Source organism: Acinetobacter sp. X9 (assembly GCF_054889255.1).
The window spans coordinates 3,343,217-3,400,887 of sequence record NZ_CM142679.1 but is presented as its reverse complement, the minus strand read 5'-3'; the positions used below and the strand labels follow the sequence as shown (position 1 = coordinate 3,400,887).

The 57,671-nt window shown below is 39.8% G+C and carries 54 protein-coding genes and 2 pseudogenes (1 of these 56 cut by a window edge); 24 read left to right on the top strand and 32 right to left on the bottom strand.

Features of this window, described 5'->3' with window-relative positions; translation table 11 throughout:
* Window positions 1–219: 219 nt before the first annotated feature.
* The 3 genes from ACYU0V_RS16195 to ACYU0V_RS16185 all read right to left on the bottom strand — a co-directional run bounded on the left by ACYU0V_RS16195 (window position 220) and on the right by ACYU0V_RS16185 (window position 4,034).
* A complete protein-coding gene (locus ACYU0V_RS16195; RefSeq protein WP_317808476.1) occupies window positions 220–1,155 on the bottom strand; it encodes an LpxL/LpxP family acyltransferase in 936 nt (311 codons plus the stop codon).
* 110 nt (window positions 1,156–1,265) lie between these two features.
* Window positions 1,266–1,898, bottom strand: a complete 633-nt coding sequence (locus ACYU0V_RS16190) for a LysE family translocator (RefSeq protein ID WP_032035385.1) — start codon at window positions 1,896–1,898, stop codon at window positions 1,266–1,268.
* Between the two features lie 225 nt (window positions 1,899–2,123).
* Window positions 2,124–4,034, bottom strand: coding sequence for an ATP-binding cassette domain-containing protein (locus ACYU0V_RS16185; protein ID WP_347746092.1), 1,911 nt, complete (start codon window positions 4,032–4,034; stop codon window positions 2,124–2,126).
* A gap of 32 nt (window positions 4,035–4,066) precedes the next feature.
* Here ACYU0V_RS16185 and ACYU0V_RS16180 point away from each other — a divergent pair, with 32 nt between their 5' ends.
* Window positions 4,067–4,312: a SlyX family protein gene (locus ACYU0V_RS16180; protein WP_002115104.1), complete on the top strand. Its 246-nt coding sequence runs from the start codon at window positions 4,067–4,069 to the stop codon at window positions 4,310–4,312.
* 54 nt (window positions 4,313–4,366) lie between these two features.
* Here ACYU0V_RS16180 and ACYU0V_RS16175 read toward each other — a convergent pair whose 3' ends face one another.
* The gene (locus ACYU0V_RS16175; protein ID WP_461848237.1) at window positions 4,367–5,377 is read right to left on the bottom strand and encodes a zinc-binding alcohol dehydrogenase family protein; all 1,011 of its coding nucleotides are present in this window, start codon (window positions 5,375–5,377) and stop codon (window positions 4,367–4,369) included.
* A gap of 99 nt (window positions 5,378–5,476) precedes the next feature.
* Here ACYU0V_RS16175 and ACYU0V_RS16170 point away from each other — a divergent pair, with 99 nt between their 5' ends.
* From ACYU0V_RS16170 to ACYU0V_RS16125, 10 genes are all read left to right on the top strand, one after another.
* Complete coding sequence (locus ACYU0V_RS16170) at window positions 5,477–5,854, top strand: winged helix-turn-helix transcriptional regulator (protein ID WP_032035382.1); 378 nt, start codon at window positions 5,477–5,479, stop codon at window positions 5,852–5,854.
* A 148-nt stretch (window positions 5,855–6,002) separates the two neighbouring features.
* Entirely contained in the window at window positions 6,003–6,452 is a 450-nt protein-coding gene (locus tag ACYU0V_RS16165; protein ID WP_004842579.1) for a hypothetical protein, read from the top strand.
* A gap of 35 nt (window positions 6,453–6,487) precedes the next feature.
* Entirely contained in the window at window positions 6,488–9,124 is a 2,637-nt protein-coding gene (topA, locus tag ACYU0V_RS16160) for a type I DNA topoisomerase (protein ID WP_461848235.1), read from the top strand.
* A gap of 88 nt (window positions 9,125–9,212) precedes the next feature.
* Complete coding sequence (locus tag ACYU0V_RS16155) at window positions 9,213–9,971, top strand: hypothetical protein (RefSeq protein WP_461848234.1); 759 nt, start codon at window positions 9,213–9,215, stop codon at window positions 9,969–9,971.
* Window positions 9,972–10,097: 126 nt separating this feature from the next.
* Window positions 10,098–10,679 carry an HdeD family acid-resistance protein gene (locus tag ACYU0V_RS16150; RefSeq protein ID WP_014208303.1) on the top strand — a complete coding sequence of 194 codons (582 nt, stop codon included), beginning with the start codon at window positions 10,098–10,100 and terminating at the stop codon, window positions 10,677–10,679.
* A gap of 114 nt (window positions 10,680–10,793) precedes the next feature.
* On the top strand, window positions 10,794–12,773 hold the full coding sequence (locus tag ACYU0V_RS16145) for an ATP-dependent helicase (RefSeq protein WP_461848232.1): 1,980 nt from the start codon (window positions 10,794–10,796) through the stop codon (window positions 12,771–12,773).
* Between the two features lie 73 nt (window positions 12,774–12,846).
* Window positions 12,847–13,086 carry an RNA recognition motif domain-containing protein gene (locus ACYU0V_RS16140; protein WP_002115113.1) on the top strand — a complete coding sequence of 80 codons (240 nt, stop codon included), beginning with the start codon at window positions 12,847–12,849 and terminating at the stop codon, window positions 13,084–13,086.
* 9 nt (window positions 13,087–13,095) lie between these two features.
* A complete protein-coding gene (locus tag ACYU0V_RS16135; protein ID WP_002115036.1) occupies window positions 13,096–13,458 on the top strand; it encodes an ASCH domain-containing protein in 363 nt (120 codons plus the stop codon).
* An 80-nt stretch (window positions 13,459–13,538) separates the two neighbouring features.
* On the top strand, window positions 13,539–14,042 hold the full coding sequence (locus tag ACYU0V_RS16130; RefSeq protein WP_005066079.1) for a DUF6586 family protein: 504 nt from the start codon (window positions 13,539–13,541) through the stop codon (window positions 14,040–14,042).
* A 112-nt stretch (window positions 14,043–14,154) separates the two neighbouring features.
* Window positions 14,155–14,433: a hypothetical protein gene (locus ACYU0V_RS16125; protein WP_002114792.1), complete on the top strand. Its 279-nt coding sequence runs from the start codon at window positions 14,155–14,157 to the stop codon at window positions 14,431–14,433.
* A gap of 35 nt (window positions 14,434–14,468) precedes the next feature.
* On the opposite strand, the gene ACYU0V_RS16120 is transcribed toward ACYU0V_RS16125, so the two are convergent.
* The 4 genes from ACYU0V_RS16120 to ACYU0V_RS16105 form a co-directional block, all read right to left on the bottom strand.
* The gene (locus ACYU0V_RS16120) at window positions 14,469–16,178 is read right to left on the bottom strand and encodes a cation:proton antiporter (protein WP_069120404.1); all 1,710 of its coding nucleotides are present in this window, start codon (window positions 16,176–16,178) and stop codon (window positions 14,469–14,471) included.
* A 147-nt stretch (window positions 16,179–16,325) separates the two neighbouring features.
* Entirely contained in the window at window positions 16,326–16,481 is a 156-nt protein-coding gene (gene rpmG, locus ACYU0V_RS16115; RefSeq protein WP_001205031.1) for a 50S ribosomal protein L33, read from the bottom strand.
* 12 nt (window positions 16,482–16,493) lie between these two features.
* The gene (gene rpmB / locus ACYU0V_RS16110) at window positions 16,494–16,730 is read right to left on the bottom strand and encodes a 50S ribosomal protein L28 (RefSeq protein ID WP_000048256.1); all 237 of its coding nucleotides are present in this window, start codon (window positions 16,728–16,730) and stop codon (window positions 16,494–16,496) included.
* Window positions 16,731–16,897: 167 nt separating this feature from the next.
* Window positions 16,898–18,346, bottom strand: a complete 1,449-nt coding sequence (locus ACYU0V_RS16105) for a coniferyl aldehyde dehydrogenase (protein WP_086265052.1) — start codon at window positions 18,344–18,346, stop codon at window positions 16,898–16,900.
* A gap of 112 nt (window positions 18,347–18,458) precedes the next feature.
* On the opposite strand from ACYU0V_RS16105, the gene ACYU0V_RS16100 reads away from it, so the two are divergent.
* The 5 genes from ACYU0V_RS16100 (at window position 18,459) to ACYU0V_RS16080 (ending at window position 22,286) form a co-directional block, all read left to right on the top strand.
* A complete protein-coding gene (locus ACYU0V_RS16100; protein ID WP_086265051.1) occupies window positions 18,459–19,151 on the top strand; it encodes a TetR/AcrR family transcriptional regulator in 693 nt (230 codons plus the stop codon).
* 74 nt (window positions 19,152–19,225) lie between these two features.
* Entirely contained in the window at window positions 19,226–20,089 is an 864-nt protein-coding gene (gene purU / locus ACYU0V_RS16095) for a formyltetrahydrofolate deformylase (RefSeq protein ID WP_005066088.1), read from the top strand.
* A 379-nt stretch (window positions 20,090–20,468) separates the two neighbouring features.
* Entirely contained in the window at window positions 20,469–21,218 is a 750-nt protein-coding gene (locus tag ACYU0V_RS16090; RefSeq protein ID WP_461848225.1) for an energy transducer TonB, read from the top strand.
* 43 nt (window positions 21,219–21,261) lie between these two features.
* Window positions 21,262–21,882: a MotA/TolQ/ExbB proton channel family protein gene (locus ACYU0V_RS16085; protein WP_001011664.1), complete on the top strand. Its 621-nt coding sequence runs from the start codon at window positions 21,262–21,264 to the stop codon at window positions 21,880–21,882.
* On the top strand, window positions 21,882–22,286 hold the full coding sequence (locus tag ACYU0V_RS16080; protein WP_000885432.1) for an ExbD/TolR family protein: 405 nt from the start codon (window positions 21,882–21,884) through the stop codon (window positions 22,284–22,286). Before ACYU0V_RS16085 ends, ACYU0V_RS16080 begins: the two co-directional genes overlap by 1 nt.
* Before the next feature lie 57 nt (window positions 22,287–22,343).
* Here ACYU0V_RS16080 and msrA read toward each other — a convergent pair whose 3' ends face one another.
* The 7 genes and pseudogenes from msrA to lgt form a co-directional block, all read right to left on the bottom strand.
* Window positions 22,344–22,868, bottom strand: a complete 525-nt coding sequence (msrA, locus tag ACYU0V_RS16075) for a peptide-methionine (S)-S-oxide reductase MsrA (protein WP_004794799.1) — start codon at window positions 22,866–22,868, stop codon at window positions 22,344–22,346.
* A 100-nt stretch (window positions 22,869–22,968) separates the two neighbouring features.
* The gene (locus tag ACYU0V_RS16070; protein ID WP_461848222.1) at window positions 22,969–24,024 is read right to left on the bottom strand and encodes an Lnb N-terminal periplasmic domain-containing protein; all 1,056 of its coding nucleotides are present in this window, start codon (window positions 24,022–24,024) and stop codon (window positions 22,969–22,971) included.
* 14 nt (window positions 24,025–24,038) lie between these two features.
* Window positions 24,039–24,548, bottom strand: a complete 510-nt coding sequence (locus tag ACYU0V_RS16065) for a dihydrofolate reductase (RefSeq protein WP_002114723.1) — start codon at window positions 24,546–24,548, stop codon at window positions 24,039–24,041.
* 44 nt (window positions 24,549–24,592) lie between these two features.
* On the bottom strand, window positions 24,593–25,435 hold the full coding sequence (gene thyA / locus ACYU0V_RS16060) for a thymidylate synthase (protein WP_017398793.1): 843 nt from the start codon (window positions 25,433–25,435) through the stop codon (window positions 24,593–24,595).
* Between the two features lie 18 nt (window positions 25,436–25,453).
* Window positions 25,454–25,919, bottom strand: a pseudogene (locus ACYU0V_RS16055) (hypothetical protein).
* 9 nt (window positions 25,920–25,928) lie between these two features.
* Complete coding sequence (locus tag ACYU0V_RS16050) at window positions 25,929–26,288, bottom strand: hypothetical protein (protein ID WP_002115133.1); 360 nt, start codon at window positions 26,286–26,288, stop codon at window positions 25,929–25,931.
* Between the two features lie 80 nt (window positions 26,289–26,368).
* Window positions 26,369–27,187, bottom strand: coding sequence for a prolipoprotein diacylglyceryl transferase (gene lgt, locus ACYU0V_RS16045; protein WP_031947295.1), 819 nt, complete (start codon window positions 27,185–27,187; stop codon window positions 26,369–26,371).
* Between the two features lie 93 nt (window positions 27,188–27,280).
* On the opposite strand from lgt, the gene ACYU0V_RS16040 reads away from it, so the two are divergent.
* Window positions 27,281–28,060, top strand: coding sequence for an NRDE family protein (locus ACYU0V_RS16040; protein WP_461848221.1), 780 nt, complete (start codon window positions 27,281–27,283; stop codon window positions 28,058–28,060).
* Between the two features lie 47 nt (window positions 28,061–28,107).
* Here the strand turns inward: ACYU0V_RS16040 and ACYU0V_RS16035 are convergent, their stop codons facing one another.
* The 5 genes from ACYU0V_RS16035 to ACYU0V_RS16015 form a co-directional block, all read right to left on the bottom strand.
* Window positions 28,108–30,441 carry a PhoX family protein gene (locus ACYU0V_RS16035; protein ID WP_461848219.1) on the bottom strand — a complete coding sequence of 778 codons (2,334 nt, stop codon included), beginning with the start codon at window positions 30,439–30,441 and terminating at the stop codon, window positions 28,108–28,110.
* Window positions 30,442–30,646: 205 nt separating this feature from the next.
* Window positions 30,647–32,599, bottom strand: coding sequence for a PhoX family protein (locus ACYU0V_RS16030; RefSeq protein WP_017398797.1), 1,953 nt, complete (start codon window positions 32,597–32,599; stop codon window positions 30,647–30,649).
* Between the two features lie 175 nt (window positions 32,600–32,774).
* Complete coding sequence (tatC, locus tag ACYU0V_RS16025; RefSeq protein ID WP_017398798.1) at window positions 32,775–33,545, bottom strand: twin-arginine translocase subunit TatC; 771 nt, start codon at window positions 33,543–33,545, stop codon at window positions 32,775–32,777.
* Window positions 33,542–33,979 (bottom strand): Sec-independent protein translocase protein TatB, encoded by a 438-nt coding sequence (tatB, locus tag ACYU0V_RS16020; protein WP_002114889.1) that lies wholly within the window; start codon window positions 33,977–33,979, stop codon window positions 33,542–33,544. Before tatB ends, tatC begins: the two co-directional genes overlap by 4 nt.
* Window positions 33,980–33,991: 12 nt before the next feature.
* A complete protein-coding gene (locus ACYU0V_RS16015; RefSeq protein ID WP_014208317.1) occupies window positions 33,992–34,210 on the bottom strand; it encodes a Sec-independent protein translocase subunit TatA in 219 nt (72 codons plus the stop codon).
* Window positions 34,211–34,462: 252 nt separating this feature from the next.
* On the opposite strand from ACYU0V_RS16015, the gene ACYU0V_RS16010 reads away from it, so the two are divergent.
* Entirely contained in the window at window positions 34,463–35,338 is an 876-nt protein-coding gene (locus ACYU0V_RS16010) for an AEC family transporter (protein ID WP_461848217.1), read from the top strand.
* A gap of 193 nt (window positions 35,339–35,531) precedes the next feature.
* On the opposite strand, the gene rdgB is transcribed toward ACYU0V_RS16010, so the two are convergent.
* From rdgB to ACYU0V_RS15975, 7 genes are all read right to left on the bottom strand, one after another.
* Entirely contained in the window at window positions 35,532–36,158 is a 627-nt protein-coding gene (gene rdgB, locus ACYU0V_RS16005) for an RdgB/HAM1 family non-canonical purine NTP pyrophosphatase (RefSeq protein ID WP_461848215.1), read from the bottom strand.
* 174 nt (window positions 36,159–36,332) lie between these two features.
* Complete coding sequence (locus ACYU0V_RS16000; protein WP_005804213.1) at window positions 36,333–36,920, bottom strand: tetratricopeptide repeat protein; 588 nt, start codon at window positions 36,918–36,920, stop codon at window positions 36,333–36,335.
* Window positions 36,917–37,510 (bottom strand): methionine biosynthesis protein MetW, encoded by a 594-nt coding sequence (gene metW, locus ACYU0V_RS15995; RefSeq protein WP_001217230.1) that lies wholly within the window; start codon window positions 37,508–37,510, stop codon window positions 36,917–36,919. Before metW ends, ACYU0V_RS16000 begins: the two co-directional genes overlap by 4 nt.
* Window positions 37,510–38,670 (bottom strand): homoserine O-succinyltransferase MetX, encoded by a 1,161-nt coding sequence (gene metX, locus ACYU0V_RS15990; RefSeq protein ID WP_002114709.1) that lies wholly within the window; start codon window positions 38,668–38,670, stop codon window positions 37,510–37,512. The genes metW and metX overlap by 1 nt, the downstream gene beginning before the upstream one ends.
* An 83-nt stretch (window positions 38,671–38,753) precedes the next feature.
* Entirely contained in the window at window positions 38,754–40,451 is a 1,698-nt protein-coding gene (gene leuA, locus ACYU0V_RS15985; RefSeq protein WP_461848213.1) for a 2-isopropylmalate synthase, read from the bottom strand.
* Window positions 40,452–40,908: 457 nt separating this feature from the next.
* Window positions 40,909–41,592: a Fe2+-dependent dioxygenase gene (locus ACYU0V_RS15980; RefSeq protein ID WP_032054373.1), complete on the bottom strand. Its 684-nt coding sequence runs from the start codon at window positions 41,590–41,592 to the stop codon at window positions 40,909–40,911.
* Window positions 41,593–41,698: 106 nt separating this feature from the next.
* On the bottom strand, window positions 41,699–43,987 hold the full coding sequence (locus ACYU0V_RS15975; RefSeq protein WP_461848212.1) for a TonB-dependent receptor: 2,289 nt from the start codon (window positions 43,985–43,987) through the stop codon (window positions 41,699–41,701).
* Window positions 43,988–44,401: 414 nt separating this feature from the next.
* On the opposite strand from ACYU0V_RS15975, the gene tig reads away from it, so the two are divergent.
* The 4 genes from tig (at window position 44,402) to ACYU0V_RS15955 (ending at window position 48,822) form a co-directional block, all read left to right on the top strand.
* The gene (tig, locus tag ACYU0V_RS15970; RefSeq protein ID WP_461848210.1) at window positions 44,402–45,736 is read left to right on the top strand and encodes a trigger factor; all 1,335 of its coding nucleotides are present in this window, start codon (window positions 44,402–44,404) and stop codon (window positions 45,734–45,736) included.
* Between the two features lie 192 nt (window positions 45,737–45,928).
* Entirely contained in the window at window positions 45,929–46,534 is a 606-nt protein-coding gene (clpP, locus tag ACYU0V_RS15965) for an ATP-dependent Clp endopeptidase proteolytic subunit ClpP (RefSeq protein WP_002114870.1), read from the top strand.
* A gap of 105 nt (window positions 46,535–46,639) precedes the next feature.
* Window positions 46,640–47,953, top strand: a complete 1,314-nt coding sequence (gene clpX, locus ACYU0V_RS15960) for an ATP-dependent Clp protease ATP-binding subunit ClpX (RefSeq protein WP_002114726.1) — start codon at window positions 46,640–46,642, stop codon at window positions 47,951–47,953.
* Window positions 47,954–48,105: 152 nt separating this feature from the next.
* Window positions 48,106–48,822 (top strand): DUF2846 domain-containing protein, encoded by a 717-nt coding sequence (locus ACYU0V_RS15955; protein WP_002115030.1) that lies wholly within the window; start codon window positions 48,106–48,108, stop codon window positions 48,820–48,822.
* A 24-nt stretch (window positions 48,823–48,846) separates the two neighbouring features.
* Here the strand turns inward: ACYU0V_RS15955 and ACYU0V_RS15950 are convergent, their stop codons facing one another.
* The 5 genes and pseudogenes from ACYU0V_RS15950 to ACYU0V_RS15930 form a co-directional block, all read right to left on the bottom strand.
* Window positions 48,847–49,401: a DUF2059 domain-containing protein gene (locus tag ACYU0V_RS15950; RefSeq protein ID WP_174740234.1), complete on the bottom strand. Its 555-nt coding sequence runs from the start codon at window positions 49,399–49,401 to the stop codon at window positions 48,847–48,849.
* A 142-nt stretch (window positions 49,402–49,543) separates the two neighbouring features.
* On the bottom strand, window positions 49,544–51,070 hold the full coding sequence (locus ACYU0V_RS15945; protein WP_002115045.1) for a fumarate hydratase: 1,527 nt from the start codon (window positions 51,068–51,070) through the stop codon (window positions 49,544–49,546).
* Between the two features lie 228 nt (window positions 51,071–51,298).
* The gene (gene pta / locus ACYU0V_RS15940) at window positions 51,299–53,443 is read right to left on the bottom strand and encodes a phosphate acetyltransferase (RefSeq protein ID WP_461848209.1); all 2,145 of its coding nucleotides are present in this window, start codon (window positions 53,441–53,443) and stop codon (window positions 51,299–51,301) included.
* A gap of 45 nt (window positions 53,444–53,488) precedes the next feature.
* Entirely contained in the window at window positions 53,489–54,691 is a 1,203-nt protein-coding gene (locus ACYU0V_RS15935) for an acetate/propionate family kinase (RefSeq protein WP_461848208.1), read from the bottom strand.
* Window positions 54,673–54,792, bottom strand: a pseudogene (locus ACYU0V_RS15930) (hypothetical protein). The gene ACYU0V_RS15935 and the pseudogene ACYU0V_RS15930 overlap by 19 nt, the downstream one beginning before the upstream one ends.
* A gap of 659 nt (window positions 54,793–55,451) precedes the next feature.
* Between ACYU0V_RS15930 and edd the strand changes: the two are divergent.
* Complete coding sequence (edd, locus tag ACYU0V_RS15925; RefSeq protein ID WP_461848206.1) at window positions 55,452–57,305, top strand: phosphogluconate dehydratase; 1,854 nt, start codon at window positions 55,452–55,454, stop codon at window positions 57,303–57,305.
* Window positions 57,306–57,325: 20 nt separating this feature from the next.
* Window positions 57,326–57,671, top strand: the 5' portion of a protein-coding gene (eda, locus tag ACYU0V_RS15920; RefSeq protein ID WP_009390833.1) for a bifunctional 4-hydroxy-2-oxoglutarate aldolase/2-dehydro-3-deoxy-phosphogluconate aldolase. The gene runs 284 nt beyond the window's last position; only the first 346 of its 630 coding nucleotides appear in the window; it begins with the start codon at window positions 57,326–57,328; the stop codon falls past the right edge of the window.

Below are 57,671 nucleotides of genomic sequence, written 5' to 3'. Positions count from 1 at the left end.
CATCATTTCAAACTAAATCATTATCCGGAATTTACTATCGTGCTAGCGACATGGATGTCGCTGTTTCGCTGTGTTACAAGGAAGTAACATCAGCGGAACAAAGGATTTTTGCTTACTTTTTATCCTTGAAAAGTAAGGTCTGCCTATTCGATAGTATTTGAATTTCACTTTAAATTAAGGCTGTGTCTGTCATCAATTTAAAATCATTACAGCTTTATCTTAATAAATCTCTTCATATCCCTCAGGACGTGTCTTAAAACGACGATGGAACCACATATATTGAGTTGGTGCGATGCGAAGCTGATTTTCAATAATTTTATTAACTCGAGTTGCATCATCGATTTCATCTTCACTTGGCATATTGTCTACCGCAGATTCAATCAAAATATGATATTTAGGGTCTTGTACATCACCGTGACGATAAAAATATAAAGGAACTGCAACTGCCTTAGAGATTTTTAATAAACGACGATGAGCAGTTACTGTGGCCGCTGGCACACCAAAGAATGGTGCCATCACCCCTTGCTTGAGTCCAAAGTCTTGATCGGGGCTATACCAAATTGCATCGCCATCTTTAAGGTGACGAATTAAACCACGCATATCATCATGGTCGATTTGTGCTTTATAAATGGTGCCACGGCAACGATAAATCAGCATATCGAGCAATGGATTATTTTGAGGGCGGTACACAACATCTGGCTCGAAATATTGAGCACAAACATACCCACCCGCATCAAGAAGCGTACTATGAGTACCCAATAATAAAACGCCTTTGCCCTGAGCTTGAGCATTGGTAATGTGTTCTAAGCCCTCAATGGTGACACGGTTTTTAAACCAGTAAGGCTTATACCATGCGTTTAATGTCTCAAAAATACCAAGCATCATATCTACAAAAACTTGCTTAGCTTGTTGCTGTACTTTTTCGGCTGACCATTCAGGAAAGCAAACTTCTAAATTACGAATAGTCGTTTTTCGGCGAGATTTTAAATATTTCCAAGCCAGATTTGCTAAGCCATGAGCCAGACGCCATTGGATTGCCCACGGTAAAATAGCCAAAAGCATTAAAAAAACAATGGCAATCCAAATACCCCAATATTTAGGTAATAAAAAGGACCATTGAAATTCACCGGGCGTATAAGTCTGCTTTTGGCTCATAACGATATAAAGAATTCAAAATTAAAACTGGCAAAAGTGTATCACGAACTGAATTTATCGTCGTAATACACTGTTGAATTGAGTGGTTAAGATAAGGAAGTAAAACGCGGTTATCGGCGATTTTCTAAAAGAATACGAACAGCAAGCCCAGCTAGCACTGTTCCCATAAGCCAACGTTGTATATTTGCCCAAAGAGGTTTTTGTTGAAGAAAAAGGGCAATGCTACCCGCAGAAAGCACAATCAGCGCATTTACCGAGACGCTAACAAAAATTTGAATAGTGCCGAGCTGAATGGATTGCCATAAAATACTGCCTTGCTGTGGGTGAATAAACTGTGGCAATAACGATAAATACATAATCGCAATTTTAGGATTAAGTAGATTTGTAGCAAAACCCATTAAAAATAGTTTAGCTGGGGAGTCTATTGATAATTGTTTTACATCAAAAATTGGGGATGCATTGGGACGTAGTGCTTTCCATGCTAGCCAGAGTAAATAAATTGCCCCTGCAATACGGATGGTGTCATAAGCATAAGGAACAGCAACAATAAGTGCTGTAATCCCGAAAGAAGCGCAAAGCATATAAAATACAAAGCCAACGCCAACACCGGCGAGTGAAATAAATCCCGCCGTTTTTCCTTGGCAAATTGAACGAGAAATAAGATAAATCATGTTTGGGCCAGGGGTAAGCACCATTGCCAAGCAGATTAATCCGAATGCTAAAATTTGAGAAAGATCTAGCATAAAAAATACTCGAATATTATTATATTGGTAGATATAACATAATTATTTTTATAAGTCTTATATTCAATTAGAGCTATATTTTAAACTATTAAGGCTGACTACATTTAATCACTCATCATGTATTTTTCATAGATTTTTAGCTTTCAAATTTATAGATATTCTATAAAAAGCCCCCTTAATTTAAGGAGGCTTTTTTGTTATTTAAATTGTAGGAAAGAACACAAATTAATTTCCTTTACTCATTTGCTCAAGTTCATCCCAACGCTCTAATTTTTCAAGTAATACCTCTTCAATTTCTGCGAGACGCTGACTTGCTTTAGTTGCTTCATCGGCATTACTGACAAACCATGAACCATCTGCCAGCTTGTCAGAAAGTTCTGCTTGTTCAACTTCCAGTTTCTCGATTTCGGCAGGAAGTTGCTCAAGTTCACGTTGGTCTTTATAGCTCAGTTTGATCTTTTTAACGTTACTTTGTGCAGCGGCTTTTTCAGCTTCGGCTTTTGCCTGAGCTTTTTTAACGTCAGACTTTTGGTCTACGACTTTATCATCTGGACGTTGCAGCAAATAGTCTTGGTAGCCACCAATGTACTCTGCAATATTGCCTTTACCATCAAAGACCCAAGTCGATGTTACGACGTTGTCCATAAATGCACGGTCATGTGAAATGAGTAATAGGGTACCTTTATATTCAGAAAGCATTTCTTCAAGTAGCTCAAGAGTCACCATATCCAAGTCATTGGTTGGTTCGTCCATCACAATCAGGTTTGATGGTTTAAGCAATAATTTAGCAAGCAAAATACGGTTACGCTCACCACCAGAAAGGGCTTTTACTGGTGTACGTGCACGTTCAGGTGAGAACAAGAAATCTTGTAAATAGCTATAGATATGACGACGGTTACCATTTACATCAACAAAGTCAGAACCTTCTGAAACGTTTGCCATTACTGTTTTTTCAAGGTCTAAGGCATTACGTAATTGATCAAAATAAGCAATTTCTAACTGTGTACCTGTCTTAACAGAACCACCGTGTTCGATTTCACCTAAAATGGCTTTAATTAAGGTTGTTTTACCGACACCGTTATCACCGACTAGGCCAATACGGTCGCCACGCATGACTAGCGTAGAGAAATCTTTAATAAGCGGTTTATCATCATAAGATACGCTTAGGTGCTCAATATCAAATACTAATTTACCAGAGCGATTTGCTTCTTGAGTCGCCATGCTCACTTTGCCTTGTTGTGAACGACGAGCTTTCGATTCTTCACGTAATGCCTTTAAGGCACGAACACGACCTTCATTACGCGTGCGACGAGCTTTAATCCCTTGGCGAATCCAAGCTTCTTCTTCAGCTAATTTCTTATCAAATAAAGCATTTTGTTTCTCTTCTGCTTCCATTTGTTGAGCTTTAAGCTCTAAATAGCGTGAATAGTTGCCTTCGTAGCCGCGTAAAATGCCGCGATCAAGTTCAACAATTCGAGTCGCAATGCTGTCTACAAAAGAACGGTCATGCGAAATAAATAGTAGAGTTAAATTATTTTGATCGAGTAGGAATTTTTCTAGCCACTCAATACTTTCAACATCTAAATGGTTCGTTGGTTCGTCTAGAAGTAATACGTCTGGCTGCGTTAAAAGAGCACGAGCGAGTAAAACACGGCGTTTACGTCCACCTGAAAGATCTGCCAAATCTGCATTTGGATCGAGTCCCATTTTACTTAACAGGGCATTGACCTTATTTTCAAGTGCCCAGCCGTCGAGTTGGTCGAGCTTATGCTGTAGGTTGCCCATACGGTCGCAAGCTTCCATATCTCCCAGCATACAAGCATCAGTTGCTTCATGATAAGCTCTGAGTACTTCGGCAGCTTCGCCTGCGCCATCAGCCACAATGTCAGCAACCTTACCTGAATCCATTGGAACGTCTTGGGCTAACATTGAAACAGTTAAACCATTTTGAATGGAAACTTCACCAGAATCCGGTAATAGGCTTCCCTCGATCAGTTTAAGTAAAGTAGACTTACCCTCACCATTACGACCAATTAAACAGACTCGTTCGCCACGTTCTAGATTAAAGTTCGCGCCATCGAGCAGGGCAGGTCCGCCAAAAGCAAGTTGGACATCCCTTAGGGTAATATAGGCCATAATGTTTTCCAGAATCTCAAATGAGGATTTAAATGACTAAACCACCATATCATGATGATCAAGCGTCATTTTCCGCACCCATTGAAGATTTGCAAGTGCGAATTACATTTTTGGATGATTTAGTTGAACAATTAAATCAACAACTCGCTATTCAAACTCAAGAAATAGCTGATTTGAAAAAACAAATGCAATTTCTTTATCAACGTGTGGAATCGTCGGATTTGTCAGAAGGCATTGCACCTTTTGATCCATTAACGAATAAACCTCCCCACTATTAATAAAAAGGCAAGTTCGATACTTGCCTTTTTATTCGGGAATATTTCCAATTTTGTTTAAAAACCTTGTAAGACGATCTTACCTTTTGTTGTACCACTTTCAATTTGCTGATGAACTCGTTTTAAATTTTCAGCATTAATTGGACTTATAACTTCAGTCACAGTTGTTTTGATTTTTCCTTCATCAGCCAGCTTGCTGACTTCATTTAATAGTTCACTTTGTTTTGTCATATCTTCGGTCTGGAACATTGAACGTGTAAACATAAATTCCCAATGTACAGATACAGACTTGGTTTTAAACGGTTTGATATCTAACTGTTCAGGATCATCAATAAGTCCAAAACGACCTTGCGGTGCAATCAACTCTACAATATCTGCTAAATGTCGGTCTGTTTGAGTAGTCGAGAACACATATAAAGGTGCCGTTAAATCTAATTGCTTGATTTGGGCTGCTAAAGGCTGACTATGATCTAATACATAATCTGCTCCAAGTTGCTTAACCCAGTCTTGAGTTTCTGCTCGTGAAGCTGTTGCAATAATTGTTAGGTTAGTCAGCTGTTTAAGAAGTTGAATGGTGATTGAGCCAACACCGCCAGCTCCACCAATCACTAATATTGTTGTGTTTTCTGGCGCGTTCTTTGGAACTTGCAGGCGATCAAATAACATCTCCCAAGCCGTGATTGCAGTTAAAGGGAGAGCTGCCGCCTCGGTTGCTTCTAAAGTTTTTGGTTTATGGCCAGCAATCCGTTCATCAACCAATTGCAATTCACTATTACTACCTTGACGATTAAGAGCACCTGCATACCAAACAATATCACCAATCTTAAATTGAGTAACTTTATCTCCAATCGCTTCAACTACACCTACTGCATCCCAGCCAAGAGTTTTCCACTGATTATTCTCAGGGCTTACATTCTTTCGAATTTTAGTATCTACCGGATTTACTGAGACAGCTTGTACACGAACAAGTAAATCGTGTCCTTCAGCAATAGGGGCATCGAGTTCAATATCAACGAGTGCTTCTGGCGATGTAATGGGACCAGCTTTTTGATATGCCACAGCTTTCATAATTATCATTCCTCTTGTTGAGAGTTTGATCATAACGTAAGCTTAAAATAAGTGACTACAGACAAATAACGCTCATAGTGTCAAAAAGGATACTGTAAAATGGCAAAAGCAAGACACTCAAGTTTTGATTGCTCTCCAGGATGTTCAGTGGAGGCGGCGATTAGCTTGATTGATGGAAAATGGAAATGCGTCATTCTTTGGCATTTATTTAATGAAGGCACCTTGAGGTTTAACGAAATCCGAAAGCGTGTTCCGAGCATTACCCAAAGAATGCTGACAAATCAGCTACGTGAATTGGAACAAGATGGAATTATTCATAGAGAAGTCTATCCTCAGGTACCGCCTAAAGTGGAATATTGCCTGACTGATTTAGGACAAAGTCTTGAGAAAATTCTGTTTGCTTTAAAACAATGGGGGGATGCTCATATTGACCAGTTTGGAAAGCTGACACTTGTTGATGGACATCCGAATCCTTAATGATATTTGAGTCCACTCATTGCAATTTGCATGGTGAAATCTGGCTATTTTGAAGCTTGCCCCTGTATCGGGCATTATTTTTATGATGAAACTTGCGTTTTCTGGTCAGCTTATGCAACTCTAATAAAAGAGATTAATAGGTTTTGCTATGGACAATATGGGAATTTGGGTTACCGTTATCATTGTTCTTTTCGTACTAGGCTCCATTTTTGGTTTAAGAGTGAGCCCACGTGAAAAGGCACTTGGTATTATGCGTGATAAAGCTCGTAAAATGGGTTTACACCCACGTGTAATCGTTGCACCTGAATGGACACATGTCCCAATGGCGACTGAAAAGCGTGCCAGCATGGTTGCTTATTATAGTGTATTGATTCCCGATGCCCGTTTATCTTTAATGCGTGCTCGCGTTATAGACGGCAAATTAAAAGTGGTTCAGGGTGATGAGAAATTTAATGATTCTCCCATTGCATTAAAAGGGATTTATGCTATTGATATGCAGGCAAACTGTGTAGGGCTTTATTGGGATGAGGAATCAGACCTGAGAGCAACACAATTAGATGAGATGAAGGCTTATCTGTTGAACTTGGCTAAAGCCTGATTTTTAAATTTATTGGTATAGGAATAACATTTTATATGGCGAATACCTCGCGCTCTGCATCTCAAAGCACAGCATCTACTGCACCTGCTGCACATAAACGTGCCTTAGTGATTGTGGAGTCGCCTGCCAAAGCGAAAACCATCAATAAATATCTGGGTTCGCAATACATTGTAAAGTCTTCTGTAGGTCACGTGCGTGATTTGCCAACAGGTGGCAGTAAATCAACTGAGAAAAAGCCGGCTGCCCGGACGAAACTCACTGAAGCAGAAAAAGAACAAAAAGCCAGTCAGGCTTTAGTTAATCGTATGGGGGTTGATCCTGAACATGGTTGGGAAGCTCATTACGAAGTTCTGCCAGGTAAGGAAAATGTTGTTGCTGAACTAAAAAAACTCGCCAAAGATGCCGATGCAATCTATCTCGCAACGGACTTGGATAGAGAAGGGGAAGCCATTGCTTGGCACCTAAGAGAAGTTATTGGTGGTGATGACAGTCGTTATCATCGCGTGGTATTTAACGAAATTACTAAAAATGCCATTCAAGAAGCATTTAAACAACCTACTCGCCTAGATTTAAACCGAGTTAATGCTCAGCAAGCACGCCGTTTCTTAGACCGTGTTGTTGGCTTTATGGTTTCACCATTGCTGTGGGAAAAGATTGCCCGTGGTTTATCGGCAGGTCGTGTACAGTCTGTAGCGGTGAAACTGGTTGTAGAGCGTGAAAGAGAAATTCGTGCTTTTATTCCGGAAGAATACTGGCAAGTTTTTGCAGACACGCAAGCCAAGAAAGATGACATTCGTCTTGAAGCAGTTAAGCAAGCTGGTAAAACCCTTAAACTGAAAAATAAAGCTGAAACTGATGCTTTATTGGATGTTTTAAAAGGTGCTGAATATAAAGTTGCACAGCGTGAAGATAAGCCGACTAAGGTAAATCCAAGTGCACCGTATATCACTTCAACGCTGCAACAAGCTGCAAGTACACGTTTAGGTTTTTCTGTAAAGAAAACCATGATGCTGGCACAGCGTCTATATGAAGCAGGTTTTATTACCTATATGCGTACTGACTCAACGTTCTTGAGTGATGATGCAGTAAGCATGGTACGTGCTCATATTGAAAGCCAATTTGGTGAGAAATATTTACCTGCAAAGCCAAACCGCTATGGTAACAAAGCGGGCGCTCAAGAAGCCCATGAAGCAATTCGTCCATCGAATGTTGTACTTACAGGTGATCAACTTGCGGGTGTAGAGCGTGATGCTCAGCGTTTATATGATTTGATCTGGCGTCAGTTTGTTGCATGTCAAATGACTCCAGCAGAATATTTATCTTCAACTTTAACGGTTGAAGCTGCAAATGTTGAATTGAAGGCAAAAGGCCGTACGCTTGTATTTGATGGTTTTACACGAGTGCGTGGTGCTAACAAGTCGGATGACGATATTATTTTGCCTGCAATTAAAGTAGGTGAAATCTTAAAATTAGAAAAGTTAGACCCAAGTCAGCACTTTACTAAACCACCTGCACGTTTTACTGAAGCTTCTTTGGTTAAAGAGCTCGAAAAACGTAGTATTGGTCGTCCTTCGACTTATGCAGCGATTATTTCTACGATTCAAGAACGTGGCTACGTTAAGTTAGAAAACCGTCGTCTTTTCGCCGAAAAAATGGGTGAAATTGTCACGGATCGTCTTGATGAAAGTTTCAATAACTTGATGAACTATGCATTTACAGCAGACCTTGAGGGGCAGCTCGATAAAGTTGCAACAGGCGAGCGTAACTGGAAAGAGTTACTTGATACTTTCTACGGTGATTTCAAGAAACGTCTTACCAATGCTCAAGGCGAGCACGGCATGCGCCGTAACCAACCGGTTGAAGTGCCAGCAGTACATTGTCCTGAATGTTCACGTCCAATGCAGATTCGTACAGGTACAACAGGCGTTTTCTTAGGTTGTTCTGGTTATAACTTACCGCCTAAAGAGCGTTGTAAAGGTACTTTGAACTTAACACCTGTTGAGTCCTTAGCTGCTCTTTCTGATGATGATGGTGCTGAAACCGCAGACTTGATGTCAAAACATCGCTGTGCAAAATGTGGCACAGCCATGGACAGCTATGTAATTGATGGTGGTCGTAAACTACATGTATGTGGTAACAACCCTGACTGTGACGGTTTTGAGCTTGAAGAAGGCGAGTTCAAGATTAAAGGCTACGATGGACCAACCATTCCGTGTGATAAATGTGATGGTGAAATGCAGCTTAAGACTGGTCGTTTTGGTCCGTATTTCGCTTGTACAAGCTGTGACAATACTCGTAAGGTCTTGAAAAGCGGTCAGCCTGCACCTCCACGTGTAGAACCGATCAAGATGGAACATTTGCGCTCAACAAAGCATGATGACTATTTCGTGTTGCGTGATGGTGCTGCTGGTCTGTTTTTGGCCGCAAGTAAATTCCCGAAAATTCGTGAAACACGTGCGCCAAAAGTTGCGGAATTGCGTAGTGTTGCTGCTCAGCTTGATCCTAAATATCAATTTATTTTACAAGCACCAGACGTGGACCCTGAAGGTAATCCGACAGTTGTGAAATTCAGTCGTAAGAATCAATCACAATATGTAGGTTCGGAAACTCCAGAAGGCAAACAAACCAAATGGAGCCTAATTTATCAAAATGGTAAATGGGTTGAGGGCTAATTAAGTCCACAATAAAAAATGCTAGCTCAGCTAGCATTTTTTATATCTAAAACAATAAAAGAAAATTTTAAATGTATGGGGAAAAAGAATGTGGAAAAACATTCGAGTTTTATGTTTGTTAATTATTTTATTGATTGTTGCTGTTCAGGCATGGCGAGATCAAAACCAAGACTGGAATCAACCTATTGTTGTCGTTTTACATCCTATTAATGCAGATGGTTTACAGACAACACAGAGCTATATTCATCAGTTGCAATACATTGATTTTGAGAGAATAAGAAATTATTTAGGAGAATGGTCGCAGCATTATCGTGGTCAATTAGGAAACTTTGTAATTCGTTTAGGTCAGCCATTACAGCAACGACCTCCTGAGGTTCCTCAAAATGCCAATATCTTTCATGTGATGTGGTGGAGTTTAAAGTTCCGTTTTTATGCATGGCGACATCAACAATCTGAAGACAATGGGGCATCACTTAAACTTTATTTAAATTATTACGATCCCCATTATCAAAAAGTTTTGATCCATTCGACTGCTTTGGAAAAAGGTCGTATTGGTAGTGTGAATTTATTTGCGACCAGCACACAAGCTTCCCAAAATCAGATCGTGATTGTTCATGAGCTATTACATGGCTTTGGGGCACAAGACAAATATGATTTAAAAACTGGTCAACCGCTTTATCCTCTAGGTTATGCGTACCCTGAGAAAGTGCCTTTATATCCGCAAACTGACGCTGAAATCATGGGTGGTCGAACACCATTATCTGAGCAGAGCAGTAAAATGCCGAATGGTTTACATGAAACGATAATAGGTTTACCTACAGCTCAAGAAATTGGTTGGGTGAAATAAAATTGTGGATAAATACTGCTTTATCCACATTAATTGATAAGAAACGATGCAGATCTTATACAGACAAAAAATGTGAAGTGGATCACTATTATTAGGTAGATGAAATTCTAATACCTGATAATAAGAGTGGCCATGATGAAAACTGTCGGTAATGATTTGGTGCGTAATCAGTTACATGCTGATCGTAAGTGGTATTTGATATTAGGCTTTGTGCTTATTGGCTTTGGCCTAATTTTGTTTAGTTCATTACCATTTGCGACCTTTTCTGTGGTTTTTTTATTTGGAATACTCATGATGGTCGGAGGTGTTTTACATCTTGTCGCGGCCATTAGTGTCTTTAAAGGTGCAAGCCGTTGGTTATGGGCACTTTTTGGCGTGCTTTATCTAATGGCAGGTTATTATGCTTTTTCTACTCCCGTAACGACAGCGGTAGTTTTGACGAGCTTATTATCAATAGCACTGATTATTGCTGGAGCTATACGTACAGTAAACGCGATTTTACTTAAACCAATTACTGGGTGGGGTTGGACCTTATTTTCAGGATTATTAACACTCGCTACAGGTATTTTGATCTTGGTTTCTAAAGATTCACCTTTTTGGGTGTTAGGCATGTTCCTTGCCATAGATATCTTATTCCAAGGAATTAATTTTCTAGGTTTGGCTTCTGCGATTAAGCATCTGCCATCTAGTTCAAAAACAGTATCTTAAATAATATTGTTGAATCAAAGAGCACTTTAGGTGCTCTTTTTGTTTTTAGGACGGGCAGACGCATCTGGGGTTGGGTCTGTTAAACTATGTCTTGGTGTTTTAGCGATATGTGTTATGAGTCTTGCAAAATTAATTAATGAACTAAATGCTCAGCAAAAAAAAGCAGCCACGACGTCTGCGCAGAACTGTTTAGTTTTAGCAGGTGCTGGCTGTGGCAAGACTAAGACGATTGTTGCCCGTGCTGCCTATTTAATTGATCAAGGCTTACCAGCAAACCAAATTCAGATTTTAACGTTTACTCGACGTGCTGCGAGTGAAATTGTTGCAAGAGTAGAGCAGCATGTAGGAGCACAGGCAAAGGGTCTAAGAGCTTCAACTTTTCATACTTTTTGTATGTATTTACTGCGCCGTAATCCACAAGCTTTTGGCTTAAATCAATTTAGTATTATTGATCGTGATGATCAGTTGCTGATGTTCCGTTTATTAAGAGGTAAAGACAAAGATAATGTTTTACCTAAAGCGGCAGAGCTGTGTGATCTATATTCCTATGCAAGAAATACTCAAACAAAGCTTTCTGAAGCATTAATCAAACAGCTTCCAGATGCATATGAGCATAAAACTCAAATTGCTGAGTTGATGAAAACTTATGAGCAACGCAAAAGAGAGCGTAATTTTTTAGATTACGACGATATCTTGTCGATTGTGGCTGTTCATTTGCAAAACTCAGAAGCGTTGACCAATTGGGTTGCAGGTTTTTGTCAGGCATTGCTAGTTGATGAAATGCAAGATACAAACCCTTTGCAATGGGCTTTATTGCAGCCCTTAATTGGTAAAGTGAAGTTATTTTGCGTGGGTGATGATGCGCAGTCCATTTATGGCTTTCGTGGCGCAGACTTTGAAAATATTCATTCTTTTAAAGAACGAATACCCGATGCAGAAGTACTTACACTGGCTTTAAATTATCGCTCGACCCAAGAAATCTTAGATTTATCGAACTGGCTGTTGGCACATAGCCCAATCGATTATCAAAAACAGCTACAAGCGCATCGTGGCCAAGGGCAAAAGCCACAGCTACATTTGTTTGGTAATGAGTTTGAAGAAGCAAATTGGATTGCACAAGATTTAATAACGCGCCATCAACAAGGTGCAAACTGGCATGACCATATGGTGTTAGTTCGTTCTGGCTATAGTGCCCGATACCTAGAAGGGGCTTTTATTGCGGCTGAAATACCTTATCGTTTTATTGGTGGGGTAAAGCTTCTTGAGTCGGCCCATGTAAAGGATGTACTGAGCCTGCTACGTATTGTGAGTAACCCTCACGATGATTTAGCTTGGATGCGTTTTTTAACCTTGTGGGATGGGATCGGTGATGTTGGAGCGAGTAAGTTAGCCCAAGAGCTGATGGGAATTGTTGATGTCGAGGAGCGCTGTCAGCGACTTGAACGCCATGGCAAGGTACCTCTACAAGCGATTTTAATTTTAAAACAGCTAGATGTATTACAGCAGCATGTCGAGGCAAGTATTGGCTTGGCTCTCGATGCTTTAGGTGAACAGTTAGAGCAAAATTATAAAACTAAAGATTGGTCGCGTCGTTTAAAAGACTTTGATTTGGTTAAGCAACTTGCACGCAAACATGCGTCGTTAGGTGAATTCCTTGAGGAATATGTGCTTGAGCCGATTTCAGTTTCTGAAATTGAAAAAGCTACTGATCAAGATTTGGTAACTTTAATTACGATTCATTCAGCTAAGGGTGCCGAACAGAAAGTTTGTTATGTACCTCACGTATCGCCAAATCAATATCCTTATGCAAGAGCACAGGGTGATTTTGATGATGTTGAGGAAGAGCGCCGTGTGCTGTATGTCGCCTTAACGCGTGCTGAAAATGAATTAATCTTGACGAAGCAAAATCTTAATACGTGGTCGCAAGACACTTATGATGAGCAAGGTCGTAAAATTGAGAGTTATTTCTTAAATGATCTGCCTGCACACTTGGTTCAAGCAAAAATTCATAGACAAGTACCTCAGCAATTTACTAAAAAACAATGGAACAGATCTCCTGCAGTAAATTTAGGTTTTGGTATCGATCTGGACTAAACTACTGTATAAGACGCTGTGATTACTTAAATGTATATTGGCTCTCCCTTTTATTGCCAATTAAGGTTAGAAAATGAAAATATTAGTTCGTAATTTAGATCGTGCTGTAAGTGAAGCTGAAGTTTTAGAGTTATTCAAGGCATATGGTAAAGTTGATACATGTGTTCTTGTGACTGATAAAGATACAGGTAAATCGAAGGGCTTTGGTTTTGTTGAAATGCCTAATCCCCGTGAAGCGATTAAGGCAATTAAAGGCTTAAATACGCTTAAAGTTAAAGGCTATGGAATTCGAGTTAAAGCAGCCGAAGAATAAGTTTTCCTGATGAAAAGACAATTTTTAGCTCTCTCAATTGTAACGCCGAATGGTACTCGTATTGCTAAAGGTATAAAAACACTTGAAGTACGTTCATGGGTGCCTACACAGTTACCAGTGAAAGATCTATTAATTGTCGAAAACCAGAACTTTCTGGTTAAAGATACTGATGAAGAGGAGGGAGTTGCTGTCGCTTTAGTTGATGTCGACTCAGTTCATACTTGGCGAAATGACGAGGTCAATTTAGCCTGTGCATCTGCTTGGAGTGAAGGGTATTTTGCTTGGGTCTTAAGTAATGTTCGTCCTATAAAACAGCCAGTGAAAATTTTAGCTAAACGTAAAATTTATCAAGTTGAGCTGGATTTACCATAAATAACGTTGATTTTATCAATGGAGTCGTTAAGCTAAGAATAGCTATTGCAATGGCGATTTTAGAACAGGAAAGTTTAGTTATGTCACGTGTTGCTCGTTATCATGCCGATCGTACCAATCAGAAGCTCTATTTTGCACGTCTAGCGTGTCAACAGGCAGAGCAGACCGATCATGTGCAGCAGGTACAAGCTTACCGTGAAGCAGCTGTATTTCATTTACATGGCGCAATGTTAGCGTTCTTACAAGAATTGGTACGTTATTACCGTTTAAATGATTTGCAACCCACCTTAAAATCTATTGAGGAACATATGGCGGCAAAAGGACAGGTTTCCCCTGAAGTGTCCGTTTTGCAGCAATTGGCAAAAGATGGTTTTGTTGCAGAGTTAAAACGAGCTTATCGTATGTGCCAATACGCCCCAGAACCAAAAGAACCGACTCCTGAAGAAGAAACTTCTTCTAACCTTATTATTAAAGTGACACAAGGGCCTCAGTCTTGGTTGCCAGATGTTAAAATCTTGCGTGAATGGCATCGAGAATTAAGTCATTTAATTGATGGTTTTCGTAACGAAATGGTCGAGTTCTAAAATTAAACTGCCTAGATGCTTGAAATTTAGACTAGGTGTGCCTATATAAATAAGACAAGAGATGCAAAGTGCAAGGGTGCTTTGCCACCATGTTGAAACATGGAGGAAGTATATGTCTATACAGCAATTGAAAGAGTTATTTGGAAATCAAGAAGCAGTGTTGGAATTAGTTCAACTCGAAGGTGGTGAACTCGCCTTGCGTAATGCAGGTTCTGAGAATGAACCCTTGGTTAAAATTCAATTTAGCGATGAAGTCAAAGCAATCTTGGGTGAGCAGACCCCAGTTGTTGCTCAGCATATGATTCAGGCTGCATTGTTTGGACTGCTGGAAAAGCAGGTAAACGAGTGGCAGGCTGAGGTATTAGACGAACAGCCTAAATTCTTGAGTTAAAAAAAGCGTACTTTTAAGTACGCTTTTTATATGGGTTAATGAATTGTTGACTGATGGGCAAGCTCGATCTGATTTAATATGTGGTGACTCATATTCTTTGCCATTTCTTCTTTTGCATAGAACACTTCGCCAATATTTTCTTCACGGATAATTGCTGCTTCTTCTTTGCTTTCTGCGCAAATCAATACCTGAATCTGAGGATTTAATTGCTTGGCAATCGCCACAATACGGTGAATATCTAAAATATCCATAGGTGAGATTACCAAGAGTCGTGCATGCATTATATGTGCTTGAATTAAAACACTCGGTTCAGTAGCAACACCACTCACAGCAGCAATATTTGCATTACGCAGTTTTTCTACGATTTCACGATTCTCTTCTGCAATAACGACCTTAATATTCTCATTAATTAGATTTTCAGTGATACGTCTTCCTACACCGCCATATCCCACAATTACGACTTGATCACGTAAATAAGCTTGATCAACTTCATCGGGTAACATTGCCAATGGGTCACCGCTACGTTCAAGCAGTCGGGCTAAGTGAGAACGTTCACGAATCCAGCGTTGTACAGGTTCAATCGCTGAGAAGATGAAAGAGTTAAGCGTAATTGAAAATAAAGCGCCCGCTAGAATTAGATTCTGAGCTTCTAAGCTTAGTAGGCCTAAAGAAACACCCAAGGTCGCTAAAATAAATGAAAACTCACCAATCTGTGCAAGGCTTGCCCCGACTGTTAAAGCTGTATTGATTGGATAGCGGAAGAATAAAACCAATGCCATTGCAGCAAGTGTCTTACCCACCATAATAATCGCGATAACAGCTAAAATATGGAGTGGGCTCTCAACAAGAATGTGGGGATCAAATAGCATGCCCACAGAAACGAAAAATAAAATCGAGAAAATTTCACGTAGTGGGAGAGTCTCTTCCTCAGCACGATGGCTAAAGTCTGATTCTTTAACGACCATACCTGCAAAGAATGCCCCTAAAGCCATTGAAACCCCAAAGATGGCATAAGAACCGTAAGCGATCGAAACAGCAGCAGCGACGACGGTCAGCGTAAATAGCTCTCTTGATCCTAAACGAGCAACAAATTGCATAATAATAGGCACAACGCGTTTGCCTACAATGAGCATAAAGGCAATAAAGCCAATCACCTTTAATAAGGTGATTCCAAGGGTTAACCAGATATTACCGTCTGCACCTGCTGGTGCTTTTCCACCGAGTAAAACAGCTGTAGCCGGAAGAAGTACTAAAACTAGCACCATCACTAAATCTTCGACTAACAGCCAACCCACAGCAATTTTGCCGTTAACTGAGTCTAAAAGACCTCGGTCTCCTAATGCTTTTAATAATACAACTGTACTCGCACACGATAGACTTAAGCCAAAAACGAGTGCAGATCCAAAACTCCATCCCCATAGCATTGAAACGCCAATACCAAGTAAGGTTGCAACAGCGATTTGTAAAATTGCACCAGGCAAGGCAATACGACGAACCAGTAATAAGTCTTTTAATGAAAAGTGCATCCCTACACCAAACATCAAGAACATGACCCCGAGTTCTGCAAGCTGGTTGGCAAGGTGGATATCTGCTTCTATACCGGGTGTATTTGGGCTAATAATAATTCCGGCAATTAAATAGCCGATAAGAGGGGGGAGTCGTAATCGGGCTGCAATATAGCCAAAAATGAGGGCAACGCCGAAACCAACAGCAAGTAAAATAATTAAATCTACGTCATGCGGCACTAAAAACTCCTTTTACGTGAGTTAGGCTAAAAACAAGCATAAAAAATGCCAAGGCGGAATGTAGAGAAAGTTTAACAAAAAGGTGGGTATAAAAAAAATGCAAAAAAAAACGACTTCATAAAGAAGTCGTTTTTTTCGAGGCTAAAATTATTTGATTTTAGCTTCTTTGAAAATCACGTGTTGACGGATTTTTGGATCAAATTTTTTGATTTCCATTTTTTCCGGCATAGTACGTTTGTTTTTAGTCGTGGTATAGAAGTAACCTGTACCAGCTGAAGAAACGAGGCGAATCTTATCACGCATTGCTCAGACTCCTTAGATCTTTTGACCTTGAGCACGAAGGTCTGCAACAACCTTTTCGATACCCAATTTGTCAATAATACGCATACCTTTAGTGGTTAAACGAAGACGTACAAAACGTTTTTCGCTTTCTAACCAGAAACGGTGGTGGTGCAGGTTCGGCTCGAACCGGCGCTTGGTTTTGTTGTTGGCGTGTGAGACGTTGTTACCAACGACTGGACGCTTGCCGGTAACTTGGCAAACCTTAGACATGGTGTAACTCCATTGATTCAGCCAACAGCAAATCTGTGGCCAGTCATACTAAATGTAAACGGATGAATTCATTCAAGGGGCGTTTTATACCAAAAATACGATTAAAAGACAAGCGAAATTGGTAAAAACGAGGCATGATTTAGTATAACAGATCATGCCTTGATCAGTTAGCGCAACAAGGTTTTCGAAATGAAACGATGAATCGGCTTATTGAACGGTGGAAGAATGTATTTAAGGCTATAAAGTTTTGGATTTGACATCACCGAACGCTCATGAGAAAGGCTAAAAAAGCCCTCTGGTCCGTGATATTTACCCATACCTGATGCGCCAATTCCGCCAAACGGTAAATCATCTTGTGCAACATGGGTAATCACCATGTTAATTCCGAAATGCCCTGAATGGGTGTGTTGTGCAATATAGTCAGCACGCGCTTGATCATAATCAAAATAATACATCGCTAGAGGACGTGGACGACTATTAATGAATTCGATGACTTCTTCTATTTGGTCATATTCTAAAATCGGTAGAATAGGCCCGAAGATTTCATTTTGCATAATATCCATTGCGGTCGTCACGCCAGTGACTAAAGTTGGCGCAATTTTACGGACATCATCTAAAATTTCATTTTGCGGATTAATTTCAACAATACGTGCACCTTGATCACGGGCATTTTCAAGATAACCCTGAATGCGGTTGTACTGTTTATCATTAATAATAGAGGTGTAGTCTTGGTTGTTGCGGAAGTGAGGATACATTCCAGCCACAATCAATTTAAAGTTTTCGATGAACTCGGCAGTTTTGCCGCGTGGTAAGAAAATATGATCTGGCGCAACACAAGTTTGTCCTGCATTCCACAATTTACCTACAGCAATACGTTGAGCCACATCTTTCATATCCATTGATGCATGTACTAGGGCAGGAGACTTTCCGCCTAACTCGAGAATTACTGGAACTAGGTTTTGAGCTGCGGCTGCCATCACTGTTTTACCAACAGAAGTTGAGCCTGTGAAAATCATTTTGTCAAAAGGCAAATGACTAAACGCATCTGAAATAACGCCACCACCATTTACCACAGCAACTAATTCTTGTGGGAATGCTTCTGCTAATGCACTTTCAAGGACACGTCCAAAATTTGGAGAGGCACTAGAAATTTTGATCATGGCATGGTTGCCTGCAGCTAGTGCGCAGATTAGAGGTCCAACCGAAAGTAATAATGGGTAATTCCATGGTGTAATAATACCAATCACACCCATAGGCTGATATTGTACCCAACCTTTTGCTGGCTGATGTAATACACTGATATGGCGTTTTGAAGGTTTCATCCACGCAGTCAGATGCTTACTGTAATATTTGATTTGTTCCAAACTAGTGAGTAGCTCACCAATTTTTGTTTCCATAATTGCACGATTGCCATAATCAAGGTTAATTGCTTCGGCAATCTGATCTTGATATTTTACCAAGACTCTTTTAAGACGAGCTAAACGATCAATACGCTCTTTAGCAGTGGGTACCGGATGACGTAAATAAGCGAGCTTTTGTTGTTCAAGCAAGTCATGTAAATGCTTAACATCATAAGGAAGCTGAGTCTCTGGATTTGTTTTTGTTTGACTGTTCATCGGTACTTACCAAATATACTGATATACTTATTTTTTAGAGTAAATACTCTAAATAGTCAAGTCGGTTTATGTGTTTAAGTCTTAACCATGTGAATTATTAAAGGTTATTAAAATGTCTCTACCTAAAGCTCTGAAGACAAAAGACCGGATTTTACAAATCAGTTTGCAGCTTTTTAACGAGCGAGGTGAACGGTCGGTTACAACCAATCATATTGCTGCAGAGTTAGGTATTAGTCCGGGAAACTTGTATTATCATTTTCGGAATAAGCATGAAATCATTAAAGAATTAATGTACCAATATCAGGTTGAGACTTTAGACATGCTTTCTTTACCTGAAGACAGGCCATTAACGACCAATGACAAAATCAGCTATTTTCAAGTGTTAAGCGGTCAACTCTGGAGTTACCGTTTTATTCATCGCGATGTGTATCATTTAGTTGAAAGTAACGAAGACTTTAAAAAGATTTATCCACGGTTTGCTGGACAGGTCATGCAGCAGGGGCAAAAGATTTATCAAGCCTTTGTCGATGCAGGTCTTATGAAAATGACACCGTCTGAAATTGAAGCACTCATTATTAACTTGTGGATTGTATTAACAAACTGGACAAACTTTTTATATATGTCTGGTCACATTAGTGACAATAACCACTTAGAAGAAAAATGGGTTTGGCAGGCATTACGTCAAATGGTTTTCCTTGAAGGCCCTTATCTGATGGGAGAAAGCCGAGCAACTTATGAGCAGTTGCTTGAGTCACTGGGGCCTTCTGATCTATTCGCCAGCTTGTCGTCGTTAAAAGATGAATAGTTGTGCTTGTTTATTTAGGGCGCTAGAATACTCGGCTTATTAAAAAATTGACTCAATTAAGTGATATTAACCAAATGAATATGACCACTGCCAATACAGCCCGTTTACTGATTACTTGTGAAGACAAGCCTGGGATCGTACAGGCTGTATCGAGCTTTTTGTACCACCAAGGTGCAAACATTACCGCGCTTGACCAGTATGCGACGGAAGCTCAGGGCGGACGTTATTTCATGCGTGTTGAATTTGAACTTGACCATTTACAGTCGCGTAAAGATGCATTAATTCAAACATTTGCTGCGAATGTTGCTGAGCGTTATGGCATGCAATGGCGTCTGGCTTTCGTAAACGAAATTAAAAAGGTTGGTATTTTAGTTTCTAAAGTCGACCATGCTTTACTTGAGTTATTGTGGCGTCATGCACGTGGGTCGTTACCTTGTGAAATTACACACGTGATTTCTAACCACGAAGATTTACGTGAATCTGTTGAGAACTTCGGTATTCCATTTACTGTAATTAAAGTAACAAAAGACAATAAAGCTGAAGCTTATGCACAAATTGATGAAATGATGCAAGGCAATGATTTATTGGTTCTTGCTCGCTACATGCAAATTTTAAGCGAAGATTTTGTTGCGAAATGGGAAATGAAAATCATCAATATTCACCATTCTTTCTTGCCAGCTTTCGTGGGTGCTAACCCATACAAGCAAGCTTATGAAAAAGGTGTGAAGTTGATTGGTGCGACAGCTCACTATGTGACGGCTGATCTAGACCAAGGTCCAATTATTGAGCAAGACGTTGAGCGTGTAAGCCATGACTATAATGTTGAGCAACTTCGTGAGCTAGGTGAAGATGTTGAGCGTAATGTATTAGCTCGCGCAGTAAAATGGCATTTAGAAGACCGTATTATTGTTGATGGTAACAAGACAGTTGTTTTTTAAATAACGCTTATTTAAAAAAGCACGCTTCATGCGTGTTTTTTTATATCAAAAAAAATATTGAAATGATATAACGTAACAATATTGAATGAGTTTATGATAAGATTCGATCTCTTCATAGTGAAATTAGCCTAACTATATAAGTTAGATTAAACACTTTGTGAACAAGAGATACGCGTTCATGTAACTATGAGAAAACAAAAGCAAAGACACTCAACTGATACAAATTAGTGATATTGAGCAAATGTTTTTCTCAAAAAATAGTTGCAAATGAAAACACTTCTCATTTATTATTGTGGCACTTTATTGTTCTATCCGATGTTTGAAATCGTTTCTACAAATAGAAATCTGAAATCATCATCCATTAGGTAATTAGATTCTTATGAGTCAATCTTCCGCAGCCTTAAACTCTCCCAATCCGATGAAAAAGAAAGTCATCACGGCACTAATTGCGGTTGCAATTGGTCATATCGGGGTCTTATGGGCGGTCAGCCATATTAAGCCTGCTGAATTAAAGCCAATCGAGAAGAAGCCTTTACAGGTACGTTTCGTAAAAATTCAAGAGCAACCAAAACCACTACCTCCTAAGCCAAAGGAACCGCCTAAAAAGCCGGAACCTAAAAAAGAGGTAAAAGAAGTTAAAGTTGTTGAAAAACCTGTGACACCACCTAAAAAAGTGGAAAAAATTCAACAGGTGAAAAAAGCTGAAACACCAAAAGAAACAGTAAAGACAGAACCTAAAGTTGAAACCAAAGTGGTAACGACAACTGTTACTGAAAAAGTTATCGAAAAACCAAAACCAGTGGTACAAGAAGCGCCTAAAGCTCAACCTGCCCCAGATCCATCACCGAAACGCGTTTCAATTGGTGGTTCGGGTGTACAGTGGAGCCGCTCACCACATTTAACAGTTTCTTCAAAAGATTTACAAGGCGAAGCACGCTCTGTCATGGTACTTATTGAAGCCGATGAAAAAGGCAAAATTATTAATGTACGAGTGACTAGAAGTAGTGGTATTTCAAGTCTAGATGACAAAGTAGTCCGTGCTGTTCGCGGTGCGAAATTTAAACCTTATATGGAAAATGGTGTTGCTTATCCAATTAAAGCAGAGCAACCCTTTGATTTAACCCCTTAAATGAATTTGAGTCCCAACGGCTAACCTTAATCAGGAGTTCAATATGAACTTTTCAATCTATTGGCAACATGCAGATGCAGTGAGTAAGACCCTGTATTTCATCTTATTGGCAATGTCGATTGCTACCTGGACAGTTTTCATCTTACGTTTGATGGGGACTCGCCAGCTAAAACAACAAGCTTATGCTCAACTTTCTCAGGCTATCACTTCGTTAAAAGCAAAGTTACAACCTTTGAGTTTTGAACAGCGTAAAGCGGTTGCAGAGCAGGCATTACTTCGTCAGATTTCTGCTGAAAAGGCCAATGCTGATAAAGGTATTTCTGTTTTAGGAACGATTGCTTCAATTGCACCATTCGTAGGTTTGTTTGGTACTGTTTGGGGTATTTTCCATGCGCTTGTTGCCGTAGGTAAAAGCGGACAAGCAGGTTTGGCTCAAGTGGCTACACCAGTAGGTGAAGCACTTATTATGACAGGTCTTGGTCTTGCAGTTGCGATTCCAGCGGTATTGGCTTATAACATTTGTGTACGTGCAAACCGTGGTCTTGCTCACGACTTACAAGACCAAGCGCACAGCTTGTTAATTGACACGATGTTGCAGCAAGACTCAACTGTAAAGTCTGATGTTAAAACTGCACAGCAAAGTTACGTTGGAGGTCAAGCTTAATGGCTTTTCAATTGGGTGAAGACCACGATAGTGGCATGAATGAGATGAATCTCATTCCGCTAATCGACATTATGTTGGTGTTAATGATCATCTTTTTGGTCACAGCAACAGTTGCCAACCCATCGATTCCATTAACGCTTCCTAAAACAACTGCTGAAATTATTGATCCACCACCAAAAGCTATTACGATTAGTATCAATGCAAATGGTGAAGTGGCTTGGGATACTCAAGTAATTAGCCTAGATGAGCTTCAAAAACGTTTTCAAGAAGCAGGTCAAGGTGATGTTAAACCAACAGTTCAACTTCGTGCTGATAAAGAGTCGAAGTACGATACTGTTGCTCAGGTAATGTCTCGCGCCAGTGAAGCCGGACTGAGCGATATTGCCTTTGTAAGTGAAAACTAAAATTTAGTTTACTCAATAAAAAAGCAACCAAACTGGTTGCTTTTTTATTGTTCTGATTTATTGATCTTTCATCAGATGCTGGAATTTACTATATAGCTTGAGCAGCTTTGGTGGAATCGCAAAGTTGCAATAACCTTGTGAAGGATTCTTTGCATAGTAATTCTGATGGTATTCTTCTGCTGGATAGAATGTCGGAACAGGAGACAGCTCAGTCACAATATCAAGATCGTCATTTTTTAGAGTCTGAATCGTGTGTTCCGCTGCCTGCTTTTGCTCTTCATTATAATAGTAAATAACAGAGCGGTATTGTGTGCCAATATCATTACCTTGGCGATTTAAAGTCGTTGGATCGTGAGTCGCGAAGAATACATCAAGTAATTGGGAGTAAGTTACTTGCTCTTCATCAAAATCAACCAAGATTACCTCAGCGTGCTGGGTATCTCCTTGACATACTTGCTCGTAAGTAGGGTTAGTCGTGTGTCCACCTGCATAACCACTAGTTACTTTTTCTACACCGCGTATTTGTAAAAATACAGCTTCGACGCACCAAAAACAGCCGCCGCCAAATAATGCTTGTTGCATTGTTTTTCCCTCTATTTCCTGCCTATTACAATAGGCTTTATGTATTTAAAATACAAAGTAAAGCATGTATAAAAAAGTAAAGAAAAGTGCATTACTTATTTCATTTAGCTTTAGGTAAACCTTGTCGAACGATTTGAGAGAAGTGTTGACTACTCTGATCTGAAAGCTGTTCAAAATTTTCAGTTCTTGGGTTGATATGCGCAATTTGATACCACTGTTTTAAACTGATATTTTGATTAAGTGCTTTAAGGTCATATAAATAATTAGGTAAGTAACCCGAAGCGATTAGACGATAATCTTTGGGAAGCTGATATGGGTTAATTGCTTGAACCATATCGAAAATTAAGGTTGTACAGTTACTCGTAAGGGTGTTGTACCACTCAGGCTTCTTGCGTAGCTCATCCGATTTCTTAAGATATTCTAAAAATAGCGCTTTTTGCTCGCTTCGCGGCATATTGACTGGAAAATTATAAACTTGCTCTTTACGGATGTTGCTACGCGTATAGACAATATCCTTTTCATCAGAAGCAATTAAGCTAAGTTCATATTTTCTAAAAAAACCGCCAATTGCCGAAAACTCTTCAGTTTTTTCTTTACGAATCTCGATTGAGAAGACTAAAGGTTGCTGATTCTTAAATTCGAAGCTTACCAGTGTATGAGCAATTTGTGGTCCCATCCAGTAAGAAGTAATGATATTTACTCCATTTAACTGGTTGAGGTCAAAACTGCGGGTTTCCCATCGCACATCATAAGTTCCATCAGGATGCCAGTTGAAGTTACGAACATTGTGTAAAGTGATTACATCGCCGTGCTTTTCATAGCTCAGCATATTGGCAACTTCAGGGTTCCAGTCTCGATCTTGACGCGCAGTAATCGAAAAATACCAAACAAGAGAGCAGGCAAACGCTAAAAGATAAATCAGCATATCGGTACGGCGGCTAATAATATGACCTTCAACATATAAGCCAACCATACTCAGTGCAAAAGCAATCCAGATGCCAATGAGTATGCGGCTGCCTAACCAGCCAAAAGGTTGTTGAACCCAAAGCGCTACGCATACCCAAATGCTAGAGAACACAATAAACAGCGTGAATAAACTATGTAAAAGTCCAAAAAGTAGAGCAATAATAAATTCACGTGTTCCGATATTGTGCATAGGCATCCATAAAATTATTTTTTATAAGTAGCAAACTCGAATGAAGTTCCTGATTTTTCATCAACATGCTGTTCACTTGCGGTTTTATGAAACTCACTCGGTATTGTTGGATAATGTGCATCACCTTGTACATCTAAGTCAACATGAGTGAGCTCAAGACGGTCTGCAATCGACAAGGTTTGCTTAAAGATTTCACCACCACCAATAATGAACAAAGCTTGTTTTTCGGTATTCTTTACATCTTCTAAAGCTGCATTTAAGGCATCTTCAATTGAATACGCAACTTTAACGCCATCAAATTGCCAGTTAATGTCACGGGTAATCACCCAGTTCACACGGTTTGGTAGAGCACGGCCCATAGACTCAAGGGTTTTACGACCCATCACGACCACGCCACCTTGTGTGATTTCTTTAAAATGTTTTAAGTCGGCAGAAATATGCCATGGCAACGCATTGCCTTTACCAATACAGTGGTTTTTGTCCATTGCCACAACGTGGACAACTTCTACATTTTGCCATGCCATAATCTTATTCTCTAAACCGTAATCTAATGAAATTTAAGCCATCTTTATACTGCAACTGGTGCTTTAATTGCAGGATGTGACTCGTAACCTACAATCTCGATATCTTCAAATTTGAAATCAAACAAATCAGTTATTTCTGGATTTAGTTTCAATTGGCATAGCGGTAAAGGCTCACGTGTCAATTGAAGTTTAGCTTGTTCAAAATGGTTTACATAAAGATGTGTATCACCACCAGTCCAGACAAAATCACCTACACCTAGACCGCAAACTTGAGCAATCATATGGGTGAGTAGAGCATAACTTGCAATGTTAAAAGGTACACCTAAAAACACATCGGCACTACGTTGATAAAGCTGGCATGACAATTTGTTGTCTTGTACGAAAAATTGGAAGAGCGTATGGCAAGGCGGTAAGGCAACTTGTCCAGCTTCATTTGGGTTCCAACCAGAAATAATTAAACGGCGCGAGTTTGGATTGGTCTTAATTTCGTTAATTAACCATTTAATCTGGTCAAAACCATCTTGATTATAAGTACCGTCAGCATTTTTAGTTGCGCCGAAATTACGCCATTGATGACCATAGACTGGTCCAAGTTCATGCTCTGGACGGCCAAAGCGAGCAGTTTGTTCTGCTGTTGCCCATTCATCCCAAATTGAAACTTTATTGTCTTTTAGGTATTGGACGTTGGTGTCGCCTTTTAAAAACCAAAGTAACTCAATCACAATCGAGCGGAAATGAACTTTTTTTGTGGTGAGTAAAGGAAAACCTTTAGAGAGATCAAAACGCATTTGATGACCAAATACAGAACGGGTTCCTGTGCCTGTACGGTCGCCTTTGTCACCGCCATTATCAAGGATATGTTGTAGTAGGTCTAAATATGCACGCATAACACTCTCGAGTTCGGATTAATTCCATAAAATAGAAGGGGAGATGGTTTCTGGATCAATAAACCGTGGAAGATAATAACATGGTTTAATGACAGGTAGGAAAGCGAGCAATAGTTTGTAATTAAAATCGTTTAGCACGATTTTGATAAATCGAGACAAGGAAAAAGCCAATCAGTACAAAGCCTAAAGCTTGTATGAGATGAATCCATTTATGTTGAACCGGAAGCAAATACATCAAAATAATAATGATCAAAATAGGATAGATTTTGATTAAAACTCCCAAGCTCGATTTGCCTGATGTGTGGTTTGAAAGTTTGGTATTCAAGTAATACCCAATATGTAAACCAAACCCGAAAATAAGGCTGAGTATTGTATAAATAGGAGATAGGGGCTGAACTTGATTAGCAGCATAAACTGCAACACAAACAACAATAATGAAGATAAGTTTGATGTGACGTGGTGCGTTGTACCAATAAGCCAGCATATATTGAGCCTATTTATTAAAAAGTGATTGAGGTGAAAAAATAAAAGCTGCAAGCGCCATAAATGCGATTCCTTGAACGCCCCAGATCAGCAAGTTCGGCATTGTTTTAACAAAAATAAGTGCAAATAAAAGAGCGATAGGGATCCAAGTCAGCAGGCGGTAAAGTAGGCCAGTTGGATTTTTCTGAGCAAAATGTAATTTAAAATAACGGCAGATTAAAAAAATAACCCCCGTACCAGTAAACATTAAAATGGTATCTAAAGGCAGTGGTTGGTATTGATATAATCCAATACAAATCAACAGTGTAATAATTAAAATTACTAATTTTTTAAATGTCGGGACTTGAGTGTTAAACCAGAATTCCAGCATGTCGTATCTTCATTTTTAGGAGAGTAAAAACTGTAGCATAAAAAAGAAAAGAGGAGCCGAAACTCCTCTGATTTATCATATTAACTGTTCTTTTGTGGGCCCCAGTCATAAATTTTCTTTTGGTAGGCATACCACATCATCCAAAGGCCAATTAATAGCATTGGAACGGTGAGGATCTGACCTTTAGTCATCCAGCCAAATAAAATGAAACCTTGGTCGGCATCTGGTTGACGGAAAAATTCCATTACGAAGCGTGCAACACCGTAGCCCATTAAAAATAGTGCAGAAACCGCCATGCGTGGACGTGGTTTTGAACTAAACCACCACAAGATAATAAATAGGATTAAGCCTTCACAAATTGCTTGATAAATTTGTGATGGATGGCGTACCAGTTGTAGTGGATCAGTTGGGAAGATCATACCAAATGGATAATTTGGGTCGGTTACCGCACGACCGTATAACTCTCCACCAATAAAGTTACCAAAGCGCCCAAACATTAAGCCAGTCGGTACACATGGGGCAATAAAGTCGAGGGTTTGGAACCATGTTTTTTGATATTTTTTACACCAAAATAACATCGCAATCATGACGCCTAAGAAGCCGCCATGGAAACTCATACCGCCTGTCCAGACTTGGAATAGCCAAATCGGATTTTCAAGGAATTTATCAAACTCATAGAAAAGGACGTAGCCGACACGACCGCCCAGAACGACACCTAAAGCACCGTAAAACACCAGATCGGAAACCATTTCTGATGTCCAGCCATCACGCTGTTTGGCACGGTAGGAAGCAAGCCCCCAAGCACATAAAAATGCCAATAAATACATGAGTCCATACCAATGGACTTGAAGAGGTCCTAGATGTATTGCGACCGGATCGATATTAGGATAGGTCAGCATTGCTGCTCCTTGATCTTACGTTTTGACAGATTGTAGCGGAATGATGTGAAAAATGTTGTACATTCAATGTGTAAAGATAGGGAATAAGAAAAGATGTGTATTGTGGCTTTAGCATGGTATGTTCTGGATGATATGCCCTTATGTCTTATGTCAAATCGGGATGAGTTCTATCATCGACCAACAGCTTTATTACATCAGTGGCAACACACACCGATTATTGCTGGGCAAGATTTACAGTCGGGTGGGACTTGGATGGGCGTTACACCTCAAGGCCGATGGGCTGTCTTGACCAATTTTCGTGATGGACGAGATCAAAAATCATACGGAACTTCTCGAGGGCACTTAGTTCAGGCTTTTTTAGAGTCTGATTTATTGCCGATTCGATTTGCTCAACAATTAGAACAGCAGCAACAGAACTTTGCTGGCTTTAACCTGTTTATGGGAAATGCTGATCAAGCGGTTTATATGAGTAACCGTGGTGAAGCCCCGCAAGTATTAGCCAATGGTGTTTATGTGGTTTCGAATGGTCTGATGTCTGAACATTGGGAAAAAACCAGACATTTAAGAACACGTTTTACGCAAGAGTTTTTGCCTATGCTTCAGCACCAGACGGAAGAGTTAACTTTGCAACATGCTGCATGGGATATTCTTGAAGATGAACGTAAGGTCACAACGGCATTATTACCCAATACCGGCATTCAGCCAGAAATGGAAGAGTTATTGTCATCGACTTTTATTCAAAGTCCTGTGTATGGCACACGTTGTTCAAATTTTTTAAGGATGACCAATAATGAATGGCTTTGGTTGGAAAAGACCCAACAAGGCGAGCATAGTGGGCAAATTGTTCAGCAGCAGGTTCTCTTAAATCGATGATAATAAAAATGCCGATCAATTGACCGGCATTTTTAATCATCTAAGAATTAACCCGCGATCACACCACCATCTTTACGGGTAATCACAACAGTTGCTGAGCGTGGACGCGCAGTTTTGTTGCTTGGATCTTTTTGGGTTGCTGGCCAGTTACTTTCTGGTGTTGAGTAACTTGCAGAATCTTCACCAGGGTGTTGAACATTAATGAAAATTGCTTTGTAGTCAGGTGTCATCGCAATACCTGTAATCTCACATTGCTTAGGTCCCACCAAGAAACGGCGCAAAGTTGAGTCTGTAACTTTAGCACCGACTAAAGTTTGCTGACCATTTGAGGTAGTTGCAGGAGCACCATCTCCAATCTGGCCTGGTAGCGCAGCAAGCATCATACAGTTAGTGACATCAGTGTATGCGCCATCATCTGTTTGAATCCAAAGTACACCACGTGGGTCAAACCACATACCATCTGGAGATGACAAATCATTGTTGTCTGTTAAACCAGATAGGTTGATGTTTGAAGCCATAGATGCTTCTGCACCAAATAGGTAAATATCCCATTTGAAGGTTTCAGCAGTCGTTTTGTCATCCGTTTCTTTAAAACGGATAATATGACCGTTAACGTTACCCTTTTGAGTGGTTTTTCCATCTTTAAGGTCAGTATAGTTACGCGGGTTCGCAGCATCGGTCGCGTAATCTTTACCACGATTTGAGTTGTTGGTTAAGGTGACATAAACTTCACCGTTCACTGGGTTGACCGTACACCATTCTGGGCGGTCCATTTTTGTAGCACCGACTGCATCGGCAGCTAAACGTGCAAATGTGACAACGTCAGCTTGAGATTTAAATGGGTAGGTCGTGTTGCTTTCATTTAAGCCATTTTTGCCATAGGCAAGTTCAATCCATTGACCTGAACCATCATTATTAAACTTGGCAACATACAATTTACCTGCGTTCATGTATTTGTCGCCAGCCGCATAACCACGATTTACATCTTTGACATCCCACACTGCGGTAGAGACGAATTTATAGATGTACTCACCGCGAGAATCATCGCCCATATAAAATGCTAATGGTTGACCTGCTACGGCACGACAAGCACTATCTTCATGTGCAAAACGTCCCAATGAGGTACGTTTAACCGGATTTAGGCGAACATCAAACGGATCAATCTCGACCATCCAACCGAATGTATTTGGACCGTTACGATAATCTTGGGTAGCTTGTGCAGCTTTTACGTCGGCATTCCAGCGGTCATATAAGTCTTGTGACTCTACTTGACCAATTGCTGTTTCCCAGCCGTAACGCGAACTTGTGCCTAAATAAATTTGTCGCCCTTGTTCATCAACGTTAGGAATGAGCTCACCATTTTTATCTTTTAAGTAAATGATGTTGCCATCTTTATCTTTTTTAGGTGCACCTTTTTCATCTTTCTCATATAGATAAGGTTCATCTTTTTTAACGCCCAACCCGTAACGCTTTAATGCAATTTTTTCTGCATCTGTACGTGCATATTCATCGCTACCTGAACGCTGGAAATAACCAATAAAGTTTTCTTCCGTGGTTAAGTATGTGCCCCAAGGTGTATAACCATTACCGCAGTTATTATGAGTACCGCGAGTTTTACTTGCAGTAGGGGAGAAGCGAGTTGCAAGCAAGCCAGAACCAGCTGCAGCACCTGCAAAATCCATTTCTGTTGATGCTGTAATACGGCGGTTAAAAATAGAACTTTTATCAATTGTTACTTTTTGAGTTGCAGCATCTTTTTTGATGTAAACAATAGAAACGCCATGCGCATTGGTTTCACGAATGACCTCATCTTCAGGGCGGCGTCCATCAACTTTTGTTGGGCCTTTTGGGTGAAGGAAAGTCTGATTAATATATTCATGATTCATGACCAACAAACCTTGCGCTGAAGCACTCTCGTCAAAGCGGTTTGTTGAAGTATTTAAACCAAAATAATGCATACCATCATGACAGTCGCCTGAACGGAACTGGAAGCTTGGGCCAGATGGAATATTATTATCGTCCCAGTCGCCAAAAGCAGGGTTGATTGAATCACCCAAAGCAAAAATGACATTTGCTTCATAGCCTTCAGGTACAGTCACGATGTCGTTATGGTTTTTCGCAACTGCGGTAAAAGTTAATTTTTCTGGTTTTTTATTTGGATCTACAGGTGTGGTTCCACCGTTGTTTGAACCTGAGTCATCATCACTATCATTACAGCCTGTTAAGGTAGAGGCTAAAGTTAGCGCTACAGCACCACTTGCTGCTTTAGTAATTAAACTACGGCGACTGATGTGTTGTTCTAAAATGTCGCGGAAGTGGATATTGTCAGAAGTATTATTGTCCAGTTCTTGGTCTTCATGATATGGCGTCAGCTCTGTCATGGGGAATTCCTAAGTAAATAAAGAGATTGTTCTAAAATTCTTCATGAGCTTAGTTTGTGAATGTGACGAGGCGTTGACGTTTTGATGATAAGTTAATGAAAAGTTCTGTAATTTTTCATTTAATTTTCATAAAAAGTAAAAGTTGAATGTAAAAACATTAAAGCTGGTCTTAGCCAGCTTTAATGTTTAGAGAGCTTATGAAAAATTATTTAGTTGTGACTGAAGGGGCAATTGGGTCTGCTGTAATATAGCCGACGTTAGCACTATAACCATTGTTGTAATTTTGGTTAATTAATGCCTTAACATCCTCAGGTACACTACTACTATCGCCTGGATGTTGGAAGTTGCTCATGATGTAAGTCCAACCATTGATTGAATCTACAGCATGTAAACCTGTTGACTCTGCACCTGCAGGTGTAGAAAGCAGTCGTGTTAACTCTTTGGTATCTACATTGTATGCCCACAAGAAGTTGTTCACGTGGTTACCTGAGTCTTCACCAATGAATAATGTACGTAAAGTTTCAGAGAACTTCAGATTGTCTGGGCTAGCAATTTTGTCTGGGTTCGCTGTATTACCTAAACTATCTTTCGCAGCAAGATCTTCACCCATGAGCAGCATATATGAGTAAAGAGGAACCCACTCACTATTAATTGCGCTGCCTTCATTGTCTGTAAAGCTATTACCTAACTTGTGTGCAAGCACGCCACCAGCAGTAATCTTTTTAGAGAACGCGACATTATGTCCAGCGACATAACCTTTACCGCCAATGACCATTGAATCTTGAATATTAGCTAAAGCAGAGTAAGCAACTTTATCTTTAATATTTACGTTAGTACCTTCCATCTTGGTGAACGCCATACTTGCACCTTTTAGTGCTGCATAACGATGTGTTTCCAAGAAAGCTGCTGCTTTTTCCATACCTGGTTTAAGTTTGACCCAAAGCTGTTTCTTTGCCAAAGTGATTTCAGTATAGCTCGCATCATTTGGATTGGTTGTTAAACTTTCCATGATGTCAGTTGACTTAATCCCACCAGCAACTAAATCCTCAATTTCTTTACTTGTCGCATGGCCAAGTTTGATCCATTGAATGCTAGCAGTTGAGGTTTCAGTTAGCGTATTGATGTATTTAGCAACATATAGTGTCCCTGCAGATAAATCTTTTTCTTTATCTGCAACGAACATGAAGAAACCACCATTGGTGTAGTCATCTCCCATAAGTGCTGTACGGTTGTCTGGCATAACATGGATAAGTTCGTGAGAAATACGACCCAAACAATAGTGCTTTTTAATGCTACCTGTACCATCAAGGTTAACCGTTACTTCTGGCAAATGACCGTAGTTATATGGGTTTGCTTTGGTTTCATCACCAAAGAAGTATTTACCAAGATATTTTGGATCTGTACCGCCAATACCTTGATTGAATGCATCTGGCTCGTATTCTTCACTTGATAAGTGAGTGTTCCAAGGTGATAAGCTAGCACCGCAAGTAATCCATAAACCGTGTACTGGTGCAGTATCAACATTGAAGTATTTTTTAAGTTCTAGGTGACCTGTTTTTTGGTCTTGATCTAAAGTTAAAATTGCGATTGGTGAAGGTAATTGACCGTAAGTATCACCACCTGCTTGGTCTTTAGAGTTGTATTCAAATTGAACGACATGGAACACTGGGTTTGCTACGCCTTCAACTTTCGCACCTTCTAATTGAATTAGAGATGAACCATCTGGACAGTCTGAAAAGAACTGACGCTCTTTACCAGCAACTGACTTATCCATAATTGGATTGCCGTTAACATCAAAATAACCACCCGCAATAATCGTCCCACCACCAAGTTTTGGTACGCTATCACCAGTTTTAAAGAAAGGTTTATAAGCGAGTTGGTATTCAGTACTGGTTGAATTTTCCCAATCAATTTTTAATTTAGAATTCACTACAGTTGTTGCACGATCAGCTGCAGTTGTTGGCGCTGGCATTGCTGTGAATTTTGCATTTTTAAATTTGCTTGGTTGTGGTGTTGGAGTGACTACTGAGCTGTCATCACTATCATTACAACCTGCTAATGTTGCTGCCGTAGCCATCGCTCCTAATGGTAGAAAAGGAATCCCCGAAAACCATTTTAAAATTTCGCGACGCGTTGGTTGAGTAGAAGCAGTTGTCATAAGAAATCCGTAAATTTTGTGGGTATATTTGTTGAGTTGATTCTATGGACTGAAAATGACACTTTTCTTACATTTTTAAGTCACTTTGAAGACAGTTTATTGCTTTGTAGATTAAAAAGTGTTCTACATAAAAAAGCCTGAACTTGTAGGTTCAGGCTTTTCCTTAGAAACTATTTTATTCAGCAGAATGGGCTTTTCTTTTCTCAAGAATTTTACCAAAGAGTAGGCCAAGTTCGAAAAGCAACCACATTGGGATGGCTAACATCACCATTGAAATTGCATCTGGTGGGGTAATAAACATCGCTACAAAAAAGCATCCAACAATGATAAAACGTCGCTTTTCAGCAAGGCTTTTTGTATTTACCACACCGATTAAAATAAGGAGGAGTGTCGCGATTGGAATTTCAAAAGTCAGTCCAAATACTAAAAATAACTTTAAGCAGAAGCTTAGGTAGCTATTAATATCCGTCATCGGTGCAACAGTTTCAGGCGATACACTAATAAAGAAATGTAAAATTGCTGGAAGAGTAATGTAATATGCAAAAGCAACACCCGCATAAAACAAGACAATACTACCGATGAGTAATGGTAGTGCTAAATGACGTTCTTTTTGATAGAGTGCTGGACGAACAAATGACCAGATTTCATAAAGAATAAATGGCATTGCCAGCACAAGTGCGACAAATAAATTGAGTTTAAAAGGTGCCATGAATGTTGCAGTGACATCGGTTGCAATCATTGACGAGGAGGTCGGAAGTTGCAGCCTCAAAGGTTCAGATAGTAATTGGTAAGTATTATTTCTAAAAGGTAATAAGCAAAAAAATAAAAATAAGGTTACTCCGACAATCCTAAATAAATGACGTCGTAAAACGACCAAATGGCTCATGATTGGCATTTGGTCTAAATTTTCCTGATTATTTACAGTGGTTGAAGGCAGTTGGTTCATACGGCAATCTTCAATTTAACAGGTGATGTCTCTGAAATATCAGTTGATGATGCTAAAGGCATAAATTTTCTAATGTATGGGACTTTATAATGGCCTGATATAGGAAGACATATCCGAATAGGTTGGGGCACTGATTTGGTTGCCTCAGCCTTATCTATATTTTCAGAAATATTCTGCTTTTGAATTTCTTCAAGCTGTTGTTGTACTTTACGTTCTAGTGCTTCAATGCGGTTGAGTTCTTCTTGCATTTCTTTTCGAAACTCAGAAAGACGCAACTCTTGATCAATCTCATTTTGCAAATTGGTAATATAACGTTTTAGACGAACATACCAACGACCAGCAAAGCGTGCAGCTTCTGGAAGTTTATCCGGACCTAAAACTAAAATTGCAATAATTGCAAAACAGAGTAGCTCTGTCATTCCTACATCAAGCATGGTCGAAAACCTTTAGCTTTTTACTGATGTGCTGTCAGGTGTTTTGACTTGGGCATCAATGGTACGTGGAGTATTAAGAGCAGTAGTCTCATCATCTTCACGAACTGATTTTTTAAAGTCTTTTACTGCACCGCCTACGTCTTTACCGATATTTTTTAATTTTGACGTACCGAATAATAAAATAACGACAATTGCAAAAATAACGACATGCCAAATAGATAAACCGGCCATGATCTTATACCTCTTTTCAGTTTGCTTTATATCAACAGGTTGCCATGACAGGAATGTGACATTTATATGTCATTTTTAAGACAATGAATGACTGTCAAAACCTAAAAAGTTCATTTTATAAACTGAATATCTTCTTTTTTTATTTATACATAGTTTGAAAAGAGTCACTTAAATTACTTGAAATGGAGAGTACATTTCATTTTGAAAAGGTGTAGCATAGCAAGCTGGTTTTGATGAGCAAGAGGAGAGAGCGTGGCGCTACTACTGCCTATATTGGCATTTATCACAGGACTTCTACTTGCTCAGACTTCCATTGCAGAAACCATAAAACCTATTCTTTCAGCTTGGCTTGCCCGCTTACTAATTCCAATTGTGATTATTTATAACATGGTATTTTATCAGCCAGGTAGTTTGAGTTTGATGCTGTTTAGCTTCGGTTCAGCATTTCTTATTTTCTTTGCCTATTTAGCTCTATTTAAAGATAGATTATTAGCGCTATGCGTGAGTTATACCAACATGGGGTGGCTTGGCTTTCCCTTTGCCATGGCCTTATTTGGACCTAATGCTACGGCTCCTATTGTGGCTTTATATATTGGTATGTCTCTTTTTGGAAATGCATGGGCTGTTACGGCAGTCACCACTGCACCACAAAGTAAGCTCAACATATTAAAAAAGGTTTTAACTTCTCCACCGTGTATTTCAATATTTTGTGCACTTTTACTTAGGTCGTTAGGTGCTCAACATATCGAGCATCCTGCTATACATTGGGTATATGAAGTTGCTAAGTTTGTCATGACTTTTGCTGGTATGTGTGTGCTGGGAATGTGGCTACGCCGTACCCGAGTGCATTTAAAAGACTTAATTTACAGTATAAAAGCTCAAGCATTTAAAGTAGTGTGCGGGTTTATTCTTTGTGGCTTAGCTTATAGATTTTTACCCATTCCAAATATCAGTCAGCAAATTGGAGTGATGTTTTTAATGTTCTGTCTGCCACCAGCAGCGAATATTGTAGCGTTAGAAACACATTATCAAGGAACTGGTAGATCTGCGGCTTACATTGCCTCAGGGACGATTGTGAGTTGTGTTTTTATTGCGATTTATGCGGTGTTTTTGCATTTCCCACTATAATTAATTTAAAAATTTTTCCCCTATATCTGCTTGTGCGAAGGCGACATGGATGCCGCCAGTTAGACTGTGATACATGAACGTACCATCAGTCTAACAAAAGATTTTTGCTTACTTTTTCATCTTTGAAAAGTAAGGTCTGCCTATACAAAGTTTAATATATTCTAACGCTGCATATTGTGGCCATGTGATCAGCTTACTTCTGTAAGCTCTCTTTAAATAACTGTATCGCTTGCCCACGATGACTAATCTTATTCTTGTCTTCTTTAGACAATTCAGCGCTAGACACTTGTAGCTCAGGCAACCAGAACAATGGGTCATAGCCGAAGCCATTTTCACCACGTGCAGCTTCTAAAATTTCACCGTGCCAGATGCCTTGGAAAATTTGTGGTAAAGGATCTTCAGCATGCGTCACTAAAGCAAGTACGCACACAAACATACCTTCAATTACTTCACCATTCTTACGGTAAGGTAAAAGGTCATTTAATAATTTGGCATTGTTGGCTGCATCGTCACCATGTTCTCCAGCATAGCGTGCTGAATAAATACCAGGTGCGCCGCCTAAGACTGGTACACAAATACCAGAGTCGTCAGCCATAGCAGGTTTACCTGAAATTTTAGAGGCATGACGAGCTTTAATAATGGCATTTTCAATAAAGCTTAAACCATCTTCAATTGCATCAGGAATATTAAGGCGACCTTGAGGAATAATTTCTACTGGTAACTTAAGCTGTTCAAAAAGTTTTTCAAACTCTGCGACTTTACCTTTGTTATTGCTGGCAAGAACTAAACTGCCCTGATCAAACCAATGTGGGGTAGACATAATAAAACCAAACTTTATAGCTAATATCGAACGTGAGTTATGTTACGTGTTTTTTAAGAGGGGATATAGAGGGAAATAAATAGAATATAAAATGGGACAACCTAAACTAAAGCCACCTTGTAGAGCATACAAGGTGGCTTTAGTCGAGTAAGGTTTTTTACGGATGAACCGTTATTATTGTGCTTGAATCCATTTGTCCGCACGGTCACGTGCTGTACGGATTTGTTCTTGAGTTAAGTTTGCTGCTAGAGCAGTTTTCTTACCTTCAGATAAGCTAATCACTTTATTGTCGAGCATGCCATCACGAGTTGAAAGCTCATACCATTGGTAAGCACCAACGTAGTTTTTCTTTTGCTCTTCCATCATCGCAAGGTTGTAGCTTGCACGGTTATCGCCATTGCTTGCTGCTTTTTCAAAGTATTTACGAGCCATAGACTCATCTTTTTTAACACCAATACCGTCGGCATACATGCGGCCTACGTTTAATTGTGCTGGCGATAAACCTTGATCCGCTGCTGCTTTAAACCATGCGAAAGCCTGTTTGTCATCTTTTGCTACATCTTTACCATATTGATAGTGTGTACCAAGATAAAACTGTGCGCCTGCTTGACCAGCTTTTGCTGCTTTCTGAAGATCGTTAATCCCCATTGTTGAAAAACGTGCAGCCTGACTCGCAACCGATTGTGGCTGGGCGATATAATCTGCATGAGCCTGCATACTTAGCAGTCCTGCAAATAGTGTGCTAAATAATGTCTTTTTCATAGTGCACTCACTCGATAAATAGCGACTTCACCAAACAAATTAGGAACATGTTTGCTTAACAGGCTTCCCTGCTGATTTCCATTGACGGCGAGTCGATTAATAATTTGTATCTGATTTTCAGCACATAGTGCTTCGAAATCTTTAAATGTACATAAATGAATGTTGGGGGTGTTATACCACATATATGGTAGAGCATCCGATACAGGCATCATTCCTTTTAATGCAAGAAAAGAGCGAGTCTTCCAATGCGCAAAGTTTGGAAAAGTAATAATTGCCTGTTTACCCACACGCACCATGTCTCTTAATAAAACATCGGGTGCATCTACGGCTTGCAAAGCTTGTGCCATAACCACATAGTCAAAGGACTGGTCTGCAAAGCGGCTTAAGCCGAGATTCAAATCTTGTTGAATAATATTTAACCCGCGACTGACGGCAATTGCAATCTTTTCTTGATCAATTTCTAAACCATAAGCACGAATTTGATGCTTTTGGCTCATATGAGCGAGTAATTCACCGTCACCACACCCTAAATCGAGTACGCTTGAGCCGGGTTTAATCCACTTTTCTGCCAGTTGTTGATCAATACGCATTAGCTTGCCTCCAATGATGTCGATTTTAAGTGTTCTTCACCGCCTAAGAAAGCGCGCATGGTTTTGACATACAGTGGAATAGGGAATAAGAACGAGTCATGTCCTTGTTCAGCATCAATGTCGAGATAACTTACTGGCTTATGATTGGTAATAAGTGCATCTACAATTTCTTGTGAGCGGCTTGGTGCAAAACGCCAGTCAGTTGTGAACGAGACAATCAAGAACTGGCATTTAGTTTTACCCATCGCTTCAGTTAAAGAATGACCGTACTCACGAGATGGGTCAAAATAATCTAAAGCTTTAGTCATGATGAGATAAGTATTGGCATCAAAGTTACGGCTAAACTGTTCGCCTTGATAACGAAGATAGCTTTCGACTTGAAATTCAACATCAAAACCGTACATAAATTTGCCAGATTTTAAATCACGGCCAAATTTTTGTTTCATGGCTTCTTCTGAAAGATAGGTGATATGACCTACCATGCGAGCCAGAATTAGTCCGCGTTTCGGATAACTATCATTTTCTAAATAACGGCCATGATGGAAGTCTGGATCAGACAAGATTGACTGACGAGCAACCTCATTAAATGCAATATTCTGTGCTGAAAGCTTTGGTGCACTGGCAATAATCACACATTTTTGTAGGCGGTCAGGGTAGTCTACGGACCATTGTAGTGCTTGCATGCCTCCTAATGATCCACCGACCACTGCATACCAGACATCTACACCCAAACGGTCAGAAAGCATGGCCTGAGTTTTAACCCAGTCACGTACCGTTACTAATGGAAAATCAGGTCCATAAGGACGGTTGTCGTTTTCAGGATTTGGTGAGGTCGGGCCAGTTGAGCCATTACAGCCACCAATATTATTTAGCGAAACTACAAAAAACTTATTTGTATCGATTGCCTTACCCGGGCCAATACAACTATCCCACCATCCAGCTTTTTTATCATCTTCGTGGTGATAACCCGCTGCATGATGATGTCCGGAAAGAGCGTGACAGATTAAAATTGCATTTGATTTATCAGCATTTAAAGTGCCGTAAGTTTCGACCATTAGTTCAAAACGTGGCAAAACACGATCACATTCAAGGTGTAATGGTTCTTCAAATTGGAACTTTTGCGGAGTGACTAACCCCACTGAATCAGCTGGAAAAGACACGGGAACATTTCGCCTTTTAAATCTTTCAGGAATAAAAAGAAAGGATACCAAGCTAGGTATCCTTTCCAAAGTCTTTTTTTTAATTAAACAGCGGCGGCAACAACCTGATCTGTACTTAAAACACCTTGATCAATCAAACGGTTGGTACACGCAATAATTGCTTCAATGGATGAGGTGACGGTATTGTCATGAACACCAGCACCAAACGAACCTTTACCTGTACCTTTTACTTGAAGCTCAATTAAGGTTAATGCTTTTGCATTTGCACCAGAACTAATACTACGTTCTTCATAGTTCAATACGTCAATTGGTAATTGAAGAGCATTTAAGAATGCAGAGATTGGTCCGTTACCTTCACCACGAAGCTGTTGTGTTTCACCTTCGACATCAATATCAAGTTCGATGATTTGAGTGCCATTAATGTCAGATAACTTGTAGTGTTTGACTGTGTAATGATGATTCTTCACATCAACATACGCATCTTTAAATAACGTCCAGATTTCTTTAGCATTAATTTCTGTACCGTTCTCATCAGCATATTGTTGAACAACCTGACTGAATTCGATTTGCAAACGACGTGGTAATACAACGTTGTAGTTTGATTCTAATAAATAAGCGATACCACCTTTACCAGACTGGCTATTTACACGAATTACAGCATCGTAGTCACGGCCCAAGTCTTTCGGGTCGATTGGCAAGTAAGGCATATCCCAGATTTCTTCATTTTTCTGGTATTCAAAGCCTTTTTTGATTGCATCCTGATGTGAACCAGAGAATGCAGTAAATACCAAGTCACCTGCATATGGATGACGAGGGTGTACAGGTAAACCAGTACATTCTTCAACTGTTGCAATGACTTCATTAATGTTAGAGAAATCTAACTCTGGCGCTACACCTTGGGTGTACATGTTCAATGCAATCGCAGCAACGTCAACGTTACCTGTACGTTCACCATTACCAAACACACAACCTTCAACACGGTCAGCACCGGCCATAATGGCAAGTTCTGATGCAGCAATACCACAGCCACGGTCATTGTGGCAGTGAACAGAAATAATCACGCCATCACGACGTGCCAAGTTACGATGCATCCATTCAATTTGGTCTGCATAAACATTTGGCGTAGAAACTTCTACAGTCGCTGGCAAGTTTAAAATCACTTTATGATCTGGACGTGCATCCCAAATTTCTGTGACGGCGTCACAGACATCTTTTGCGACTTCTAATTCGGTTGCAGAGAAACATTCTGGGCTGTACTGGAAAATCCAGTCAGTTTGAGGATATTGCGCAGCATATTCTTTCACTTTCTGAGCTGCATTCACCGCCAACTGTTTTGCGCCATTTACATCTACATTCAACACCTTTTGGCGGAAGGTTGGAGAGTTAGAGTTATAAATATGCACAATTGCGCGCTTAGCACCGGCTAAAGCTTCGAAAGTACGCTCAATCAAATGGTCACGTGCCTGAACCAAAACTTCAATGTAGACATCATCAGGAATATGATTTTCTTCGATTAACATGCGGGTAAAATCGAAGTCAATTTGAGATGCAGACGGGAAGCCGATTTCAATATGTTTAAAACCGATTTTTACAAGCATTTTGAACATTTTGAATTTTTGTTCCATGTTCATTGGTTCAAAAATTGCTTGGTTACCGTCACGTAAATCTGTACTCATCCAGATTGGCGCTTTTGTAATTTCTTTATTTGGCCATTGGCGATCTGGTAAATCCACACGCTGGTACATACGGCGGTATTTTTTGCTAGGGTCAGCCAACATCATGAGAAAACTCCTTGTCTCGTAGCGCGGTTGCTCTGGATATATTTAAAAGGCAACGTCTACAGTTATATATGGTATCTAATTCAGAAAAATTAAAGGTAATTTTGAAGTGCTGCTTTAAAAAGCAGACAAAATTTTTATACGCGCGCTTGGCGCAGCATCAGGAGTTGCAGATGATGTCTTGCTTGAGTAGGCTGGGCAAACAAGTAATTCGTTTTCATCTCTAGACCGTGAAATAATAAGTTTGGTGGTTTGCAGGTAATCTTGTTATTTAGATATATCACATCTAAACAATGATTACACCTTGTGCAAAATTCTTATCATAATTTTAGTTAAATAATTTAGAAAATAATTTTCTAATTTTGCGCTGTTTTATTTTTTATGGAAAATTATTTTCATATTCTTGCCTTTTTAAGGAAAAAAAGTTTGTTAAGAATTAAAAAGGCAAAAATAAATATAGTTACAGCTCTGACCACATTCGAATTAAATTATGATAAATGTTGGTGAGCTTCATGACTTCTGGGTAGTTATCGCCGTGTGATTTGCGTAGTTCTCGAATGCTCTCATCAAGATTAAATAAGAGATGGCGTTTACTATCGTCTCGAACCAGACTTTGTACCCAGAAAAAAGAAGCAAAACGAGTACCAGAGGTAATACTGCTGACTTCATGTAGGCTAGTAGAAGGGTAGAGCACCACATCACCTGCCGGTAATTTGACTTCGTGATAACCATAAGTGTCTTCAATCACTAGGTCACCACCTTCATATTCATCTGGTTCACTTAAAAATAATGTACAAGATAAATCAGTGCGTAGCTGTTCAGAAGTTCCACGGATAAGGCGAATTGAGTTATCTACATGGAAACCAAAGCTTTCATGTTCATCATAACGATTAAAAAGCGGTGGAATAATTTTGTGGGGTAGGGCTGCAGCCTGAAATACTGGATTTTGCCAAATTGCTTTGATGACAAGATCACTTAAATGATGAGTAAGGGGATCTTGTTCTGAGAGTTGCTGATTTCTTTTCACAGAAGCAGACAAGGTGCCGGCAGTCACTTTCCCACCTACCCAATTGGCGTCTTCCATGAGCTTACGGAACTCGGCAACTTGCTCTTTGCTTAAAACATTGGGGATATGATGAATCACGGCAAACACCTTTTTAATAGATACTTCATTTGTAAAAATAGCCTCATGACGAGGCTATTTTATATGAACTTCAATTAATTCCATAAATAAATTATGGAATTTAAACCTAGTATTTAAAGTTAATCGCTAAGACAGCATTACGACCATTGCCTTCAAATGCGTAGTGAGCTGCATGTGCACTAGTGAAATAACGCTTATCAGAGATATTGTTGATGTTAAGCTGTAAATTTACATTCTTGTTCACGTCGTATTTAGCCATAGCATTGTAAATAGTGTAGGTTGGCAAATATTTCGGAGCAGTTGTATTTACGAAAACTTGATCACGATATTCAACACCAGCACCTAAAGTCAATTGAGGCATTACTCGGTAAGTAGACCATAAGGTAGCACTGTTTTTCGCTACAAATGGTAATGGTTTACCTTCTTGAGCAACTGCATTGTATGCCGCTTCAGTAATTTCACTATCTAAATAGCTATAGCCTGTAGAAACATCCCATTTGTCGGTAATTTTTCCGTTCAAACTAATTTCAAATCCATCAACTTTACTTTTACCAGCATTGGCTGTCGTATTTGGGTCGATCTGAATACGCGTATTTTGCTTTTCAGTACGGAAAACTGCTGCTGTTAAGTTCGCACGATTGTTAAACAGGTCCCATTTAGTTCCTAGTTCAAAAGTACGAGCTTCTTCTGGTTTTAGATCATTTGCACTCGCACTTGCAGCACCTGAGTCGCTAATAGAATCTGAACCTGTATCGCCTTCAGCAAGTACACCTACAGGGTTTGCTGATGTAGCGTAGCTTAAATAAATACTACCATCTTCGGTTGGTTTGAAAACTAAACCAGCTTGGTAAGAGAAGTAATCTGTATCACTTTCTAATTTATCACCAGTTTTATGAGGAGTACGTCCACTTACGTCCTTATTATATTTTTTCTCAGTTTCAAATTTATCCCAACGAACACCTAAGTTAAGTAACCATTGTGGATTAAATTCGATACTATCTAAAGCATACACGCCTACATTATGACTACGAGTGGTCGATTGTGCAGTGATAGATCCACGCTTATCTGTGAAGGCACCATTTCCAGGATTATTTAAACTCGTACACCAGCCATTTGCCACAGCAGCAGCTGAAGTACAGTTTTGAATATTGCTGTCTAAAATGGTCGATGTGGTTTCACCAGCAGCATTAGTAAAAGTATGTACACCCTGATCAGTTTCTTGGAAGCTCCACTCGGTACCAACATTAAAAGAATGCTTTAGGCTACCTGTGTTGAATTTACCTCTTAAAGAAAGCTGATCGCTATAAGCATCGCTATCTAAGATACGGCTTAACGCACGGCGAGCGATTGTGCCTCTGTAAATATTACCCTTAGAGTCATCAGCATTCGTATAAACATAATCAGATTTAGATTTGTTGTAGGTTGCTATATTAGACAAGGTAAGATTTTCATTAAAATCATGTTCTAGCTTAAACGTACCAATGTGGTTTTCGCGTTTGTCGAAATCACGCGCTTTCCAGCCATAGTAGGTTCCAGCTTTTACATCAACAGGCTTGCCGTCACCAGGAGTTACAATAACTCCAACAGGAGGTTTGGTTGGGTTTGCATTGTTAAACGGAATACCTGCATCAGGTTCATCGTTACTACGTAAATAGTAGTAGCTTAGTGTTCCACGAGTTGCCGTATCTAAACCAAATGCAAGACTTGAGGCAATACCGGCACGGGCATATTCTGCACCGTTACTTTGACCAGCTTTTTCATTTTCGTGACCCATAATAACAACACGACCAGCAATGCCATTTCCAAAGTCTTTGTTGGCATCAAGTTGGATATGACGATAGTTATCAGTACCGCCTTGGATACTGCCTTGATAAACGTCACCTTCATGAGCAACTTTAGGAATTAAGTTAATACTTCCGCCAACGCTACCACCACCACCAAGAGCAGAAGAAGAGCCTTTGATGACTTCTACTTGTTCAATGGCAAACATATCGCGATTTTGAGACGTTGTATTACGAACACCATCAACATAAATAGAAGACTGACCGCTATAACCACGAATGTAAGGCATATCGGTAAACGGGGTACCACCTTCACCAGCACCTAACGTAATACCAGGTTCATAGCGTAACGCTTCGAGTAGGGTATTAGAGTTTGTATCTTTAATTAATTTTTGAGAAAGAATAGAGACTGATTTTGGTGTGTCTTTGAGAGGAGCTACGAATTTAGAGTTTGCAGACTGATCTACTTTTAAAGATTCTTCTTGAGTCGCTTTAGCATGAATTGTTGGTAATTGTGAAACTGCTTCTTGCGCGATGGCTGTTGTTGCAATCATTGATAGCGATGAAGCTATTGCAGAAGAAACAATTTTTTTACGTGTTCTAATCAAAGACATAACTTCAGGACTCTAAAACTAAAAGGTTATGCGAATAATAATAATTCTTATTTATATGTACAGTTTGTGTTAATTGGATTTGCCAATTGAATTATGAAGAGAAAATGAATAATTGAATGGTAAATTGTACTTTTATGTAGCTAATCTACTGATTATTGGTAATTGTTTATTAAAGCGATTAAATTCAAAGTTTAATTGTAATTTTAGATTTATAAAGAATAACTAAAAAATTAGTTTTACTTAAGTACTTATTAAAAATATTTAAAGAATCATAAAATTACTGTGAAATTTACTAGAATAATGTCCTTCACTTACATCAAGTGATCGGTTAATTTTGTATATCTTGAAAGTTGTCATATAATACAGCACTTTTTTAAAAACTGTTCCTACTAACTAATTTTTATCGAGGAAGCCATGCAAGTAACGACTGAAGCGGTTTCGGGCGTTGCCCGTCGTTTAAATGTGTCTGTACCGACGAGCCGTATTAACGAGCAATTTGAAGCTCGTTTGAAGCGCACTGCCAAAACTGTGAAGATCAACGGCTTCCGTCCAGGTAAAGTACCTGAAAACGTTGTTCGTCGCGAATACGGTGCAAGCATTTATCAAGAAGTTGTAAATGAGATCATTCGTGATAGCGTTTTTGAAGCAATTCAACAAGAAAAAATCAATGCGGTAGGTATGCCGAACATTGAGAAAGTTGAACATAAAGAAGACGCTTTAGTTTTTGAAGCAACTGTAGAAGTTTATCCAGAAGTTGAAGTAAAAGCATTTGACGGCTTAGAAGTTGAACGTAAATCAGCTGAAATCAAAGACGCTGACGTTGACGCTATGATCGAAAACTTGCAAAAACAACGTCAAACTTGGGCTGTAACCAAGGGTATGGCGAAAAAAGACATGCAAGTGACTTTTGACTTTGAAGGCACTATCGATGGTGAGAAGTTTGAAGGCGGTTCTGCTGAAGACTTTAAACTTGTGTTAGGTTCAGGTCGTATGATCCCTGGCTTCGAAGATGGCATCATTGGCATGAAAGCTGGTGAAGAGAAAGTAATTGACGTTACTTTCCCTGAAGATTACCAAGCTGAAAACTTGGCTGGTAAAGCAGCTCAGTTCAAAATCACTGTGAAGCAAGTTGAAAAATCTAAACTTCCAGAAATTGATGCTGAATTCTTAAAAATCTTCGGTGTAACTGAAGAAGAAGGCGTTGAGAAGTTAAAAGCTGACGTTCGTAAGAATATGGAACGTGAAGTTCGCAATGGTTTACGTAACCAAGTTAAACAAGCTGCTTTTGATGCTCTTGTTGCTGCGAATGAAGTTGAAGTTCCAACTGCAATGGTTGCTCAAGAAATTGACCGTCAACGTCAACAAATGGTTCAACAGTTCACTCAACAATTTGGTGGTGCAGGCGCGCAATCTTTTGACAAGAGCATGCTTCCTGACGAATTGTTCAAAGAACAAGCAGAGCGTTCTGTTAAGCTTGGCGTATTGGTAAGCAAAGTTTTAGCTGATGCTAAACTTGAAGTTGACCAAGCTCGCGTTGATGCTTACATTGACGACATGGCTTCTTCTTACGAAGATCCAACTGAAGTGATCGAATACTTCAAAAATGATGCTCAACAACGTGCTCAAATCGAAGCAGTTGTATTAGAAGATCAAGTTGTTGATCACATCTTAGCTGGTGCTAAAGTGACTGACAAAGCTGTATCTTATGATGACTTATTGAAAGAACAACAAGCTCGCCGTATGGGCTAATCTTTTAAAAGTCAGAAAAAGGCGCCTCAGGCGCCTTTTTTGTTTTTCTTTATGTGGTCAATTAGAGTGCGGCATTAAGTACTTAGGTATAAATAATATAATATTTCAGTGCGAACCTTTTGCAATTTGAGAAATTATCCCGCATATTGTTGCCATAGGTTAAGTCACAAAAAATTTAGGAATAAATAACGTATGTATGTTCCAACAATTGAAAATGCTTTAGTTCCTGTTGTGGTTGAACAATCTTCTCGCGGCGAACGTTCTTTTGATATTTATTCACGACTTTTACGTGAGCGCGTCATTTTTTTGACAGGTGAAGTTGAAGATAACATGGCAAATCTGATCGTTGCCCAAATGTTGTTTTTAGAAGCTGAAAATCCTGATAAAGATATCCACCTTTATATCAACTCTCCAGGTGGATCTGTGACAGCGGGCATGGCCATTTATGACACGATGCAGTTTATTAAGCCTGATGTCGTGACATATTGTATGGGTCAAGCTGCTTCAATGGGTGCATTTTTATTAAATGCGGGCGCTAAAGGCAAACGCTATTGTTTAGAAAATGCCCGTGTCATGATTCATCAACCATTGGGTGGTTTCCGTGGTCAAGCATCGGATATTGAAATCCATGCGCGTGAAATTCTCTTTATTAAAGAGCGCTTGAACCGCTTAATGGCAGAGCACAGTGGTCAAGACTATGAAACCGTTGCTCGTGATACTGACCGCGATAACTTTATGACAGCCCAAGCTGCTAAAGAATATGGTCTGGTTGATCAGGTATTAAGTAAGCGTCCATAAGGACCTTCTTATATAAATAACTTGAGATGTTGAAAAAGATCTCCATTTAGTTATTTATGCAGTGCATCTTGCCCTAATATTTAAGATTCTATTTGTGGAGTGAATATGTCCGAACATCCTCAAGGACAAAAACATTGTTCATTTTGCGGTAAAACGCAGTCTGAAGTCGGGAAACTGATTGCGGGTGAGGACGCATATATTTGTAATGAATGTGTGGATGTCTGCTTAGACCTTGTACAAACCAGCCAACAGGTTGAAGCAGGTGACTGGGCGAGCAAGGCATTGCCAAAACCACATGAAATACGTGCTGCGCTTGATCAATATGTTATTGGTCAAGATCTTGCCAAAAAGACATTATCTGTTGCGGTTTATAACCATTATAAACGCTTAAAAGTTGGTCATAATGGACATGTGTCTAAAGAAGTAGAAATTGCTAAAAGTAATATCTTACTGATTGGCCCTACTGGCTCAGGTAAAACTTTACTTGCGCAAACATTAGCTCGCCTTTTAGATGTTCCATTTGCGATGGCAGATGCAACAACATTAACCGAAGCTGGTTATGTGGGTGAGGATGTTGAAAATATTGTGCAAAAGCTTTTGCAAAAAGCAGACTACGATGTAGAGAAGGCTCAGAAGGGTATTATCTATATTGATGAGATTGATAAGATTACTCGTAAATCTGAAAATCCATCAATTACGCGTGATGTGTCTGGTGAAGGTGTACAACAAGCATTATTAAAAATGATTGAAGGTACAGTTGCTTCGATTCCGCCTCAAGGTGGTCGTAAGCATCCACAGCAAGAGTTTATCCAAATTGACACCTCAAATATCTTATTTATTTGTGGTGGTGCATTTTCTGGTTTGGAAAAAATTGTACAACAGCGTCAAGAGAAAGGCGGTATTGGTTTTACAGCTGACGTTAAAAACAAAGATGAAACCAAAAAGCTTGCTGAATTGTTCCGTCAGGTTGAGCCAACTGACTTAGTGAAATTTGGTTTAATTCCAGAATTCATTGGTCGTTTACCAGTGATTGCGACACTTGAAGAGCTAGACGAAGAAGCTTTAATGCAAATTTTGACTGAGCCAAAAAATGCATTAACACGCCAGTATCAATATCTTTTCACTATGGAAAATGTTGATCTGATCTTTGAAGATTCTGCATTACGTGCTGTTGCTAAAAAAGCGCTTGAACGTAATACGGGTGCGCGTGGTCTACGTTCTATTATGGAAAACGTACTGCTTGAAACTATGTATGATTTACCAAGTCGTACAGATGTTGGAACAGTCATTATTAATGAAGCAGTCATTAATGGTGAAGCAGAACCTGTTTATCAGGCTGAACGCCAACCTAAAGAAGCTGCAACGCATGAAAGTGTTGCTAAGGCAGATTTAAAGGTTATTGATTCGAAGTCTGCATAGATTTCATTCATCTAAAAAGCATGAATCGCGTTAGGGATTCATGCTTTTTTTGTTTTCAATTTATATGGGTAGTGTTAATCTTAAAAATACAAAATACGCATAGTTTTGCGGTGTAAAAAATAAATCAAAAACAAAACGCTTTGAGGGATGCCATGCGTTATTTAATCGTATCTTTGTGCTGTGCAGGACTATTTGTGGGCTGTCAAAGTTCATCTCATTTAGAAAAAAATCCGAGTGAATTGACCGCGACTCTACCTAAAGTTGATGTTGAAAAAGAACCTGGTTTATTAGATCAATATCATTTAGGCGGTTTTACTGTAGGAGGGTGGGTCAACCAAAAATTGGGTCAGACTTTTGCTCCAATCAAACCACAAAATGAACAGGCAGCTGTAGTTTATCTATATCGACCAGACACGAAATGGAATCGTCAGGAAATCGCAGCGATTAATCTCTTTGTGAATGGTAAGCGTATTCCGAGTCTATTACATAATCATTATTACTGGATTGAATTACCAGCAGGAACGTATCGTCTTTCTGCGAGCCGCCCTTTACTTGGTATCCATTTTCAAGAACCAAAATATATTGATATCACTGTTGAGGCGGGAACGTCTTATTATTTGAAATATGATGAAGAAAATAAAATGGACCGAAGTGAACATACTGGTCCATTTATGTTAATGCAAGACAATATTGGACGTAGAGAGATAGCATTTACCGAGTTGAAATCTTCTAGCTATAATTTTGTGGCTGAAGATGCTTCAGGAAAGATCCGCCATAAACCACAAGAATTAAAGCCAGCCAAATATGATGAAAAATCAGATGTACATCTGATTAAGCCATTTAAATTATGGAATCCTTTAACTTGGTAATGAGCTGCAAAAGATAAAGAAAAGTTAAGACTTTTCTTTATCTTTCATCAACGGTGCAAGAATTTTAAGCATCTCTTCTTGCATATGATCTCGTGCTTTAGGGTCATTAAATGTTTGCTGTCCCAACTCCATCATATATTCTGAAATTTGCCCCATAATCTGTACATTTTTGCGCGTAATTGATTGGCCTTCTGGGGTTTTTAAAAATTTCAGATTAGCCTGAATTTCCTCTTCAGTATAAGTCTTAAGATAAATATCCTGTAAGGCTTGGGTGGTTTTTGGATTGCTAATGAGCTGATTGCTCGAATCTTTTAGGAGTAAACCTAACTTCTTCGCGGCCTCTTTTTCTTTTGGACCTAAAGTTTTGATACCCGTGATATTACTAACGATCTGTTCTGCCTGTTGATCATAGTAAGGTGTTAATTCATTAATTGATTCTTTAAGCAGGTAATCAATTTGGCTCATTTGCATGAGTTCTTTAACTGAACTTAATTTGGCAGGAGAGGCAAATAAGCTTGTGGTAATACAGCTTAGGCAGAGGCTGATTGAGAGATTTTTAAGAATAGGGCGAATAGTCATGAAATGACCTATATTCAATATTTGGCGAGAGGGTGCTTTCATTAATAGCACAGATTGACGAAGTAATTGTTACAATTCTTTTCAGATTTTAAAATAAAAAAAGAATACATAAAAAAAGCACCGAATTCGGTGCTTTTCTTGATTAGCCAGCTGCTGCATCGACTACTGGAATTTTTCCAATTTTCGCTTGCCAGATTTTTGGGGCTACTGCGTGAATTGAAGTACCGTTTACATCAACTGCAACAGAAACAGGCATATCTTCAACTACGAATTTGTAGATTGCTTCCATACCTAAGTCTGCAAACGCAACAACTTCAGCTTCACGAACAGCTTTAGATACGAGGTAAGCCGCACCACCAACTGCCATTAAGTAAGTTGCTTTGTTGTCTTTGATTGCTTCAATTGCTGTAGGACCACGGTCAGCTTTACCGATCATACCGAATAGGCCAGTATGTTCTAATACTTTACGTGTGAATTTATCCATACGTGTTGCAGTTGTAGGGCCAGCAGGACCAACGACTTCATCACCCACTGGATCAACAGGGCCAACGTAGTAAATAAATTTACCTTTAAGATCAACTGGTAATTCTTCACCATTGTCGATCATCTCAACCATACGTTTGTGCGCAGCATCACGACCTGTGTACATTGTTCCGCTAAGAAGTAATGTGTCACCTGGTTTCCAAGAATCCATTTCTTCTTGAGTAATGGTATCAAGGTTTACGCGTTTAGATTGTGAAGAGTCCCAAGTTACAGATGGGTAGTCTTCAAGTTTTGGTGCTTGAATATGAGCTACACCTGTACCATCAAGCTGGAAGTGAGCATGACGAGTAGCAGCACAGTTAGGAATCATACCTACTGGTTTACCAGCAGCATGACATGGGTAATCTTTAATCTTAATATCAAGAACAGTCGTTAAACCGCCTAGGCCTTGAGCACCAATACCAAGTGCGTTTACTTTTTCAAAGATTTCGATACGAAGCTCTTCGATTTTGTTTTCTGGTCCACGGCGAAGTAATTCGTCCATGTTGATTTCTTCCATGAGTGCTTCTTTAGCAAGCATCATGGCTTTTTCAGCAGTACCACCAATACCAATACCGAGCATACCCGGAGGACACCAGCCTGCACCCATTGTTGGAACAGTTTTAAGAACCCAGTCAACAATCGAGTCAGATGGGTTAAGCATCGCAAGCTTAGATTTGTTTTCTGAACCGCCACCTTTAGCAGCAACAGTAATATCTACTTTATTACCCGGAACGAGTTTGTAGTGAATTACAGCAGGGGTATTATCTTTTGTGTTTTTACGACCAAATGCAGGGTCAGCAAGTACAGATGCACGAAGAACGTTACTGTTTTCAAGGTAACCTTGGCGAACACCTTCATTTACTGCATCGTCTAAGCTCATTGTTAAATCAAATTTAACATCTAAGCCCACTTCAAGGAAAACGTTAACAATACCAGTATCTTGGCAAATTGGACGATGACCTTCCGCACACATGCGAGAGTTAATTAGAATCTGTGCAATTGCATCCTTTGCGGCTTTGTTTTCTTCGCGATCATAAGCACGGCTCATCGCTTGGATAAAGTCTTGCGGGTGATAGTACGAAATAAACTGTAGGGCGTCCTTGATCGATGTAATCAAGTCATCTTGTTTGATAATCGTTGTCATACCAGAAAATCTCTTGAGCGGGCTGTTAGCTAGCGGGCTAAATTATATGACAAAAAGACAGTGTTGTGGGAGATTGGTTGATCTTTTGACCGAAAGTCGCATAAGAACATATTGATGTGATTTAAATGCCAGAAATCGGAAAATTATTTATTTTTGAATGACTAAAATAAAAAAAGCCATTTGAGCGGACATCAAATGGCGAGAGGTAGTAAAGGTTAATTATATTAATTATTTGGCGGCGGCTTGCTGTTCTGCCTGAATTGCCGTTAACGCAATGGTAAAGACGATGTCATCTACCAATGCTCCACGAGACAAGTCATTGACTGGTTTGTTGAGGCCTTGCAGCATTGGACCTACACTGACTACATTTGCAGCACGTTGTACCGCCTTATAAGTTGTGTTGCCTGTATTTAAGTCTGGGAAAATAAATACATTTGCGCGGCCAGCAACGCGTGAGTCTGGTGCCTTTTGTCGTCCCACACTTTCAACTGAAGCTGCATCGTATTGAAGTGGACCATCAATCAGTAAGTCAGGACGACGTTGTTGAGCAATTTGAGTTGCTTGCTGTACTTTTTCAACATCAGCGCCTGTTCCGGAAGTACCAGTTGAGTAGCTAATCATGGCAATACGCGGATCAATTCCAAAAGCTTTAGCCGAATCAGCAGACTGAATTGCAATTTCAGCAAGTTGTTCTGCGGTTGGATCTGGATTAATCGCACAGTCGCCATATACATAAACTTCATCTGGCAAAAGCATAAAGAATATTGATGAAACCAGTGAATATTCAGGTGCTGTCTTGATGAGCTGGAATGCTGGGCGGACCGTATTCGCTGTGGTGTGTACCGCACCTGAAACTAAACCGTCGACTTGATCTAAGGCTAACATCATGGTGCCAAGCACTACGGTATCTTGAAGTTGTTCTTTCGCTTGAAGCTCGTTGAGTTTGCCTTTACGTAGCTCAACCATTGGTGCAACGTATTGGTCACGAATACTATCGGGGTCGACAATTGCTAATTCGGCAGGTAATTCAATACCGCGTGCTTTTGCAACATCGTGCACAGCATCTGGTTTAGCTAGCAAAATACAGTCAGCAATACCACGTGCCTGACAAATTGCCGCAGCTTGAATGGTGCGCGGTTCATCACCTTCAGGTAGCACAATCCGTTTTTTAGCTGCAATTGATTTTTGCACCAATTCATGACGGAAAGCCGATGGCGACAGGCGAGGGGTGGCAGCATTGTTGCTGTGCTGTTTAAGCCATTCAACATCAATATGACTTGAAACAAATCGAGTCACTTGTTCGGCACGCTCAGTGTCATCGGTTGGAATTTCATTACCAAAATTAGATAAACGCTGAGCGGTTTCAAGTGTGTTTAAACGGGTATGTAAAATTGGCAAACCTTGTTTAATTGCACTTTGACAAAATTCTAAAAGCTCTGGTGCTGGCGCTTCTCTTTCCGTAAGTACCAAACCTGCCAGAGGTATACCGTTGCTGGTTGCTAAGCTACTTGCAAGTAAAACGTCGGTACGCTCAGATGCGCTAATAATTAATTCGCCTGCAATAAACTTATTCAGTTCATATTCAATGCTTGAAGCAATTAAACTTGAATGCAAAATACGACGTGTTTTAGCTTCACCTTGATGTAGCCATTGCCCATCAATAACGCTGGCAATATCAAGTGTTCTAGGTACGCTTAGCGTGTTACTAAATGGAACCAGCCCAATAATCGGTAAATCACTAGAACCAAAATAACGATTATATTTTTGCAGTTCAGTCGTAAATTTTGCGATTTCTTCAGTCGGTCGTAACGATGGATCAAACGCAACAGGAATTTGTGCTGTTTCTTCAGTTAATCCACGGGTACGCATAAACAGTACGCCAGCAGTACGATTTGACGCTGCTCCACCAAACTGGCGTAAATGAGCATCTACTTTTTCTGCTGCTTTTTTCGGGTTTTGAATATCTGCTGTGCTGACTAGCACGACTTCTGCATCAAGTGCTTGTGCAAGACTTGCGTTGAGCTCACTGGCAAAATGGTCTTGTCCGTTTGGTAATAAGCCTTCCACAATAATGACATCATGGTCTGCTGCAACACTACGATGAAGGCTAACCGCTTCTTCAAGTAATTCATCTACTTCCCCAGCAGCAATAAGCTGAGTTAATTTTTCATGCGAAATAGATTGAACGGTTTTACTTTGAAATAAATGACCAAATAATGAAGTGGTTCGGTCAAGATGCTCTTGGTCTTCTTGAGAAAATGGTTTTAAAAAGCCAGCTTTAATCCCGTTGCAATCAAGTGCGTAAATCATACCTAAGCAGGCAGAGGTTAGGCCAACCCCTTCGCCTGTAGGAATCAATAAAATTGTATTCATATAAACCTATAAATAAACGAATATCGAGTTTTCGCTAGGATCTGATTAAGCAAGGCTTGCTACAGATGCTGTATTTTCTGCCGCTTCAACAACTTGACGAGTTTCTTTGGCAATACGGCCTTCTTCGTCTGTAGGAATGACCCAAATTTGTGGACCATTTCCGTTGTCGATTCGCCCTTCAGTACCACGCTTTAAGTTATTGTTTTGATCTTTATCAAGCTGCAAACCAAAATGAGGTAAATAAGCCAAGGTTTTTTCACGAATATAAGCTGAGTTTTCACCAATACCACCCGTGAAGATTAGACCGTTTAAAGTTGGTAAACCACAGCTTAATGCAGCAAGTGATTTTGCAAGACGATAACTAAACACTTCAATTGCAAGACAAGCATCTTCATTACCATTTTCAGCCGCTTCAATCACTGTACGCATGTCGTTAGACAATTGCGATAAGCCAAGTAAGCCACTTTCGTTATTTAAAACTTTATCAATTTTTGCTAAATCCCAACCGAGGTTTTTGGCAAGGAAGCTGTGTAAGCTTGGATCAACGTCACCACTACGCGTTCCCATTACCACACCTTCAAGTGGAGTAAGACCCATAGAGGTATCAACACTTTGTCCATTCCATACTGCGCAAGTTGAACTGCCGTTTCCTAAGTGGGCTGTTAACCATCCACCTTTTTTCAGGTTACCTGCCAGCTCACTCGCTTTGTCAGACACATAGGCGTGGCTTGTACCATGGAAGCCATAACGGCGGACATTGTGGTCAGTATATAAAAACTTAGGAATTGCATAACGGTATGCATGCGGTGGCATCGTTTGATGGAATGCAGTGTCGAATACGGCAACTTGAGGTAATTCAGGAAATAGACGTACGGTTGCCTCAATACCAATTAAATGTGCTGGGTTATGAAGTGGAGCTAAAGGTGTCGCAGCACGAATACGTTCAATAATTTCAGGAGTGAGTAATTCTGCTTTGGTTAAACTGCCACCGTGTACAACACGATGTCCGATTGCTTGCGGTTTGTAGTTGGCAAGACGTGCAAGTAAAGTTTCTAAAGCTTTGGCATGGTCAGCATAAGGGATTGATAGTTCAAGTGGTTCACCACCTACTGTAATTCCCTTAATACGAGCATCAGCTGCCCCCAAGTTTTCTGCTAAACCGTAAATACGATCTTCACGACGCTCTGAAACCAGTGCGTATTTAATAGATGAAGAGCCGCAATTGATAACTAATACTGATGTAGCCACGTTGAAATACCCAAGTCCTGATTTAAAATAGTTTTCCTAACTTCCTATTCAAGATGTATTATTTTTTGATACAGATTGAACGGGTTGTCATGTTTTAGCATGTGTTGTTTTTCTGTCCAAGATAGACTTTAGCCCATTAGACTTAAGAACTATCGACCATCAAATTATTTGCAACTAATATCTGTCCAGTATAAAGCTTAACCACTGTATTCCTTGTTTTTTTGTAGAAGAATTAAACAGTTTTTTGTATATATTTATGAAAGGTAAATTTTGAATTAATGTAATTTTCAAATATTCGGTATAAATTTTTAAAAGAAAAAGAATTGCTGTTATTTTAATCAAACCCGATGGATATATTACAAATAATATACGTAACTGGAATTAAGTTTTAATCGCTTATATATAAGTTAAAAAGAATAAATCATAAACGTTTTTAATATAAAACTCAGTATAAAAAGTCGGTATCTGTACATTTATAAAGATATTTCATTGCATTGATATTATGAGAATTTTCTCATAGTTTTTAGAGTGTAATATACCTGTAAATATAGTCCAAAATAAAACCCTTCACTTGTTTATAACTTAAACATTATTTGTCTTTAATACTCATGCTTGGGGATTCCCGTAAAGTTGACTAGGGCTTGCATGTCGCTTTTTGCCTTAATAATATTGTTCCTTCCCCTTACCAAATGATTATGAAATATATCATTTGGTCTATTTTTTATGTTCCGGCTTATCCGGTTGTACAGGAGCGTCCAGCATGGACTTGCCGAATCCAATATTGGCAAAAGTGACCGAGCGTGTAATCGCACGTAGTCAAAAAACTCGTTCTGCATATTTACAACGTATTGAACATGCACAAGGCAAATTTCCTGCCCGTGGAGCACTTTCATGTGCCAATCTGGCTCATGGTTTTGCCAGTATGGAAGATAATGAAAAATTAATTATTAAAGTAGGCCGTGAACCAAATATTGGCATCGTATCTTCGTATAACGAAATGCTGTCGGCGCACGCACCTTATAAAACATTTCCAGATTTAATTAAAAGTGCCGCTCGCGAAAATGGTGGCGTAGCACAATTTGCAGGTGGCGTTCCTGCGATGTGTGACGGTATTACTCAAGGTAATGCTGGCATGGAACTATCATTGTTTTCTCGCGAAACCATTGCGATGAGCACAGCGATTGCATTGTCTCATAACATGTTTGACGCAGCTTTATGTCTGGGCGTTTGCGATAAAATTGTGCCGGGCTTGCTCATTGGTGCTCTGCAGTTTGGCTATTTACCTACTATTTTTGTGCCAGCTGGCCCAATGACCAGTGGTCTATCTAACGATGAGAAAGCCAAAATTCGTCAGCAATTTGCAACGGGGCAGGTTGGACGAGATGCTTTGTTAGAAGCTGAGTCAGCTGCTTATCATGGACAAGGGACTTGTACTTTTTATGGTACAGCCAACAGTAATCAGATGCTGATGGAAGTCATGGGTTTGCATTTGCCAAGTGCCGCATTTGTTCATCCTCATACACCATTACGTGATGCACTCACCGCAGAAGCTGCCATTCGTGTACTTGATTTGACAGTTGAGCGTGGAAACTACACGCCGATTGGTCATGTTGTCGATGAAAAAGCAATTATAAACGGTATTGTGGCTTTACTCGCTACAGGTGGTTCAACAAACCATACTTTGCATTTGATTGCGATTGCTCGTGCCGCTGGCATCTTGATTGACTGGGATGACTTTGATGAGTTATCGGCTGTTGTTCCATTACTCGCAAAAATCTATCCAAATGGTAAGGCGGATGTAAACCATTTCCAAGCTGCGGGTGGGGTTGCTTTCCTCATTCGTAATCTACTTGAAGCTGGCTTATTACATAACGATGTAACGACTGTGGCTGGTAAAGGTTTGCAGCATTACACCAAAGAACCGAAATTGATTGACGGTAAGCTCACTTGGGTTGATGGTGTGGTTCAAAGCCTTGATGACAAAGTTTTGCGTAGTATTGATGCGCCGTTTCAACCAGATGGTGGCTTGCGCTTAATGCAAGGTCGCCTTGGCCGTGGCGTAATCAAGATTTCTGCTGTTGCGCCAGAACATCGCAAAGTTAAAGCTCCAGCAATTGTGTTTGATTCGCAAGAAGCAGTGCAAGCTGCATTTGATCGTGGTGAATTACACAGAGACTTTATTGCGGTTGTTCGTTTCCAGGGTGCACGTGCGAATGGTATGCCTGAATTGCATCGTTTAACGCCTGTGTTGGGGGTTTTACAAGATCAAGGTTTCCATGTTGCTTTAGTCACTGATGGCCGTATGTCTGGTGCTTCAGGTAAAGTTCCGGCGGTCATTCATTTATCTCCCGAAGCCTTATTAAATGGGCCGATTGCTAAAGTTCAAACAGGCGATATGTTAATCATTGATGCTGAAGCTGGCCTACTTGATGTCGAAATAGATGACGATGTATGGCAGTCACGCCCTGTTGCACAGCCAGAACATCAGGCAGAAAACGAAGTTGGCTTTGGCCGTGAATTATTTGGTGTTTTCCGTGCTGCTGCTGCGCCAGCTGAACATGGAGCATCTGTGTTTGGTGCATTGGTTGGTGAAAATTCACCAGAGCAGATTTGAATCAAAGGAACTGAAAAATAATGATTAAAATTGAAGATATCGTCAAATTAGGCCCGGTCATTCCTGTATTGGCATTTGATTCTGCCGAGCAAGGTGAAGATGTATCACGTGCTTTACATGCAGGTGGCGTAAAAGTCCTTGAAATTACCTTACGTACCGCTGCTGGTCTTGCTGCTATCGAGCGTGCTAGCCAATTGGCTGATGACATTGTGGTGGGTGTAGGAACAATTACCAAACCAGAACACTGTGCTCAAGCCAAAAAAGCAGGCGCTCAATTTGGGGTATCTCCTGGTTTGACTAAAGATCTGCATTTGGCTGCGCAAGATGCTGGCTTACCTCTATTGCCGGGTGTGATGACACCAAGTG

Coding starts and splice junctions, on each gene's coding strand:
- ACYU0V_RS16190 (WP_032035385.1), bottom strand. CDS start 1,898: ATGCTAGATCTTTCTCAAATTTTAGCATTCGGATTAATCTGCTTGGCA.
- ACYU0V_RS16185 (WP_347746092.1), bottom strand. CDS start 4,034: ATGGCCTATATTACCCTAAGGGATGTCCAACTTGCTTTTGGCGGACCT.
- ACYU0V_RS16135 (WP_002115036.1), top strand. CDS start 13,096: ATGAAAAGACAATTTTTAGCTCTCTCAATTGTAACGCCGAATGGTACT.
- metW (WP_001217230.1), bottom strand. CDS start 37,510: ATGCGTATTGATCAACAACTGGCAGAAAAGTGGATTAAACCCGGCTCA.
- ACYU0V_RS16130 (WP_005066079.1), top strand. CDS start 13,539: ATGTCACGTGTTGCTCGTTATCATGCCGATCGTACCAATCAGAAGCTC.
- pta (WP_461848209.1), bottom strand. CDS start 53,443: ATGAATACAATTTTATTGATTCCTACAGGCGAAGGGGTTGGCCTAACC.
- msrA (WP_004794799.1), bottom strand. CDS start 22,868: ATGCAACAAGCATTATTTGGCGGCGGCTGTTTTTGGTGCGTCGAAGCT.
- ACYU0V_RS16090 (WP_461848225.1), top strand. CDS start 20,469: ATGAGTCAATCTTCCGCAGCCTTAAACTCTCCCAATCCGATGAAAAAG.
- ACYU0V_RS15955 (WP_002115030.1), top strand. CDS start 48,106: ATGCGTTATTTAATCGTATCTTTGTGCTGTGCAGGACTATTTGTGGGC.
- ACYU0V_RS16105 (WP_086265052.1), bottom strand. CDS start 18,346: ATGAACAGTCAAACAAAAACAAATCCAGAGACTCAGCTTCCTTATGAT.
- ACYU0V_RS16040 (WP_461848221.1), top strand. CDS start 27,281: ATGTGTATTGTGGCTTTAGCATGGTATGTTCTGGATGATATGCCCTTA.
- rpmG (WP_001205031.1), bottom strand. CDS start 16,481: ATGCGTGATAAGATTCGCCTCGTTTCTTCAGCTGGTACAGGTTACTTC.
- clpP (WP_002114870.1), top strand. CDS start 45,929: ATGTATGTTCCAACAATTGAAAATGCTTTAGTTCCTGTTGTGGTTGAA.
- ACYU0V_RS16030 (WP_017398797.1), bottom strand. CDS start 32,599: ATGACAACTGCTTCTACTCAACCAACGCGTCGCGAAATTTTAAAATGG.
- ACYU0V_RS16085 (WP_001011664.1), top strand. CDS start 21,262: ATGAACTTTTCAATCTATTGGCAACATGCAGATGCAGTGAGTAAGACC.
- lgt (WP_031947295.1), bottom strand. CDS start 27,187: ATGCTGACCTATCCTAATATCGATCCGGTCGCAATACATCTAGGACCT.
- leuA (WP_461848213.1), bottom strand. CDS start 40,451: ATGATGTTGGCTGACCCTAGCAAAAAATACCGCCGTATGTACCAGCGT.
- tatC (WP_017398798.1), bottom strand. CDS start 33,545: ATGAACCAACTGCCTTCAACCACTGTAAATAATCAGGAAAATTTAGAC.
- ACYU0V_RS16000 (WP_005804213.1), bottom strand. CDS start 36,920: ATGAAAAAGACATTATTTAGCACACTATTTGCAGGACTGCTAAGTATG.
- ACYU0V_RS16100 (WP_086265051.1), top strand. CDS start 18,459: ATGTCTCTACCTAAAGCTCTGAAGACAAAAGACCGGATTTTACAAATC.
- ACYU0V_RS15950 (WP_174740234.1), bottom strand. CDS start 49,401: ATGACTATTCGCCCTATTCTTAAAAATCTCTCAATCAGCCTCTGCCTA.
- ACYU0V_RS16070 (WP_461848222.1), bottom strand. CDS start 24,024: ATGCACAATATCGGAACACGTGAATTTATTATTGCTCTACTTTTTGGA.
- ACYU0V_RS16015 (WP_014208317.1), bottom strand. CDS start 34,210: ATGGCCGGTTTATCTATTTGGCATGTCGTTATTTTTGCAATTGTCGTT.
- ACYU0V_RS16080 (WP_000885432.1), top strand. CDS start 21,882: ATGGCTTTTCAATTGGGTGAAGACCACGATAGTGGCATGAATGAGATG.
- purU (WP_005066088.1), top strand. CDS start 19,226: ATGAATATGACCACTGCCAATACAGCCCGTTTACTGATTACTTGTGAA.
- ACYU0V_RS15945 (WP_002115045.1), bottom strand. CDS start 51,070: ATGACAACGATTATCAAACAAGATGACTTGATTACATCGATCAAGGAC.
- topA (WP_461848235.1), top strand. CDS start 6,488: ATGGCGAATACCTCGCGCTCTGCATCTCAAAGCACAGCATCTACTGCA.
- edd (WP_461848206.1), top strand. CDS start 55,452: ATGGACTTGCCGAATCCAATATTGGCAAAAGTGACCGAGCGTGTAATC.
- ACYU0V_RS16175 (WP_461848237.1), bottom strand. CDS start 5,377: ATGAAAGCTGTGGCATATCAAAAAGCTGGTCCCATTACATCGCCAGAA.
- ACYU0V_RS16195 (WP_317808476.1), bottom strand. CDS start 1,155: ATGAGCCAAAAGCAGACTTATACGCCCGGTGAATTTCAATGGTCCTTT.
- rdgB (WP_461848215.1), bottom strand. CDS start 36,158: ATGTCTACCCCACATTGGTTTGATCAGGGCAGTTTAGTTCTTGCCAGC.
- ACYU0V_RS16050 (WP_002115133.1), bottom strand. CDS start 26,288: ATGCTGGAATTCTGGTTTAACACTCAAGTCCCGACATTTAAAAAATTA.
- ACYU0V_RS16145 (WP_461848232.1), top strand. CDS start 10,794: ATGAGTCTTGCAAAATTAATTAATGAACTAAATGCTCAGCAAAAAAAA.
- ACYU0V_RS16155 (WP_461848234.1), top strand. CDS start 9,213: ATGTGGAAAAACATTCGAGTTTTATGTTTGTTAATTATTTTATTGATT.
- ACYU0V_RS16170 (WP_032035382.1), top strand. CDS start 5,477: ATGGCAAAAGCAAGACACTCAAGTTTTGATTGCTCTCCAGGATGTTCA.
- thyA (WP_017398793.1), bottom strand. CDS start 25,435: ATGCGTGCATATTTAGACCTACTACAACATATCCTTGATAATGGCGGT.
- tig (WP_461848210.1), top strand. CDS start 44,402: ATGCAAGTAACGACTGAAGCGGTTTCGGGCGTTGCCCGTCGTTTAAAT.
- clpX (WP_002114726.1), top strand. CDS start 46,640: ATGTCCGAACATCCTCAAGGACAAAAACATTGTTCATTTTGCGGTAAA.
- ACYU0V_RS16125 (WP_002114792.1), top strand. CDS start 14,155: ATGTCTATACAGCAATTGAAAGAGTTATTTGGAAATCAAGAAGCAGTG.
- ACYU0V_RS16035 (WP_461848219.1), bottom strand. CDS start 30,441: ATGACAGAGCTGACGCCATATCATGAAGACCAAGAACTGGACAATAAT.
- rpmB (WP_000048256.1), bottom strand. CDS start 16,730: ATGTCTAAGGTTTGCCAAGTTACCGGCAAGCGTCCAGTCGTTGGTAAC.
- tatB (WP_002114889.1), bottom strand. CDS start 33,979: ATGCTTGATGTAGGAATGACAGAGCTACTCTGTTTTGCAATTATTGCA.
- ACYU0V_RS15975 (WP_461848212.1), bottom strand. CDS start 43,987: ATGTCTTTGATTAGAACACGTAAAAAAATTGTTTCTTCTGCAATAGCT.
- ACYU0V_RS16140 (WP_002115113.1), top strand. CDS start 12,847: ATGAAAATATTAGTTCGTAATTTAGATCGTGCTGTAAGTGAAGCTGAA.
- ACYU0V_RS16065 (WP_002114723.1), bottom strand. CDS start 24,548: ATGGCATGGCAAAATGTAGAAGTTGTCCACGTTGTGGCAATGGACAAA.
- ACYU0V_RS16165 (WP_004842579.1), top strand. CDS start 6,003: ATGGACAATATGGGAATTTGGGTTACCGTTATCATTGTTCTTTTCGTA.
- ACYU0V_RS16180 (WP_002115104.1), top strand. CDS start 4,067: ATGACTAAACCACCATATCATGATGATCAAGCGTCATTTTCCGCACCC.